Below are 57,274 nucleotides of genomic sequence, written 5' to 3'. Positions count from 1 at the left end.
TGCCGAGCACCGTTATGGACAGCTTCGGGAACTAATTGCATCCTACCGGTATCCTGATGATGGTGCCAAGTGAATCCAGGAATCTTATCCTGACCACTGCGTATAGCTTTTAGTTGGACGTCTGAGAATAGCGAGCTTCGAATGGCACCACTGTCTATTTGCGTTCGCAAATCACGAGTCGCCATTCTCAACTGCCCATCGTAACTTGCAGCCCGAAAATCTCCGATATTGATATGCGTATCGAATTTTGCAATATCATCAAATATCGGAAAGCCTTTATTGTCAAAAACGACTCGGGTTTTCGAACCATCTGGCAGCGCAATGTCCTTATGCAACCCAGCCAGCTTTACATTTGGCATCCCAGCGGGGGGTACAGTAGTAGACACCACGTTTTCGGCACCATATTTTTCACCCAGCTCCTCTCTAATATTCCTAGAGTCATAAGGGACATCACCGAGATTACCTTGAATCGAGCAAGTCCCGCCGTTACAGCTATAGCAAGGCCCGATGTTATGTACCCATGTACTCAGCTTTCCGACATAGAATGTGTGCCCTATCTCAACAGTCAGGTTATACGTCGTACCTTGAGGCTGCAGCAATTCAACAGATAAAACATTGATCGAAGCATCCTGCGTCGCACCATCCCCTAACGACTGCAGCTGATCACCCGGTTTAAGCTCTATCAGCGGCACAAAGCCCTTGCGCCCCGGTACATAAAATGGGTGGCCCGGTGTCACTTGCAAGGTCTCGGTTGTACCCACGCCGGTGACGCCATTCTTCTCCAGTCTCAGCTGATAAATTGGCTGATCCGTTCGAATATGGGTGGCGGAGACCTTAGCGGCGAATGGTTCACCTCCCTGCTCAGGCTTGGTCCAGACGATATCGCCCACCTTGAGCGCATCAATTGCTCGCTCACCCTCAGGGGTGGCGACCATGGTTCCTGCAGCAAAGCAGCATGGGCTGTAGCCCGCCAACTTTGCCTCGGCTTGGGTAACGAACTGTTCAGTGCTTTTCCCGGCAGCGGCATCTACGCCTTTCCCTGCAACAGACTCGATCCCCCTCCCAGCAACAGCCTCCGCCCCTTTGACCGCCAATACATCTCGCGCTGCCAAGTCCTTGATTGCGCTCAGAAGCGGTCCCTTGCCCACCCCGCCTATGGGCATAAGCTCAGCAAGTAGCTTGAGATCAATATTCGAATTGACCCCGCCACTCGCCAGAACACGTAACCGGTCCATTTGCTCTGCTTGGGCCGCAGCATCGGCACTGAGCGCACCAATTTCAGGAAGCTTCCTGATAGCAATAGAATCCCCGTATTGCTCAGCCCACTTGTCCGGTACTACACCCATGCCATCTGGGGCGTTGTTGTAGGTGGAGTTGCTCGAAGGATTGAAGAGACGCGAGTCGTTGTACTGCCTGTCCGTAGAGGTGAACGCAACGACCTTGTCGCCGTTCGCGACGATGGGGCTCCCATCCGCCCACGTCAAAAGCACCTCCTCGTTCTGCAGTTGAGTGACCACTCCTCGGGCAACACGCAGATCGTCAGCCAAGTGCTGACCCTCTGGGTTATTCGGGCTATAGCCGGACAGAATTCCCTGTAGTTCATTGTTGGTCTGCTTATCGACCTCACCACCTGCTACGAATGTCAGTAGAGCGTTCCATTCGAAGCCAGATTGGCTTTTGCCAGTTGAGGCATCTAAATTCTTGGCCTCAAGAGCAAGTCTTTTCTCTTCTTGAACGTGTAATTTGCGGTTGTAAGACTGCGCATTCCCGGCGATTTCCGAGCCTAGAGAAACGTCGCCATCAACACTGGCTGCCGCCAGCAACCCCACCAGTTTGGACGCAGCGTTTACCAACCGGTCGTGCTCTGCGGGATCATCGCCACTGAGTAACGGTGTTTTATCCAAGGTCGCGATAAGCGCCTCATTAGCGCCCGCAGCGATCGCCCCCGTTTTAAAATCGCCACCCATTGCTTCTGAAAGCAACCCACCCACGACAGCATGCAGGGCGGTTTTACTTAGGCCGCTGTCTTGAAGTTTGAAGGCATCGCCAAAATCACCAACACCTGTGAAAGCAGTAGCCTGAAGCACATCGAAGACGCTGCCCTTCATTGCGTCCTTGAAGCTGCCTTGCCCAAGGGCTTCGGAAAGCGTTCCGCGCACCGCTCCGCCCGCCAATTGGATCGTACCGAACCGACCAATAGCTGCCGGGTCGTTCCAATGAGGTACTACGCTGGGACCACTCACTTTGTTAGTGATAGGGTCGCTCTGTGCGCCAAACCAGTTGCCACTGGCGTAATTCACAAATCCTGCTGAGGCGCCCGCGATCAGCGCTTGTTTCATGCTGTCGCTACTGAAGGTTTCCTTGAATGCGGCTCCCAGCTTGCCCTTGTTGTTTATCGTGCTGACCACGCCCGTACTGGCAAGGGAGGTCAACGACGCGGTGGCAATGATGTTTCCCAGACCTGCTGCCGTACCTGCGACAGCCGCACTGGTCGTCGTTGCAGCTGTGGCTGCCGTTGCCGCCGCCATAGTCGAGCCGGCGCCTGCAGCACTACCGGCTGCTGCCGCAAACGTACTGGCGGCACCTGCCGTCAATACCGTTACGACGATGATGATCGCAAGCATCGCCCCCTGACCAAGGCTGGAATGGCTGTACTTGAAGGAATCATGCAACTCCTTCACATGCCGCCAATCCACATCCCCGCGTTTCTCAGCCTCTTTCAACCAAGCCAATTGCGGATCAGCCTTCACCATCACATCAATGGTCTGGCTAACCGTGTTCTGATTAATCTGTCTGATATCAATCTTCAAGCCATCTACGGCCTTGATCGCCAACTGCCCCTGCGCCACCAACTCACTCTGGCGAAGCGTCTCGTCGGTATTGCCCTTGCCCTTGGCGCTGGTCCACGCCAGGTCACTCTTACTCTTCTCGTGACTCTCCTGATGCAGGTCCTTGACCGCCTCAAACGTCACCGCGCCGCCGCTGGCAATCGTCAGGTCGTTACCACTATTGAGCTTGGCCCGCTGATACAGCTGATCGCCACCACTGGCCAATGTCAGGTCGCCACCGGTCTTGATTTCTGTCCCTACGTTTGTGACGCGGGTAACTTCATCACGCTGGGTTTTCTTGGCGCCCCAGCCGCCTTTTTCTTTCATGTCGTAGAGGGTGTAGGTGCTGTTCTGCGCGGCCAGCAGGTTCAACCTATCCCCGCTGTACAGATACGCCTCATTTCCCGCACTGATCTTGCTCGCCACAATCGTCGTGTCGCGCCCAGCCTGGCTGGTGAAGTTCCTGCCCGCCGTCAGCACACTCGCCACTTGCGTCGTCTGATCATCCGAAGTCTTGATGCGCTTCTTGCCGTGCTTTTCCTTGCCCTCAACGTTGTGCATATCGCTGACCGACACGATGTTCAGGTCGCGCGCGGCCTGAACGTTCAGGTCTTTGCCGGCGGTCGCGGTGCTGCCGATAACGTTGACGTCTTGCCCGGCCTTCATGTTGAGGTCGCCGCCGACAGTAACGGTCGCGGCGAGGTTCTTCACGTCAGTGGTGATGCTCGACTTGTGGCCGCCGTCGCTGAATTCGTGTTTCTCGCTGGTATCGGTTTTGGCCGCCAGGTTGATGTCCCGGCCCGCCGTCAGGGTCGCGTTGCCGCCACTGCTCAAGGCGCCGTGGTTGGTCAGGTCGCGGCCGGCCGCAACGGCCAGGTTTTCCCGGGCACTGATGCTGCTGCCCGCATCGGTCAGGGTGCGCATGCCGGCGCCGTCACGGACCTGAATCGCGGTTCGGTCGTTGATGATGTCGCCCTTGAGCGCGACAAGGCTGACCTGGCTGGCGCGGATCTCGCCGGCCATGGCGTTGCGAATGCTGTCTTGCGCCAGTATTTGCAGGTCGTTGCCGGCCTCGACCAGCCCGCCCTGGTAGACGCTGCCGGTGCTTTGGAGGTTGAGGTTATTGCTGGCGCGCAGCGTGCCGACGTTGACCAGATCGCCGCCGGTGAACAGGTTCAAGTCCCGACCCTGGATCAGGCTGCTGCCGCGTACATTGCGGCTATCCGCCTGGGCCAGGTACAACACCGGCACGAGGACTTTTTGCCCGTCGACGATGCGGTTTTCCATCCAGACAATGTCATGGGTCAGCGCGCTGACCTGCTCGCCCGTCAACGAGACGCCAAGGCTCAGGCGCAGAGCGTCTTTGCTGGCGAGGGCGTTATCCATCAGGTAGCGGTATTGGTCGTAATCGCTGGTCAAACCGCCGGCGAGAAACCGCTGGCCGGTTTTCGCCAGCACCGCATCGCGAATCAGGCGCTGCTCGTAAAGGCCATCGCCGAGTCGACGCCAAGTGCTGTCGGCGTTGACGTTCAACAGCTTGAGCAGGTAGTCCGAACCAAAGAACTGCGACAGGTTCGTGAGGTTCGGGTTGGTCTCGATCAGGTAGCGGCTGGTCGGGTCGGGGTTCTTGATGAACAACCCGTAATCGCCCTTGGGCGTTTGGAAATTCGGCCCGGCCGTCGGGTCCACGGAGGTGAAAGGTAGCCCGCTGTAATCCACCGGTTTGAAGACGGTCTGTACGCTGCCATCCGCCGCGATACGCTCGATGGGTTGCACAACGGCAGGCGTCACGGCGGCGGCACTGGTCGCCTGCGGGTTGAGGTTGATATTGACCTCACCTACCCCGACGCCGGTCTGGTCGTCGCCCAGCGTACCGGTCAGTTGTTCGAGCGTGTTCTGGTGCAGCGTGCCGTTTTGCACGGTACGCGTGACGTTGAGGTTGACGGTGGCGCCGGCCTGAATGGTGGCGGCGTAGGTCGGCTCAAGGTTGTCGGTCCAGACGGTGACGTTGCTTTGTTCCTGGAAGCGGCTGTCGCTGGAGCGCGATTTCAGCAGCTCGAAGCGAGCGTCGTCGTAGTTGCCGGCGGCAACGGCCGCGTTGAAGGCCGGGACGTCGGTGAACTCCATCTGGTCCCAGTAACCGGTGGAAATGCGCCTCGGTGTACCGATCACGATGGTGTTCTGCCCGGTGCGAGTGGACGCGCCCTGGTTGAGCAGGTCATCGGCAATGATGGTCAGATTGTTGTTGGCAGCCAGCAAGCTGTAGCGGTTCTGCACGCTTGAGGCCTGGATGTTGAGGTCTTTGCCTGCAACCAGGCGCGCCGAAGCAGAGTCCTTGATAGCACGCTCGATGAACGTTTGGCCGATGGTGATCTTGCCGCGCTTGAAGGAGTCATGTCCGCCACAGTGTTGGCCGCACACCCAGCTCAAGGTGCCGCTCACCCGTTGTTGTTCCAGCTCGAATTCGGCCTTGGCGTTTTCCAGCGAGACGGCGTGAAGGCTGATATTGCCTTGGCTTTCGACGGTCCCGGAGAGGTTTCTGAAGCTTTGCGCGGCGGCGCCGTCGATGCCGGCGAAGCTTAGATTGCCGGCGCTATAGAGGTCGCCATACCAGTTGAGCAGGCTACTGGCGCGCAAGGTCATGTCGCCGCCGCTGAACAGCAATGTATCGGCGCCGTTGGTGATGCCGCCGGTGGCGGTGAGGTTGACTTTGCCTTGGGCACCCAGTGTGCCGTGGTTGTCGATTTGCGCCGCGTCGATGCGCAGGTTCTGGCGGGCAGTCAGGTAACCGAGGTTATCCAGCGTACCGCTCAGGTTGAGGCGTGTGTCGGTGCCGGCTCCCATGCTTCCGCCGTTCTGGCGGACATCATGGGCGGTGATAGCCAGCATTTTCTGTGCGGATAACCGACCGCTGTTGAACAGATCACCCGTAAGGTTCAGCGTGAGGTCGCCATCGCTGAGCAGCTCGCCGCCGTTGCTCAGGCTGCCAAGGTTGAGCACCAGTTCGGTGCTGCTGGCCAGGCGATCGCCGGACTGAAGCGTCAGCGAGTCGCTGGTGTAAGTCAGGGCCTCGTTGAGCTGTGCACGCCCCAGCCCATCCACCGCGCCAAAGTTCCAGTCGCCGCTGCCCAGGCCGGTGATGTCACCACCGGCACCGGTCAGGCGATCGAGGTGCAGGGTAAATAACCCGGTGTTGGCGTGTTCGAGGGTCCCGGTACGGTTATCCAGCGTGCTGGATTTGAAACTGAACGACGAGTTACCGACCTCGATGGTGCCGTTGTGGTTATTGACGGTGTCGCTGAAATCGAGCGTGCTGATGTCGTCTGTCGAGACGTGAAGAGTACTGACGTTGTTGCCCAGGGCACGGATCCGCCCGGAAGCGCTGTTGTCCAGCGTGCCGCCCTGGAGTGCAAGCCAGGTGTTCGATTCGATCAGGCCGCCCTGGTTGGTCAGTTGGTCGGCCGTCAGGTCAACGGTGTTGCCACTGAGCTGTCCACCGCTGTTGTCCAGCGTGGAGCCTTTGAACACCAGCGCGGTCTTGGCGAAGAGTTTGCCGGCGCGGCTGGTCAGTGAATCGACGGTCAACTTCAGTTCACCCGCCAGGCTGGCGATCATGCCGGCCTTGGTGCCATCGCTGCTGTTATCGAGACTGCCGGCGGTCACCTCGACGGTGTCGCCCTGGATCGTGCCGCCAAGGTTGCCGATGCTGCCCTTGCCGAGCTTCAGGCTGGCAAGCCCACCGTCGGCGAGAATAACGCCGCCGCTGTTGTCCAGTTGGTTCCCGCGGTAGGTCAACCCACCGGCCCCTGCGACCAGTTGCCCCTTCTGACCGTTGAGCAAAGTGGCCGCCTGAAGGCCCAGTTGCTGGCCGCGAATCGTGCCACCCCGGTTGTCGATCAGGCTCGCGCCGGTGACGGTGGCCGTGTTGTTACCGGCATCGATCACACCGGTCAGGTTGCTCAACAGGTTGCTGACATTCAGGACAACGTCGCCGCCATTGCTGACCAGTGCGCCCTTGCCGTTGTTGATCAGGCGTTGAGCATCGACCTGGATGGTTTTACCGAGCACTGTGCCCGCGCTGTTGTCCAGCCAGCCACCTTGCAGCAAAAGGCCGCCGTCGCTCTGAATGTGCCCCTTGTTATTGAGCAACTGCGCCTTGATGGCCGACGGATCGAAGATCAGGCTCATGCCCTGGGCGCCTGCCGCCAGCAGCCCCGCGTTGCTGTTGTCGAGCCCCGAGGCGTTCAGATCAATGCGCTCGCCGACGATTTTCCCGCCGCGGTTGTCGACCTGCCCCCCCGGCGCGCGAATGCTGACCTTGGACCCCAGCACGCTGCCGAGCTGGTTATCGAGGCTCGAGGCTTTCAGATCGAGGTCACCGTTGACCGCCAGCAGCCTGCCGCCCTGGTTGATGACCTCCTGGCCCGTGACTGAAAGCTGGTTTTGCGCCTGGAGAGTGCCCGAAGTGTTATCGAACCTGCCGCGGGTGTTCACCCGCGCATTACCGGCGCTGGCAGAAAGCAGGCCGGAGCGATTATCAAGCGTGGTGGTATCGACAATAAGGCCGCCGGCGTCGATTTGCCCGCCATGGTTATCCAGCTGGCGAGCGGTGATTGTCAGGCTGCCGCCCAGCACCTGGATCAAACCTTCGCGGTTGTCCAGGCTGTCGAGTTGCAAGGACGCCGCCTGCCCCGCGCCAAAGCGGATCACCCCTGCCAGGTTGACGATGGCCGGTGTATTGATCACCAGCGACTGGTCACCGACGATTCGCGCAGCAGCGCCCTGATTGGTAACCCGGGCGCTGGTCAGATCGACCGCCGCGCCCTGAACCACGCCTTGATTGGTCAGGGTTGTGCTCGCACGGATACTCAACGAGCGACTGGCTTCAAGACTGCCGCTGTTGGTCACGGAGGGGCTGGTGATGCTCAGGTCGCCCGTGGTGTTGCGGCTGTTATCGGCCTCGATGCCCGCGGCAATCACGCCGGAGTTACTGAGTTTGTCGGCATTGATGTCGATGCGGTTGCGGGCGGCCAGACTCTGCCGGTTGACCAGCTCGCCGGGCGTACGTACATCGACGCTGCCGGCGTAAGCCTTGCCGGTCATCTCGACACTCTGCGCGTTGACCCGCAAGGCACCTTGGGCCGATGTCTGCGCCATGCTCAGATGGCCGCCGGCATCGATTTGAATATCGCCGGTACTGGCGGCCATGTTGCCCGCCAGCTTGACCCCGACGCCCTGCTCGGTGCCCACCAGTTTGATGGTGTTGGCATACATCCCGCCCAGCGCCGCCGCATCGATTGCCAGTTGAGGCTTGTCGGCATCACGGGCCGCGCGAGGGGTGGTGGCCAGGCTGTCGGCGTTGACGTTGTTGGCACCGGTAATGACATTCAATTGCCGGGCATGGATGTCTGCGTTGATCTTCGCCGAACGGGTAATCAGGTCGAATTGATCAACGTTGGCCGCATCAAGCCCCATGCCATCGATGGTGATGCTGCCGCCATCAACCTCGAAGTGATCAAGCTTGCCGCTGCCGTCGAGTACAGGCTTGCCGGTGCTGAGGGTCACGCGCGGCGTGTTGATGAAGCCGCAACCGTTACAGCTCACGCCGTAAGGGTTGGCGATGATGACCCGCGCTGACTGGCCTGCCACTTCGGTGTAGCCGTTGAGCTGGCTGGGGCTACCGCCGTTGACTTCGTTGAGAATGGTGCCGGCTGCCCGTCCACCGAGCTGGCTGTTGCCCAGGATGTGGCCGCCCAGTTGGGTGTTCTGCACTGCGTTCGTCGCGTTGTTGAGGATCACGCCCTGGCGACCGACGTTGTAATCCTTGAACTGGTTGTGCGAGAGCCCGGCCCCGTTGGGCGCGGCAATATTGATCACCGGTACGCCGTTGCCGGCCTGCCCTATGCCGGTCTGCGTGTTGCCACTGACGGCGATGCCCTCGGCCTGGGCCCAGATCGGCTGCCAGAACATGACGTTCGCCAGCAGCAATGCCAGCAAGCGTTTGGGCATGCCCAGGAAGTGCGTGCGAGGGGCCACGGCAGCCGAAGGCTGGCGGGACAGAAAGGCAAGCTGGTGAACGTCCATATTCAGAATCTCGACGCGATAACAAATGAATTAAAGAAACAGGTCGACCTGGAAATAGATCGGCGCCTCGCGCTCGGTGAGCACGGTGGGGCGTTCCAGCGAGTGGGCGAACGTCACGCGAGTGGCGAGGTACTTGCCACGGGCGAAGAGCTCCAGGGAGTTGCTGGACATTCGGCCATGCACTTCGCTGTTGTATCGGTCATTGCTGATCACGCCTTGGTCATAGCCGACACTGGTGCCGTACTCGCTCAGTGCCGGGCGCAGCCAATCGACCGTCACCGGGCGGGTCCAGCGCAATTCGTTGCGCCAGTAACCGCCGCTGTCTCCGGATAAAAACTGGTCTTTATAGCCACGCACCGATGAACTGCCACCCAGGCTGATGCGTTGCGGGCTGAACAACACGTCTTCACTGCGCTGGCCCGTGGCGAGGCTGCTGAACGTGAAGGACTCGCCCAGCCAGTTGAACGGCAACAGGTAACTGGCCGTGGCGGTGTACTTTCGATAGCGAGCGTTGGCGGTAAGATTGCCGGCATCATCACGACGCTGGTCGTTGCCTTGTGCATCCAGCGCGCCGATGCCCTGCTGCATGCCCAGGTCCAGGTTGACGAACGACTGGCCAATACGCCGGCCGTGGTTGATACCCAACTGGGCTTCGGTAATACGCTGGCTGCTGTTATCCAGGCGGCTATCTTCGATGTAGTTGTTAGTGCGCAGATGGGCGAAGCCGGCATTGATCGACGTTTTGCTCACTGCATCGCGATGGACGAGGCGCTCGGCGCGAAATTGATGATTCTCGCTGTCGCCGCTCTGGCTGAAGTTGAAACCATTGCCTTGGGCCTGGGAGCGGTATTCGCTCTGGCTGTAGGTATAACTGAAGTTCCACCAGCCCCAAGGCACGTTGTAATAGAGCATGGCGTTTTTCGAGGTTTTCTGGTGATCGCTCACCGCGTCATGGCCGCCGCGCAACATCAACTGGTCGGCCAGCCCCAGCGGGCTGTCCCACTCAAAGCCTGCGCCCCACTGCTGTTCACCGGTGCTTTTCTGACCGTCGTTATTACGCGACAGGTTGGCACGCCAAGGCTTTTGCGGGTTGTTCTTGACCAGCACGTTACTGCCGCCGACCTGAACGCCGGGGGTCAGTTCCATTTGCGCCTGGTTGGAGGGCAAGCGGTTCAACTGATCCACCAGTTGTTCTATTTCACGAAGATTGAGCAATTCGCCCGTTTTACCGGGGAAGGTCATGGACAGTTCCCGATCGGAAATATGGCTGTCGTCAGCGCCCTTCAAACCCTCGAGTTTGCCCTCGACTACAAACACACTTAAGTGGCCGCTGGAGAGGTCTTGCTGCGGCAAGTAAGCGCGGCTGGTGATCATGCCCTTGCCGATGTAATGGTCGGTGATGACCTTGAGCAATTCGTTGAGTTGCGAGACGCCCAGGCATTGACCGATATAAGGCTTGAGCAAGCGCTCGCGGTCGGCAGCGGACAGACTGTCGGCGCCCTTGAGTTCGATGTCTTTGATAGGAAAGCAACGTGTATCCACCGGGGCGGCCGGTGTTGCGGGCAATGTTGGCTTGCCCGGCAGTTCCTTGAGTTCTTCCAGTCGACGCTGCTGTTCTTCAATCAGGCGGTTCTGGCGATCGCGGATCAGGTCCTGGTCGCCCGGCGTTGGCAGGCTGGCGCCATCGGCGCTGCTCTGTGTACCCAAGCCAAGCAATAGCGCGCACAGCACCGGCCACATCCGTGGGGAGATAAGCATAACGCTCCATGTCATAAGTGCTGAGGGCGTACATTGATGCCCGCAGGGGAAGGGTCGTGGTCACCCTGAAATTGATGCCAGAAATGCTGGCTAAATGACGCCAGCCATCACGGACGGTAAACAGACCCCACACATTTTGAAAAATTCAGCCGACAAGGAAATTAATATCAATTGTGTCAGACCAACTGAACCACGCGGCGGGCTCGATACAGCAGCGAGAGGCTTGCCCCCGTTGGGTTGCGGCCAGCAGGGTTGCGTTATCGACCTCGGGGTCGACGTGGAAAAGAGTGTCGTTTAAACAATGCTTGTTTAGTGGCCTGAGCGTTGTAGTGACTGTACTGGCCTCTTCGCGAGCAAGCCCGCTCCCACAGGGGATCTTCGGTGAACACACTATCTGTGTACGCCTGAGATCAAATGTGGGAGCGGGCTTGCTCGCGAAGAGGCCCGAAAGACCCCCTCCAACTGTCGGTCAATCCACCAATCGCGCCGCAAGAGACTTGGCCTGGCTCGCCACGTCGGTCACTGCCGTGCTCTCCCACCACATCCCGCGCAGCGGCGGGCCCATGGCGAACAAACGGTTGGCGACCAGCCCATCAGCGCCTGACACCGCGCCGTCATCCGCGGCCGCAATGCCCAACGCCAATGGCCCCGGCCGCACCAGCCCGCGTGCCAATAGCTGCTGCGGCAATGGCCGCGCCACCCGCCGCCAGTCGTATTCGATGCCGCTGGAATTGATCAGTGCCGCGCCGTGCACCACGCAGGTTTCGGCCTCGCCACGGCGACGGATGCGGATACTCACCCCACCGCTCACCGAAGGCTCCAACCCTTTGAACGATGCAGCATGAATCCGCAACCGCCCTTCCCCGTGCAGCCGCGCCACCAACTCGGCACTCAACGGCGGTGAGCGATGGTGATGGCTCTCCCACCACGGCCGCACATGGCGCACGAATTGCCGGCGTTGCACGTCCGTCGCCTGATTCCACAACCGCCCGATGTGCGCCCGCACCGTGTCGAGTGGCGCTTGCCAGTCGATGCCTTGGGCGATGGCGTCGCGGCAATGCCGACGCAGTTCGCGCATCAGCTGACGCGGTGTGCGAATGCTGTGGTCCTCGGCCAAAAAATCCGCCCAGGCCGGCGGCTGCCTACGCACGTGAGGCAGCAGACCATGACGGGAAAACACTTCGATCGGCCCGCGATGCCCGGCCTGCTCCAGCGACACGACGGCATCGACCATGGTCAGCCCGGAACCGATGATCAGCACCGTGGATTGTGGATCGAGCTGCCGCATAGAAGCCACGTCCCACGGGTCGAGGGCGGCGGCGTTCAGGCCGCTGGATTCGGTCTGTGGCGTGCGTGCGGCGGGGAACATACCGGTGGCCAGTACCGCATAGGCGCCTTGCAAGCATTGCCCATCACTCAAGGTCAATTGCACTGAATCGCCCCGGGTTTGCAGGTCCACCACTTCGGCACGCACATGTTCGACGGTCGAACCGTGGCGCTCACCCACTGCTTGCGCTTCGGCCAGACGCTGCTGCACATAGACCCCAAACAGCCCACGCGGCGGGAACAATTCACTGACTGGCACATGTTGCTGATCCGACTCCGGCCATCCACCCGCCGCGATGTGTTCGGTGAGCCATTGGGTCAAATCATCAGCGTTGTCGGGATCGACACTCATGCGCGCCGCGTTGCCGTTAAGCGTATGCCCCAGTTCGACCGCGCTATAGGCCTCGCCTCGACCAAGTTCGGCGCGGGGCTCGATCACCAGCACCTGACGCTTGCCCGGCAAACGCAACAACTGCGCCGCCAGCATCGTGCCGCTCAGGCCACCACCGATGATCAGGATATCCGCGTGGCGGATGGGTTTGGTCGCCTGTCCGCTTGGGGTGTCAGTCATGGCACTCTCACTGGTCAATGTTTACCTGAATGGACGTCGGGCATATCGCCCCATGCAGTCACTCATCGGCGCTGCCGGACAGCCCAACGTAGAAGAAAACACATCAACTAAAAAATGCAAGATGTTCCACTGTTGCCCCGCCAACAGCCTGGCCTGTCTCACCAACGCATCGATACGCCCAAATCGAGCACTTCGCTTTTATGGAATGGATCGTCGACCCAATACCGCATCTGCATTCCCCCCACCCACAGACTGTTAAAAAATGCGCAAGCAGGAATCAAGAATGATGCTCGTCCCTCTTGAAGTGGAATCACTAATCTATTGGGAGTGTTGCCAACCTTGTATTCAAGGGTCACCTGCGGTCCCGGATAGACGTTCCGGTTCAATTCAATATCGACCCGGGCACCGGCAATGACATCTTCGATATTGTCGCCGTAGGCCACGGGTAGTACGGGTGCAGGTAAAAGCTCTGACGGCTTTTTGTGATTAATAGACATGTCTGAATCCGATGTTAAGGAGTAGGCCGCCATTCGCCGGCGCACTCATCATTGTTGGATCCGAGGCACATCGTCTACTGTGAGAAGCAACAGGTATATACGTGTTTTACGCGACAGAATCGGCACCGATCAAATCACCACATTACGCACAAAGCGCGCCGCCACGTCCCCCTCATTGCGATAGGAATGCGGCTGATTACTGGCAAACATAAAGAACTCACCGGCCGCGATTTTCTGCGGCTCGTTGCCGAGCATCAGGGTCAGGCAGCCTTCAAACACATAAATCTGTTCGCTATAGCCATCGGCATCCGGCTCCGAGGGGTAATGCTCGCCCGGCTCAAGGCGCCATTCCCAGAGTTCCACTTCACGAGTGGCGGTAGCTTTGGCCAGCAACACCGCTTTACTGCCAGGGATCGTGCCGGCCCAGGCCAGTTCATTGATGCGGCTCGGGTCGCGGGCTTCAGGGGCCTGGATCAAGTCGCTGAAGGCTACGTCCAGCGCTTCGGCCACGCGGTCGAGGGTGGTCAGGCTGACGTTCTTCTCGCCGGCCTCGATGGCCACCAGCATGCGGCGACTGACACCGGACTTTTCGGCCAGGGCGCTCTGGCTCATGTCGGCGGCATGGCGCAGACGTCGGACGTTCTGGCTGACGTGCTGGAGGACCGACGCTCGTTGGGTGGAATCTTTGTGCACTATATTGCTCACTTGATGGTGTTGCGCAGTATACTGCCCAACTTCCGGCGCATTGTGCGTCTCCCTCAGGTAGCGCGCAAGGTCATGACGTCGATGAACTCCTCCCCTGCTTCCTCCCGCTTCTCACGGTTCAGCAAAGCTGAGTGCGTGCTGGTGCTGATCACCATGGTCTGGGGCGGAACCTTTTTGCTGGTGCAGCATGCGATGACCGTCAGCGGGCCGATGTTTTTCGTCGGTCTGCGTTTTGCTGCGGCGGCGAGCATCGTGGCGCTGTTCTCCTGGCGTCATCTGCGCGAACTGACCCTGTTCGAACTCAAGGCCGGGGCGTTTATCGGCGTGGCGATCATGCTCGGTTACGGCTTGCAGACCGTGGGTTTGCAGAGCATTCCCAGCAGTCAGTCGGCGTTTATTACCGCACTGTATGTGCCGTTCGTGCCGTTGCTGCAATGGCTGGTGCTGGGACGGCGTCCGGGGTTGATGCCGAGCATCGGGATCATGCTGGCCTTTACCGGGTTGATGTTGCTGTCGGGACCGTCCGGCGCTTCGTTCAATTTCAGCCCTGGTGAAATCGCCACATTGATCAGCGCCGTGGCGATTGCGGCGGAGATCATTCTGATCAGCACCTATGCCGGCCAGGTCGACGTGCGCCGGGTGACGGTGGTGCAGCTGGCGGTGACTTCGGTGCTGGCGTTTCTGATGGTGGTACCGACTCAGGAAGTGATTCCGGGGTTCTCCTGGCTGCTGTTGTGCAGCGCATTGGGCCTGGGCGCGGCGAGTGCGGCGATTCAGGTGGCGATGAACTGGGCGCAGAAGAGTGTTTCGCCGACGCGGGCGACGTTGATCTATGCCGGAGAGCCGGTGTGGGCCGGGATTGTCGGGCGGATCGCCGGGGAGCGGTTGCCGGCGATTGCGTTGGTTGGCGCGGGGTTGATTGTCGCGGCGGTGATTGTCAGTGAGTTGAAGACCAAGGGTAAGGTTGTTACGGCGCAAGAGGATTTGGAGCGGGAAACACAAGGGTAAGACCCGATATCTGCGGCGTCTGATGGATCGTCTTCGCGAGCAAGCCCGCTCCCACAGGGGATCTACGGCGTACACACAATGAGTGTCGCACCGAAACCCTAATGTGGGAGCGGGCTTGCTCGCGAAGGGGCCGGGACAAGCGAAATCGCGCTCACTGAAACAATGATAAACACGAATTTGCCGTTTATTTTGTAGGATTCTGCGACAGCTTGGCGTTTGGTGATCGGGGAGCTGGCACGTATGATGCTTCACAAACTTCCGCAGATTAGAAGCCTATGTCTCTGATAGTTCTACTGCTTCTGCCTTTTATCGGCAGCTGTCTGGCAGCCTTGCTGCCGCACAATGCGCGTAACACCGAATCGCTGTTGGCTGGCCTGGTGGCCCTGATTGGCACCGTGCAGGTCGCGCTCTTGTACCCGCAAATCGCCGATGGCGGCGTGATCCGCGAAGAGTTCTTCTGGCTACCGAGCCTGGGCCTGAACTTCGTTCTGCGCATGGATGGTTTCGCCTGGCTGTTCTCGATGCTGGTGCTGGGCATCGGCACGCTGGTTTCGCTATACGCCCGCTACTACATGTCGCCGGATGATCCGGTGCCGCGTTTCTTCGCGTTTTTCCTGGCGTTCATGGGCGCCATGCTGGGGTTGGTGATCTCCGGCAACCTGATCCAGATCGTGTTTTTCTGGGAGCTGACCAGCCTCTTTTCATTCCTGTTGATCGGCTACTGGCACCACCGCGCCGATGCGCGACGTGGCGCCTATATGGCGTTGATGGTCACCGGTGCCGGTGGTTTGTGTTTGCTGGCGGGGGTCATGCTGCTCGGGCATGTGGTGGGCAGCTATGACCTGGACAAGGTCTTGGCCGCCGGCGATCTGATCCGCGCACATGCCCTCTACCCTATTCTGCTGCCCCTGATCCTGATTGGCGCCTTGAGCAAAAGTGCGCAATTCCCCTTCCACTTCTGGCTGCCCCACGCCATGGCGGCGCCGACACCGGTCTCGGCGTATCTGCACTCGGCGACCATGGTCAAGGCCGGGGTCTTCCTGCTCGCACGCCTGTGGCCGTCGCTGTCCGGCAGTGAAGAATGGTTCTACATTGTCGGCGGGGCCGGGGCCTGTACGCTGTTGCTCGGTGCTTACTGCGCGATGTTCCAGAACGACCTCAAGGGCCTGCTGGCCTACTCGACCATCAGCCACCTGGGCCTGATCACTTTGCTGCTGGGCCTGAACAGTCCGCTAGCCGCCGTCGCCGCAGTGTTCCACATTCTCAACCACGCCACGTTCAAGGCTTCGCTGTTCATGGCCGCCGGGATCATCGACCACGAAAGCGGCACCCGGGATATTCGCAAACTCAGCGGCCTGATCAAACTGATCCCGTTCACCGCCACCCTGGCCATGGTCGCCAGTGCCTCCATGGCCGGCGTGCCGCTGCTCAACGGCTTCCTGTCGAAAGAAATGTTCTTCGCCGAAACCGTGTTCATCAACGCGACGGCCTGGATCGAGATGACCCTGCCGATCGTCGCGACCATCGCCGGGACGTTCAGCGTGGCTTACTCCCTGCGCTTCACTGTCGATGTGTTCTTCGGCCCGACCGCCACCGACCTGCCGCACACCCCGCACGAGCCGCCACGCTGGATGCGCGCGCCGGTGGAATTGCTGGTGTTTACCTGTCTGGTGGTGGGGATCTTCCCCGCTCAAGTGGTCGGCCCGTTGCTCGCGGCGGCGGCATTGCCGGTGGTGGGCGGGACGCTGCCCGAGTACAACCTGGCGATCTGGCACGGCTGGAACGCGCCGATGATCATGAGCCTGATCGCCATGTCCTGCGGCATCATCCTCTATCTGCTGTTGCGCAATCAGCTCAAGCGCGGGCGTTTCTCGCACCCGCCGGTGATCAGCCACTTCAATGGCAAGCGCCTGTTCGAGCGCAGCCTGGTGATCATGATGCGCCTGGCCCGTCGCCTGGAGCGGCGGATCAGCACCCGGCGCCTGCAAACCCAACTGTTTCTGGTGGTGCTCGCCGCGGTGCTGGCCGGGTTGATCCCGATGCTGCACAGCAGCCTGAGCTGGGGCGACCGACCGAAGATTCCGGGCTCGATCGTGTTCGTGATCCTCTGGCTGCTGGCGATTGCCTGTGCCCTTGGCGCGGCGTGGCAAGCCAAGTATCACCGGCTCGCGGCCCTGACCATGGTCAGCGTCTGCGGCTTGATGACCTGCGTGACCTTCGTCTGGTTCTCGGCGCCGGATCTGGCCCTGACGCAATTGGCGGTGGAAGTGGTGACCACGGTGTTGATCCTCCTCGGCCTGCGCTGGCTGCCACGACGAATCGAAGAGGTGTCGCCGTTACCGAGCAGCCTGCGCAAGGCACGCATCCGCCGTATCCGCGACTTGCTGCTGTCGATCGCGGTCGGAGGCGGCATGGCGCTGCTGTCCTACGCGATGCTGACCCGCCAGACGCCCAACGACATTTCATCGTTCTACCTCAGTCGCGCCCTGCCTGAAGGCGGCGGCAGCAACGTGGTCAACGTGATGCTAGTGGACTTCCGTGGCTTCGACACCCTCGGCGAAATCACCGTGCTGGTGGCGGTGGCCCTGGCTGTGTTCGCCCTGCTGCGACGCTTCCGTCCACCGAAAGAAAGCCTGCAACTGCCGGCCCAACAGCGCTTGCTGGCGCCCGACGTGGTCACCGATCTGGTCAACCCGCGTCATGCCAGCGACACCGCGCTCGGTTTCATGATGGTGCCTGCGGTGCTGGTGCGTCTGCTGCTGCCAATTGCGTTTGTGGTGTCGGTCTACCTGTTCATGCGCGGGCACAATCAACCCGGTGGCGGTTTCGTCGCCGGTCTGGTGATGTCGGTGGCGTTCATCCTGCAATACATGGTCGCCGGCACCCAGTGGGTCGAGGCGCAAATGAGCCTGCGACCGCTGCGCTGGATGGGCACCGGGCTGCTGTTTGCCACAGTCACCGGGCTCGGGGCGATGGTGGCCGGGTATCCATTCCTTACCACTCACACCTGGCATCTCGCATTGCCGCTGCTCGGCGAGATTCACATCGCCAGCGCACTGTTCTTCGACATTGGCGTGTACGCCGTGGTGGTCGGCTCGACGCTGTTGATCCTGACCGCCCTCGCCCACCAATCGGTACGCGGTCATAAAACCAGCGCGCAACCCAAGCCCGTGGCCAAAGCAGCTGCCACGCAAGGAGCCATCTGATGGAAGAAGTCATCGCAATCGCCATTGGCGTGCTGGCCGCGTCCGGCGTGTGGCTGGTGCTGCGGCCACGGACATTCCAGGTGGTCATGGGCCTGTGCCTGCTGTCCTACGGCGTCAACCTGTTCATCTTCAGCATGGGCAGCCTGTTCATCGGCAAGGAGCCGAACATCAAGGATGGCGTGCCTCAGGATTTGCTGCACTACACCGACCCGCTGCCGCAAGCGTTGGTGCTGACCGCGATCGTCATCAGCTTCGCCATGACCGCGCTGTTCCTGGTGGTGCTGCTCGCCTCCCGGGGCCTGACCGGCACCGACCATGTGGATGGCCGGGAGCCTAAAGAATGAATCCAATGGCGCACCTGATCGCAGCCCCCATTCTGCTACCGCTGCTGACCGCCGCGGTGATGCTGATGCTGGGCGAAAAACACCGCCCGTTAAAGGCCAAAATCAATCTGTTCTCCAGCCTGCTGGGGCTGGGCATTGCCGTGATGCTGCTGCAATGGACGCAAACCACCGGCGTGCCGGGCTCCATCGGTGTGTACCTGCCGGGCAACTGGCAGGTGCCGTTCGGCATTGTGCTGGTGGTCGATCGTCTGTCGGCGCTGATGCTGGTGCTGACCGGGATCATCGGCGTCAGTGCCCTGCTATTCGCCATGGCCCGCTGGGACGGTGCGGGCTCGAGTTTCCACGCGCTGTTCCAGATTCAGTTGATGGGCCTGTACGGCGCCTTCCTGACGGCGGACCTATTCAACCTGTTCGTGTTTTTCGAAGTGCTGCTGGCCGCCTCTTACGGGCTGATGCTGCACGGTTCGGGCCGGGCGCGGGTGTCGTCGGGGCTGCATTACATTTCGATCAATCTGCTGGCCTCGTCGCTGTTTTTGATCGGCGCGGCGTTGATCTACGGCGTTACTGGCACGCTGAACATGGCCGACCTGGCGCTGAAAATCCCGCTGGTGCCGGAGGCCGATCGCGGCTTGCTGCATGCCGGCGCGGCGATTCTGGCGGTGGCGTTCCTGGCCAAGGCCGGGATGTGGCCGCTGAATTTCTGGCTGGTGCCGGCCTACTCCGCGGCCAGCGCTCCGGTGGCGGCGATGTTCGCGATCATGACCAAGGTCGGCGTCTACACCTTGCTGCGTTTGTGGACGCTGCTGTTCTCTGGGCAGGCCGGCGCATCGGCGTACTTCGGTGGCGACTGGCTGATCTACGGCGGCATGGCGACCATCGTTTGCGCCGCCGTGGCGATCCTCGCCGCGCAACGCCTGGAGCGCATGGCCAGCCTGAGCATTCTGGTATCGGCAGGCATCCTGTTGTCGGCCATCGGTTTCGCCCAGCCGAACCTGATCGGCGCGGCGCTGTTCTATCTGGTCAGCTCGACCCTGGCCTTGAGCGCGCTGTTCCTGCTGGCCGAATTGATCGAGCGCTCGCGTTCGGCCAACGAAATGCCGCTGTTCGACGACGGCGAGCTGCTGCCACGACCCTTGGAATCCTTGCAGCCGCCCAAAGGCTTCAACCTCGATGACGACCGCAAAGCCGTGGTCGGCCAGGTGATTCCCTGGACCATGGCGTTCCTCGGTTTGAGCTTTATCGCCTGCGCCCTGCTGATCATCGGCATGCCGCCACTTTCCGGGTTTATCGGCAAACTCAGCCTGCTCAGCGCTTTGCTCAATCCGCTGGGTCTGGGCAATGGCAGTGACGAACCGGTGTCGAACAGCGCGTGGGGGTTGCTCGCCCTGTTGATTCTGTCCGGGCTGGCCTCGCTGATCGCTTTCTCGCGTTTGGGCATCCAGCGTTTCTGGACCCCGCAAGAGCGGCCGTCGCCCTTGCTGCGGCGCCTGGAATGCGTGCCAATCGTCGTTCTGCTGGGGCTGAGTATTGCGCTGACGTTCAAGGCCGAACCGCTGCTGCGCTACACCCAAGCGGCGGCCGTTGCATTGAACAACCCGCAGCAATACGTGATGGCGGTGCTCGAAACCCGTGTAATTCCAGGCCCGCAAGCCAAGGCAGCGCTGCTGGAGGTGCAACCATGAAGCGCCTGTTTCCTGCACCTTGGTTGTCGTTGGCGTTGTGGCTGCTGTGGCTGGTGTTGAACCTGTCGATGAGCCCCGGCAATCTGCTGTTGGGCGCGATATTAGGGCTCTGCGCGCCGTTGATGATGCGCAAGCTGCGGCCGCGGCTGGTCCGCATTCGTCGGCCAGGGGTAATCCTGCGTTTGTTCTTGCTGGTCGGGCGCGATGTGATCGTGTCCAACCTCGCCGTGGCCTGGGGCGTGCTCAACGCGGGCCGTCGTGCGCCCCGCTCGCGGTTCATCAAGGTGCCGCTGGATTTGCGCGATGCCAACGGCCTCGCGGCGCTGTCGATGATCTGCACGGTGGTGCCCGGCACGGTCTGGTCGGAATTGGCGCTCGATCGCAGCATTTTGCTGCTGCACGTCTTCGATCTGGATGATGAAAGTCGATTCATCCAGCACTTCAAGACGACCTACGAGCGCCCCTTGATGGAGATCTTCGAATGAGCGCATTGCTGTCGAACGCGATCCTGCTGAGCCTGTTCATCTTTTCAATGGCGATGATTCTGACCCTGATCCGGCTATTCAAGGGTCCATCGGCCCAGGACCGGGTTCTGGCCCTGGATTACCTGTACATCATCGCCATGCTGATAATGCTTGCGCTGGGCATTCGTTATGCCAGTGACACTTACTTCGAGGCGGCGCTGCTGATCGCCCTGTTCGGCTTCGTCGGCTCGTTTGCCCTGGCCAAATTCCTGCTGCGTGGCGAGGTGATCGAATGAGGCCTGAACTGTCTCTGTGGGTGGAAATTGCGGTGGCGATTCTGCTGGTGCTGAGCAGCCTGTTTACGCTGATCGGCGCGGTCGGGTTGCTGCGAATGAAGGACTATTTCCAGCGCATGCACCCACCGGCGCTGGCCTCGACTTTAGGCGCATGGTGCGTGGCACTGGCTTCGATCATTTACTTTTCGGCGCTCAAGTCGGCGCCCGTGCTGCATGCCTGGCTGATTCCGGTTCTGTTGTCGATCACCGTGCCGGTGACCACGCTGCTGCTGGCCCGGGCGGCGTTGTTTCGCAAGCGCATGGCGGGGGATGATGTGCCGGCTGAGGTGAGTAGTCGGCGTACGGAAACGGGGAGTTAAATCCGCGGGTTTTGTGTTGATTGATAGGGCCTCTTCGCGAGCAAGCCCGCTCCCACATTGGATCTGTGCCGTACACATCATCTGTGTTCACTGAACATCCAATGTGGGAGCGGGCTTGCTCGCGAAGGCGATTGCCCGGTCACCCTCAGATCCAGGCCACTGTCAGCAATCCGGCCCCCAATACCACACACAGCGGCGAATACGCCCACGTATCAAGGCGGGCAAATCTCGAGTCCTTCTCCTGCTTGAAGAACCCCACCAAATTCGAATCGCCGATCGCCCGGGCGAACATCAGCATCGCGATCGCGCTGATCACCCACTGCAGGGACCAATGATGCACCGTGGGCAGATACAATCCGACCCGCAGGCACACCAGCATCGCGATCAGCAGTAAACCCACCGCCACCAGCAACGTGCCAAAGCCCGACGGCTTGAACGCCGGCCTTGATGCCTCACCGCCCTCCCCGGACACACGCGGCACCGCCGCCTCGCTGCCCCATTTGCCACCCGCCGCCCAATACAGGTGGACCAGGCTGATCAATAAAAAGATTGCAGCAATCCATTGCGCGACCAAAAGACTCATATTCAGGCATCCGGTATGAAATGTTGCAGCAGGATGAACTTCCTCACGCGTTTTTGTAAGGGTATTCGTCATTGACGGAGTTCCCCTTGTGGGAGCGGGCTTGCTCGCGAAGACGGCGGCACATCCAACCTGGAGGTGACTGACGAACCGCTTTCGCGAGCAAGCCCGCTCCCACACTGGATTCGCGTCGGCCAGGAATACCGGGATCAATCCAGTCCTCTGCCCCCTCTATTTCAGGGCGGCAGAAACTTTATCCGCCACATCCTTCGGCACCCAGGTCTGCCATACGTCCGGGTGCGCCTTCATGAAGGCCTCTGCCGCCTGACGTGGCGGGGTGTGTTTTTCGCTCATGTCAGCCAGGGCCTTGTTCAACGCTTCGATCGGTAAATCGACCTTGGTGAAGAACTCGGCAATCTGCGGGTATTGTTTTTGAAATGGCGTGGACACGCCGATGGACAGCTTGGAGGGCAGCGAACGCGTTGGTTTCGGATGGGGGTTGTCCGCGTCGGTCAGGGTTTTCCAGGCGTCGGCGTCGAACGGTGGCTCTTGCAACTGAATCAGCTTGAAACGGCCGAGCAACGGCGTCGGCGACCAGTAATAGAACAGGACCGGCTTGCCGCGACGAATCGACGAGCTGATCTCTGCGTCCAGTGCCGCCCCCGAACCACTGCGAAAATTCACGTAACTGTCGTCCAGCCCATACGCCTTGAGCTTCTGCTTGTTGACCACTTCCGACGTCCAGCCGATCGGGCTGTTGAGAAAACGCCCCTTGCCCGGGGTTTCCGGGTCTTTGAACACGTCTTTGTAGCGTGGCAGATCACTGATACTGCGCAGATCCGGTGCCATCGGCTTGATGCCCTTGGCCGGGTCGCCCTTGATCACATACTCCGGCACCCACCAGCCCTCGGTAGCACCCTTGACCGTATCGCCCAGGGCCGCGACTTTGCCCTCGGCCTCAGCCTTGACCCAGACCGGACTGCGACCGGCCCATTCCTCGCCAATGACCTGAATGTCATTGTTGGCCAGCGCGGTCTCCAGGGTAATGGTCGTCCCCGGTAAGGTGTCGGTCGGCAAGCCATAGCCCTTCTCGACGATGATCCGCAGGATATCGGTGATCAGGCTGCCGCTTTCCCAGTTCAGGTCGGCGAAATGAATCGGCGCCTGGGCAGAGAACACCGGAACGGGTGAAGCCAATAAACCGAACGTGGCCAGGGTAGCGGCCAGTAACCGTCGAAATCCCCTCATGCTTTTGCACCTCGCGCTGTTCACAGCAATAGCAGGATGGCCTGACAAAGAAGACCGCAAGCCTCTGAATACTCAGTCATCTGACTGTAGTTGAGGTTCCTGCTTTCGAGGGACGAGGATTAACTTTCGCAAGGTTCCTGCAAGCGTGCAAGCTCTCTTCTGACCATGCTGGCGTACGCCGCCGGACGCAACAGGTAAATCTGTGACGCCACCCAACTCAGCCAGGCTCCCTGTAGAACGGCCTTTTGAGCCAACAAGCGCTGCGCCTCGGCGTGGGCACTGGCCTGGTTCTGTTCGTGGAAGTCGGCGCGGGTCAGGGTCATTACTCGCTGGCCTTGAAAGTCACCAGTTCGCCCTTGCGCCACTTGGCGGCCTTGGCGGTCACGGCTTTCAGGGTTTTGGTCAGGCCTTCCTGCAATTGTTGATGGGCCGCGAACACCATCACCACACTATGACCTTCCTTGAACACAATGCCGTGGCCGTCTGCGGTGGTCACGAACGCGTAATCCCCCAGCCCGTACACCGTCAGTTTGATTTCGCGGAACTTGATGTCCAGCTTGCCGCCTTCGCGGCTGGGCAATACGGAAGCACTGAAATGGTCGCCGACCTTGAGTTTAAGCCCTGGCTTGTCATCCACCACCAGCGCTGCTTCGGTGTCGAGCTCGGCAATGTAAATGCCTTCAGCGTTCTGTTCGGTGATGTAGACGAAACGTGACTGAAACTGTTTAACCAGCTTTGCGCGCAAATCACCCAGTACGAACAAAGCATGCATATCGAGATTACTTACTGCCAAGGAAACATCCCCACATCTGAAAATGACGCCGTACGCGGGAAACGCGCACAGCAGAAAAAAGCGGCAATGCCGAGGTGTAGCCAAATGACCCGGGTCGAATCCTGGAATGAGCAGAGGGCCCATTCATCGTGAGGTTTGAGAAGATTACTGGAACATCCCTCACGTCGTCTTGCCTGGCGGTCGTCAGATGTTGAAGGAAAACGCCCTTCTGACGGCCAGATAAAACCGGATTACCAACTTTAGGGAAAATTCTCTTTAAAAAAAGCACTTTTCCGACATATCGCCAGTAAAAAATTGCTTTAGATGGGCATCAATCGCCAACCATCAATGGCGATTCTAGAGCAGCCATGCTCACCGAGACTACCCATAACACCGTACACACGTCGGTAAAACCACGAAAAGGACTTCATATGTGCACACTGACTCACTTTGCCCAGCCTCACATCCGACACACAAATGGCTCGTCATCTCTGCATTCGATGGTGTTCCACGAGCAGGATTTCCTGCCTGAAGAGCGTCTGCTCCCACGTTTTCAGGTGGTATTGGCCGGCAACGCCTTTTTCCACATCAGGGAAATATCCACCGGACGTGTAAGAGGTTTCCGCGGCAACCATAACGATGCCTGCGCCCTTGCCCGTTTACTCGAGGAACGCAGTTGAGGCACCTGCAGCGCTCACTTCTATAGACGTTTCGTCACACCGGTGACTTAACTCAGCCGCCGACAGGCAACTACTGCCATACTGCCCGACCAATGAAACCCGCCCCCAGGGCGGACGGCGCTCAACACAACAACTATTTCCAAGGGAAGACTGCTACGTGACGGAATTTGATATCGGTGAATTTTTTATCCGGGGCGAAGCCAGAGAGGTCGAAGGCGAATTCCAGGCAGTCATTATCATGCGCGCCAAACCGCCGTTGACCACTGTGACGTCTCACCAGGTCGAAAAGGATCGCTGGTTCAAGACCGCGGATGTCGCGGCCGTTGCCGCCCAGGATGCCGCCAAGGCGCTGAAGCTTGCCGTCGATGAAGGTGCATTGAAGACCTGATCATCGGATTTGCAGTCTATGCTCATCCCTGCTTTTGCTCGCACTCGACGCGACGAATTATCTGCAAGGAGATGAAGATGGACTCACCCACACATGATTTGAAAGGCCTGTTCGACCAGCTCGGTCTGGACTCCAGCGAGAAGGCCATCGACGATTTCATTGCCAGCCATTCTCCCCTGGCCGACAACAAGAAACTCATCGACGCCGAGTTCTGGACCCCGCAGCAAGCCGGCTTCCTCAAAGAACAACTGCGTGAAGACGCCGATTGGGCGCATGTGGTCGACGACCTGAACCTGCGCATGCACCAAATCCACTAGCCAGATTCACTCTGTAGGAGCGAGGCTTGCCCGCGAAGGCGGTGTGCCATTCAACACTGATGCCGACTGACACACCGCCTTCGCGGGCAAGCCTCGCTCCTACAGGCAATGCTGTTCACTTAAGCTCAGCGAGATTTTTGTGGTTTGTAACCCAACCGCAAACCACCCCAATGCCGCCCCTTGAGCATGATCGGCACCGACAGGTCGTGCATCAGTTCACCGGTATCGCGGGTGTAAGTCTGCAACAACACGGCCTGTTGGTGGCTGCCACAACGGATCCCGGTGCGGTCGGTGAATTTGCGTTTGGTGCGGTTGTGCAGGGTATCGACCTGTACGTCACCGGTCAGCGGCTGGCTGAACACGGTGTTATGGGTGGGCACATAACCCTGCTGCGTGCAGGCGATGGCGAACACCAGGCCTTCATGGCGCGGCAGCAACGGTTCCTGAATCGCCGGCAATACCTGATCGGTGTAGCGGTCGAAACGGGTCTGGTATTTGGCCGGGCTGGTGTTGGGGATCGTCTGGTAACTGCGATCAAACAGGTCATCGAGGCTGATCCGGCCCTGATCGATGTCCGCTTCGAAGCGTGCCGCTATCTGACTCGCCCCTTCGCGGGCCAGATCGTAAATCCGCTGGTGATAGTCATCCAGCCCGACTTCGGCCAGGCGTTCGCTGATGGATTCGGCCTGCCCTTCCATTTGCACCGCTGCCTGGGCGAGCCGCTGGGTCTGCTGGTCGCTGATCGCCAGATCGCTGCGCATCTGTTCGATGGCGTGGAACAGACTGTCGAGTTGTTCGCGGTTGGTGTCTGCGCCCTGGGCGATTTCCCCGACCTGCCTTTCGACCCCGGCGGCCAGGCGCGCGATGTTTTCCAGGTGCTGCCCGGTGTGCTCGACTTGCGCAACACCGGTATTCAGATCGCTCGCCAGTTGACGAATCTGCTCCACCACTTGCGCGGTGCGCTGCTGAATGTCGGCGACCATCTCCCCGACTTCACCGGTCGCCGTCGCTGTGCGCGCGGCCAGCCCGCGAACCTCATCGGCCACCACCGCAAAACCGCGACCGTGCTCGCCGGCCCGCGCCGCTTCGATGGCCGCGTTCAGCGCCAACAAATTGGTCTGGCTGGCGATGGACTGAATCACCAGCGTGACCCGCTGGATATCGTCGCTGCGCAGGCTCAAGGCTTCGATCAGCTCGCGACTGCTGCTGGCACGCTCACTGAGTTGATGCATGCGCGCAATGGACTCGACCAGTTCCGTGCGCCCTGCCGCGCTGCTCTGATGGGCTTCGCTGGCCGCGCTCAAGGCTTCCCGACTGAGTTTCGACGTAGCGTGCTCGGTGGCGATCATCACTTCAGCGCTGCTGACAATCTGCGCCGCGGCGTTGAGCTGCGATTGCAGTTTGTCCGCCAGTTGCTTGACCGAATAGGCCACACCGGCAGCCGACAAGGCGTTATGACTGGTGGTGTAGGAAAGATCGCGAGTCAATTCGGCGATGGCGCCGGAACTGTCTGCGGGGGTTGCATCAGGGAGAGTGCGCGAGCGCAGGCGCGGCAGCCAGATAATCAGCACGGCCAATGGCAGGCCAAGGTAAAGCGACCAGCCAGCCAATGCCATGCCGCACAGCAATAGCATCAGGGCGATGCTTTGCAGGGTCGGCGTCAGCCAAAGGTTTTTCGGCAAAAGTGCTGGTGCAGGCATTGCCCCAACCAGAGATCCGTCCCTCGTCATCTTCGTCACCCCACACATCTTCTAGTTGTTGTGATGGCATTAAACGCCACTACAAAGCCATTATCTATGGTCCGTTAGTAGTGGGGGGTTGCAGCAGATCAATAGAAGTGCGTGAAATTTTTTTGGGCGACAAAAAGCTTCGCGGGCAAGCCTCGCTCCTACAGGTCATATCCGTAGGAGCGAGGCTTGCCCGCGACGGGGGCGCTACTGAATCAGGCCTGACGCTGGTGCTTGTCGATCTGTTCGTGACGCTCTTGAGCTTCGATGCAGTACTTGGTGGTCGGGCTGATCAGCAGGCGTTTCAGGCCGATGGCCTCGCCGCTGTCATCGCACCAGCCGAAGCTGTCTTCCTTGATGCGTTCCAGGGCTTGTTCCAACTGAGGCAGCATGCGCTGGTCGCGATCGATCGCGTTCACCAGCCAGGTGCGCTCTTCTTCGACGGAAGCCGCGTCAGCCGGATCGGCCGGGGTGTCCAGGCTCTCGATGGCGATGCGATTCTGCTCGATGCGCTCATGGGTTTCGACTTTCATGTTCTGCAACAGCTCAGAGAAAAAAGCATGTTGCTCGGCATTCATGTAGTCATCCGCCGGCATGGCCAGCAACTTGTCCTTTGTCATTGATATCTCTATAAAAAAACGTGCATTAAGGCGAATTAGGGAGCGATCCGTTGAACCTGAAGCGTTCATTGGAAAGGCGCCGTTTATTCCAAGCGCCACCCGGCACTCAATTTACGAGGGGCGGCAGTCTAAGGCCGACTTGAGGCCTCAGCAACTGAAAAGACAGCAAATCTGTCCGACAAAGCCCTGAAAGTGCGCTACGGCTGGCTTTGAGGCGCTTATCGGAGTGCGTTTATAGCAAGAAATTCAGTCGAGCGGCTGTATATAGAAGACAAACGGCTGCGCCACGCGGGTCAGGCGTGGCGCATTTTCGCGTTTTGTCCGGCTTCAGCGCTTGAGTTTGCGCTTGTTGCGGTACTGGTCGATGACCACCGCCACCACAATAATCAGCCCCTTGATGATGTCTTGAATATAAGCATCAACCCCGACAAAGGTAAAGCCGCTGGCCATGACCCCGAGGATCAACGCGCCGATCACCGTGCCGGTGATCCGCCCTACGCCACCGGCCAGGCTGGTGCCGCCGATGACCGCCGCGGCAATCGCATCCAGTTCGTAAGACATGCCCATCCCGGCCTGCCCGGTCGCGGCCCGCGCCGACGCCACGACCCCGGCCAGGCCGGCAAGCAACCCGGCGATGCTGTAGACGATCACCAGATGCCGCTTGACGTTGATCCCGGAGGTGCGCGCCGCCTGCATGTTGCCGCCGATGGCGTAGGTGTATTTACCGTACTTGGTGTAGCGCAGGGCGATGTGAAAGATCACCGCCACCACCAGAAAGATGATCACCGGCATCGCGCCGTGTCCGATGGCCGTGTAGGAATCCGAGAGCATGCTCACCGGCTGACCTTCGGTGTAGTAGCGCGCCAGGCCCCGGGCCGAGACCATCATGCCGAGGGTGGCAATGAACGGCGGAATCCCGGTGATCGCAATGATGCTGCCGTTGATCGCCCCCGCCAGCAATCCCACTCCGAGCCCGACGATCACTGGAATCCACACCGGCAAGTCAGTCAGGGACGGAAACACCGCCCGGGCAAAGTCCGAGGTCTGGGCCAGGCTGGCGGCAATCATCGCCGACAGCGCCAGCACCGAACCGGAGGACAGGTCGATACCGGTGGTGATGATGACCTGGGTCACCCCGATCGCCAGCAGGCCGATGATCGACACTTGCAGGATCATCAGCACCAGACGCTGAGAGTTCATCAGGAAGCTCTGGTCCCGCACGATCCAGCCGAACATTTCGAAGACCAGGCCGATGCCGATCAGCACCAGGAAAATACTCAATTCGGTCGGAAAGCGCCGGCGACTCTTGACCGGTACCGCTGCAGGCTTGTTTTCCAGTATCGCGTTCATAACCACTCACCCTTCTATTGCGTCGCGACGGCGGCCATGGCCACCGCCAGCATCCATTAGTGAACCGCGGACATGCCCGAGGCCAGTTGCATCACCCGTTCCTGGGTCGCTTCGCTGCGGTCGAGAGTGCCCATCAGGTCGCCCTCGTGCATGACCATGACCCGGTCGCTCATGCCCAGCACTTCCGGCAGTTCCGAGGAAATCATGATCACCGCCATGCCTTCGCTGGCGAGGTAGGAAATAAGCCGGTAGATCTCGGCCTTGGCACCGACATCGATGCCCCGGGTCGGCTCGTCGAGAATCAGGATGCGCGGATTGGTCATCAGCCAGCGCGCCAGCAAGGCCTTCTGCTGATTACCACCGGACAGCGTGTCGATGCATTGCTCCAGGGACGGGGTTTTCACCCGCAGCTTCTTGCACATGTCTTCACATAACGCGCGCAAGGCTTTCTGCTGGATGAAGCCGTTGCCGACGTAATGGGGCAAGACTGCCATTTCCATGTTTTCCAGCACCGACAGGCACGGAAACAGGCCGCTCAATTTGCGATCTTCGGTCAACAGTGCGAAGCCCTTCTCGATCGCCATGTGCGGATCGCTGATGCGCACCACCTCGCCGTCGAGGCGGATTTCGCCACCGTCGCTTGGGGTGATGCCGAAAATCGCTTCGGCGACGTTGGTCCGCCCCGAGCCCATCAACCCGGCGATGCCAAGGATCTCCCCGGCATGCAGGTCGAAGGAGACGTCTTTGAAAATGCCGTCCAGCTTGAGGTCGCGTACCGACAGCAACAGATCGCCGATTGGCTTCTCGCGCACCGGGAACAACTGGCTCAGCTCGCGACCAACCATCATCGAAATCAGGCTGTCGCCGTCCATGCTGTCGGCCCGCTGCAGGCCGATGTAGGCGCCGTCACGGAACACCGCCACTTCATCGGCGATGCTGAACACTTCGTTCATTTTGTGGGTGATGTAGATGATGCCTTTGCCCTGGCGCTTGAGGTCGGCAATGATCGAGAACAGATGGGCGACTTCCTTATCGGTGATGGCCGAGGTCGGCTCGTCCATGATCAGGACGTCGGAGTCATAGGACACAGCCTTGGCGATCTCGACCATCTGCCGTTCGGCGATGCTCAGGTTGCCCACCTGCTCTTCCGGGTCGAGGTTGATCCGCAGGCGTTCCAGCAGTTTGGCGGTGCAACGGTGCATCTCGCGATGGTCGATCATGTGCAGGCCGTTGAGCTGTTCGCGGCCGATCCAGATGTTCTCGGCGATGCTCATGTGCGGCATCAGGTTGAGTTCCTGGTGGATCATCGCGATCCCGGCCTGGAGCGCAGCCAGTGGTGTGTCAAAGACCACCGGTTTGCCCCGCAGGCGCAGCTCGCCGGCGTCCGGCTGGTAGATGCCGGCAATGATTTTCATCAGGGTGGATTTGCCGGCGCCGTTCTCGCCCATCAGCGCCAGCACGGAACCGGGACGTACCCGCAGCTGTACGTCGGACAAGGCCACCACACCGGGAAATCCCTTGCTGACGTTGATGATCTCCAGCAGGTACGGCTCATCGACAGGTGTTGCAGTTGGCTGGACACCCATTAACGGGGTGCTCGAAGCAGTCGCTGAAGCGAACATGATCAGGTACTCCATCAGCAAGGTCGCGTTGCAACCTTGCGTGCTTATTGTTGTTATCGAACGGACGGACTATTTGAAGGTATCGACGTTTTGCAGCGTGATCAGGCGATACGGCACCCACACGGCCGGCTCGACCGGTTCGTTTTTGGCCATTTTCACCGCCGTGTCGATCGAACCGTCCGCCTGACCCTTGGCGTCCTGGAACACCGAGACCAGCAGAGAGCCCTTCTTCACCGCGTTCAAACCGTCGGGCGTACCGTCGACACCGGCGATCAGCACACTGCCTTTGGCGACGCCAGCCTGTTGCAGGGCCATTGCCGCGCCAATCGCCATCTCGTCGTTGTTGGAGACCACCGCGTCGAATTTGCGGCCCTGGGTCAGCCAGTCGTTGACCAGGGTCATGCCCTTGTCCCGCGACCAGATGCCGGACTGCTCTTGCTCGATCTTGATGTTCGGGTACTTGGTCAGCACCTCTTTTACGCCCTTGGTGCGGTTGGTGGTGGAGTTGTTGGCCAAATCACCGAGCAGAATCACGATGTCGCCCTTGCCGCCCATTTTTTCGGCCAGGTACTGCATCTGCATCTGGCCGGCCTCCAGATCGTTGGAGGCGACAGTGACCACGCCTTTGGGCAGGTTCAGGTCATCGGGACGACGATTGACGTACACCAGCGGAATACCGGCCTTGACCGCCGCTTCAGTGATTTTTTTGGTGGCGGCGGTATCCACCGGGTTGACCACAATGGCGTCGACCTTCTGGCTGATGAAGCTTTCTACCTGGCTCAACTGCCTGACCACGTCGCTGCGCGCGTCTTCGAACTGCAGCTTGACGCCATCGGGATAGGACTTGGCTTTGGTGTCCATGGATTCGCGCAGGTAGGTCAGCCAGGTGTCATCGAACTGCGACATGCTGACGCCGATCTTCATGTCAGCGAGTGCGGCGCCGCTGGCGAACATCAGGGACAAGGCCAGCGAGGCGAAACGGATCTTGGTCTTCATGAAAAGTCTTTCTCCACATTCTTGTTGGTTTTATGGATAAGGCGTGACGATTTCAGTGAGCGGGCAAGCGGACTATCGGTGCACCCGGAATACAGCAGACCAGGGCGCCATTGCGTTCGACGCAAAGCAAGCGAAAGAAGGAATGAAACGAGACGCGACGCAGGTCGCGAGAGAGGTGCAGCGCGGAACGTAAAGCATGCAGAGCAGAGTTGAAGGTTTTCATCGACGGTACCTGGCTTTGTTTCTTGTTTTTGGTGCGTCCTTCACTCGTTCAAGGCCTGCTTGAGCGTGATCGGACGTTGATAGTCGGCAACCTGGAAATGACTTTATTGGAAAATAATTTCTATATCAACTCATTTTAGAATTTTATTCTGATTTTATTCCATGACTGTCGAACGGGCTCAGTGCCACCACTTGATGTCGCTCAAAGCTGAGCCGCGCAGCGTCTAGCACGCGGGTGGTCGCCAGTGCATCACGTGCCTCGACCGGCAGTGGGCCACCGCTCTGTAACGCGGTTTGTAGCTGCAAATAGAACTGATTCCAGCAGCCACGCTCGGACGGCACCCGCTCACGCACCTCGCCCTGCTCGAACCAGCCCCAGCGCCGATGCTCTTCGACGCCCCAGCGCTCGCCTTCGGATTTCGGCGTGAGCCCGGCGAGGGTCGACGCCTCCTGCCCGTCCAGACCGTCGACGCTGTAGCAACCCTGGGTGCCGGTCACGCGAAAGCGCGGGCCGGGGGTGTTTTGCAGGCAACTGCCGCCCAGGTGCGAGATCACGCCGTTGGCATGGGTCAGGGACATAAAGAAGCCGTTGTCGAAGGCCTGGCCTTTTTCGAGGTAATCCAGTTCGGCGTAAACCCGGGTGACGGGGCCGAACAACAAGAGCGCCTGATCCACCAGATGGCTGCCCAGATCGCGCAGGAAACCGCCGCCGCTGCCGTTGTTCACCGACTGCGGCGAATAGCGCTCGATCCGCGATTCGAAACGGGTGACCTGACCCAGCGCACCGGACTCGATGAGTTTGCGCACGGTGAGAAAGTCCGAGTCCCAGCGCCGGTTCTGGTAGACGCTCAGTTGCACGCCTTGGCGCTCGGCCATGGTGATCAGGGTTTGCGCTTGTTGCGCATCACCAGCGAACGGCTTGTCGCTGACCACCGCCACTTCGTGTTCGATGGCGTCGAGCACCAGCGCCGGGCGACCTTTGAGCGGTGTGGAGATCACCAGCACATCGACCCCGGCTTCGACCAGTTGGCCGATGCTGTCGAAAGCCGGCACACCGGGATGTTCCGCCGCCAGCAGTTGTCGGCGCTCGGCAGCACGGGTGACCACGCCTACAAAGGTCGCCGCCGGCAAACTGCTGATCAGCGGAGCATGAAAAAACCGGCCGCCATGGCCGTAACCGACAAGTCCGATACGCATGAAAGTATTCTCCTTATAGTTAATCACCGGATGCACACGGACCTTGTGGGAGCGGGCTTGCTCGCGAAGGCGATGTGTCAGGTGATATCAATGCTGAATGTGCCGCCGTCTTCGCGAGCAAGCCCGCTCCCACAGGTTTTGTGTATGCCGGGGTTATTGGCAGAGTTCGCGGGTCACGCGTTCAAGCATCATGCGATTGGACTCGTCCGGCCGGTCTTCCCAGGCGAATACCGAGACGGTCGCGATGCCATCGAACTTGATCTCGCGCAGGGTGCCGAAAAATGCTTCCCAGTCGACCTCGCCCTGGCCGATGTCCAGATGCTGGTGCACGGTGGCGGTGACGCCCGGCGGGTTGACGATGTAGCGCAAGCCCGAGGAAGCCTTGTGGTTGTAGGTGTCGGCGATGATCAAGTGGCTCAGTTTCGAGCCGGCGTACTTGAGCATCGAGGCGATGTCACCGACACCGTCGTCATAGAAAAACGTGTGCGGCGCAGCATAGAGGTAGTTGATCCAGTCCCGGTCCAGACCGCGAATGATGTCCACCGACTCGTTATTGCGCTCGCAGAAGTCATAAGGGTGGGCCTGGATATCGAGCTTGATACCTTCGCGTTCGAACTCGGGGATCAGTTCGTCCATGGAGCGCATGAACTGGTTTTCACACACCAGCGGGTTGTCCGACTGGCCGGTGAACTCGGTGTTGACCAGTTCGCAGTCCATCTCCACGGCAATCTGGATCGCGCGCTTCCAGTTACGCACGGCGGCCACACGCAAACCTTCATCGGCGGCTGCCCAGTGGTACATCGGTAACAAGGAAGAGAGTTTGACTCCGGTGTCGCTCAGGGCTTTGCGAAATTCCTTGATCCGCGCCTTGTCGACCCGCGGGGCTTTATAGAACGGCAGGAAATCTTCCCGGGGCGACAGCTCGATGTGTTCGTAACCAAGCTCGGCAACCTTGTCGACCATCTTGCCCAGGGACAGGTTGCGGTACATGTAGGGGTCTAGTGCGATGCGCATGTTTTTTTGTTCTCCTTAACCAGAATCTGAACCCAGACACCAACCCCTGTAGGAGCGAGGCTTGCCCGCGAAGGCGCACGTTCAGCCGACATCAATGTTGAATGTGCCGACGTCTTCGCGGGCAAGCCTCGCTCCTACAGAGGGATCGGGGTTAGCCGTAGAAACGGGGGCGGTCTGGCAGGCCGACTTTTACGATCTGGCCGCTGCTCTGCGCTTCGATGCAGGCATCCGCTGCCACCGCTGCCGCGAAACCATCCCATGCCGACGGCCCGCCGACCTGCCCGGCCCGCACTCCATCGATGAACGCCTGCAATTCGACGTCATACGCGGCGATGAACCGGTCCTTCCAGTCCATCAAAATTGCATTGGACAGCTTCGCCCCGCTGCGCAATTGAACCTGCGACGGCTCCGGCAGTTTGGCGATGCCGGTCTCCCCCACCACTTCGCACTGGATGTCGTAGCCGTACTGGCAGTTGACGAACACTTCCACATCGATACGGGTGCCCTTGGCGGTTTCCAGCAATACGATCTGCGGGTCTTTCAAATGGGCGTGGGCCTTGCTGGTCTTGCGTGGGAACACCACTTGCACCGACACATAATCGTCGTCGAGCAACCAACGCAACACGTCCAGCTCATGGATCAGCGTGTCGGTGATCGCCATGTCAGTCTTGTAGTTTTCACCCACGGTCGGGTTGCGGTGGGCGCAATGCAGCATCAACGGCTCGCCGATCTGGCCGCTGTCGATCACTGCTTTCAACGCCCGATACCCTTCATCGTACGGGCGCATGAAACCGACCTGCACCAGCCGTTTGCCATGGGCCACTTCGGCCTCGACGATCTTGCGGCAGCCTTCGGCAGTGACCGCCAGCGGTTTCTCGCAGAAAACCGGTTTGCCAGCGGCAATCGCTGCCAGTACAAATTCTTCGTGGCTCGGGCCCCAGGAGGTCACGAGAATCGCGTCGACTTCCGGCGCCTTGATCAACGCATGACCGTCAGGATAGACCTCGGCAGTCAGCTTCAGATCGGAAACGACCTTGGCCGCTTGCTGCAAATTGATGTCGGTGACCGCGACGACCTGGCTGTTGAGCAAGGTCTGGCTGCAACGACGGATGTGGTCCTGGCCGATGGCCCCGGTGCCGATAACGCCGATCCGCAACGAATTGGAAAGCAAAGACATATAAACACTCCTGTGGGTTCGTTCAGGGCAATCAGTATTGACGGGCCTTGGCCAGTCGTTCATTGAGGGTCTTGGCCACCGCATCGGTGCGGGCGCTGGTGGAGACTTGCGCCACGCCGACCCGCCACCACGACAGGTATTTGTGAATCATGGTTTTGGGCAGGACCTTGATGTCGATCAGCGTCGACACCGTTTGCAAACGCGCATCGGCCAACGCGGCTCGCAGCTCTTCAACGGTGTTCACTTTGTAAGTCTTGCAGCCGTAAGCCGCCGCGCTCATGGCGAAATCCACCGGCACGAAGCCGCCATCGAGCTTGCCGGTTTCCGGATTACGGAACCGGAACTCGGTGCCGAAGCTGTCCATGCCGTGTTCCATTTGCAGGTTGTTGATGCAGCCGAAGGTCATGTTGTCCAGCAGTACCACGTTGATCTTGCGCCGCTCCTGGATCGAGGTCGCCAGCTCCGAGTGCAGCATCATGTAGGAGCCATCGCCCACCAGTGCGTAGACCTCGCGCTCAGGCTCGGCGAGCTTCACGCCCAGCGCGGCGTTCACCTCGTAACCCATGCACGAATAACCGTACTCGACGTGGTAAGTGTTCACGCCCTTGCTGCGCCAGCTGCGCTGCAGGTCACCGGGCAAACTGCCAGCGGCGGCGACGATCACGGCGTCATCGGCCAGGGTTTCATTGAGCACGCCAAGCACCCGGCTCTGGGTCAGGCAGGAGCCGGTCAGCTCGATGAATTCGCGCAGCACTGCCGGGTCCATGTGATCGTTGATTTCCGGGACGAAATCTTTCGTCTGGTATTCGACCTGATAAATGCGATCGACTTCTTCATCCAGTTGCGCCTTGGCCTGGCGGGTTTGATCACCCCAACTGGAGCGATAGTCGCCCAACACATCGGCCAAGGCGCTCAAGCCGGTTTTGGCGTCTGCCAGCAGTTGCACGCCGTCGAGCTTCAGGGCATCGCAGGGGCTGATATTGAGGTTGAGAAATTGCACGTCCGGGTGCTTGAACAAGGATTTCGACGCGGTGGTGAAATCGCTGTAGCGAGTGCCGACACCGATGATCAAATCAGCATCCTTGGCCAACAGGTTCGCCGCCAGGCAACCGGTTTCGCCGATCCCGCCGACATTCAGCGGATGGCTGGACACCACCGCGCTCTTGCCGGCCTGGGTTTCGGCAAAGGGAATATCGAAGCGCTCAGCGAACGCCTGCAACGCTGCATTGGCGCCGGAGTATTTGACCCCACCGCCACAGATGATCAGCGGCTTGCGCTTGCCTTTGAACAGCGCCAAGGCATCACCGAGCATCGCTTCGGTGGCCGGGCGGCGCTCGATGCGGTGTACGCGTTTTTGCAGGAAGTAATCGGGGTAGTCGTACGCCTCGGCCTGCACGTCTTGCGGCAAGGCCAGGGTTACCGCGCCGGTTTCGGCGGGGTCGGTGAGCACGCGCATGGCGTGGATCGCCGCGGTCATCAGTTGCTCGGGACGGTTGATCCGGTCCCAGTATTTGCTCACGGCCTTGAACGCATCGTTGGTGCTGATGCTCAGGTCGTGGAACTGCTCGATCTGTTGCAACACCGGGTCCGGTTGGCGGCAGGCGTAGACGTCGCCGGGCAACAGCAGCAAAGGGATGCGGTTGGCAGTGGCCGTCGCAGCAGCGGTCAGCATGTTCGCCGCCCCCGGCCCTACCGATGAAGAGCAGGCGTAGATCTTCCGTCGCAGGTGTTGCTTGGCGAAACCAATGGCGGCGTGGGCCATGCCTTGCTCGTTGCGGCCCTGATGGACGATCAGGTCGCCGCTGTCCTGTTCCAGGGCTTGCCCCAGACCCAGCACATTACCGTGGCCGAAAATGGTAAAGATCCCGGCGACGAATTTGCTCTGAACCCCATCGACCTCGATGTACTGGTTATCGAGGAATTTCACCAGGGCCTGGGCCATGGTCAGTCTTGTTGTGGTCATGCTTGCACCTTTTCTGTATGCAAATCCGATCAATGTGGGAGCGGGCTTGCTCGCGAAGGCGGTGTGTCAGGCGACTTCAATGTTGAATGTGCCGCCGTCTTCGCGAGCAAGCCCGCTCCCACAGTTGGTCTCCATCAGTTCGATAACGGTGTCAGCTCAGGGATTTCTGCAGGTGATCCATACTCGCGCTAATCGCCGTCTGGATATCCGCCAGGCCATGGACGCTGTCGGCGAACGGTTCGAACGACAGGTAGCCGCTGTAGCCGGTCGCGAGCAAGGTTTCGATCTGCGCCGCGTTACCGAGGATGTCGCCCTCGCCCACCAGCACCCGGTGGCCGTCGCGGATGGTCGCCAGTGGCGCCTCGGCATCTTCGACGCCGGAGATGTGCACCAGCCCGGTCAGCTCGGGGAAGAACTCATGTTCGCAGGCCAAGTGATGGTGAAAGGTGTCATGCACCAGACGGAACACATCCAGCCCACCGATGGCCTTGATCGCGTCGACCGCCGTGCGTTTGCGCCGCAGCGAGCATTCTTCGAAACCCAGCGGCTCGATGAAACCGAGGATGCCGTGATCGCGCAGGATCGGTGCCAATTCACTCAACGCCGTGCGCAGGCCGGCAGCACGCTGCGCCTCGGTTCGTGGATCGGCGCGGTCGTTCAACGGGCACATCACCAAACCCTGCGCGCCGCAATCACGGGCATAAGCAGCAAGCTTCAGCGCGTGTGCGCGGCGCTCGTCATTCCACACATCGAACGGATACAGCGCGTTGATCGACAGCACGGTGATGCCTTTGGCCGCGCACAGCTCACGCACGTGTTCGGGCGCGGTGCCGTCCTCGATCTCGACACCCTTGAGGTCGTTGCGGATCTCGATGGCGTCGGCCTTGAGGGTCACCGCCAACTCAATGAACGCGGGCAGGGACAAACGTGGGGCGACCATACGATTCAGGGCGAAACGCAGGGGTTTGCTCATTTTTTGTTGTTCTCCGCACAAGTGAATTATTTGGCTGTCGGCATGCTGAATTCAGGGCCCTTGGCAATACTGTCGGGCCAGCGCTGCATCACGCTTTTGTAACGGCTGTAGAAGCGGATGCCTTCTTCACCGTAAGCGTGGTGATCACCGAACAGCGAGCGCTTCCAGCCGCCGAACGAGTGCCAGGCCATGGGCACTGGAATCGGTACGTTGATGCCGACCATGCCGACCTTGATGTTGCGGGCAAACGAGCGGGCGATGCCGCCATCGCTGGTAAAACACGACACGCCGTTGCCGAACTCATGGGCGTTGATCAGCGCCACGGCGCTGGCGAAATCCGGCACGCGCACGATGCCCAGCACCGGGCCGAAGATCTCTTGCTGGTAGATGCTCATCTCAGTGGTGACGTTATCGAACAGCGTCGCGCCGACGAAAAAGCCGTTCTCGGCCCCCGGCACCTTGAAGTTGCGCCCGTCGACAATCAGCTGCGCGCCCTGGGCCACGCCTTCACCGATAAAGCCCTCGACCTTGGCCTTGTGCTCGGCGGTCACCAGCGGTCCCATGTCGCTGTCGCCCTGCATGCCATTGCCGACCTTCAATTGGTCGATGCGCGGCAGCAGTTTGGCAATCAACTGGTCGCCGACTTCACCGACGGCCACGGCAATCGAAATCGCCATGCAGCGCTCACCGGCCGAGCCGTAAGCGGCACCGATCAACGCATCTGCCGCTTGATCCAGATCGGCGTCGGGCATGACGATCATGTGGTTCTTCGCCCCGCCCAGCGCCTGTACGCGTTTGCCGCGCGAGGTCGCTTGCTGGTGGATGTACTCGGCAATCGGTGTCGAGCCGACAAAGGAAATCGCCTCGATGTCCGGGTGTTGCAGCAAGGCATCGACCGCGGTCTTGTCGCCCTGGACCACGTTGAACACACCGTCCGGCAACCCGGCTTCGGTCAATAATTTCGCCATCAGCAAACTGGCCGACGGGTCGCGCTCGGAGGGTTTGAGGATGAAGCAGTTACCGGTGACCAGCGCCAGCGGGATCATCCACAGCGGCACCATCACCGGGAAGTTGAACGGCGTGACACCGGCGCAGACGCCCAACGGCTGGCGCAGGTTCCAGTTGTCGATGCCGCCGCCGATGTTGTCGCTGAAATCGGTTTTCAGCAGGTTCGGTGCGCCACAGGCGTACTCGACGATTTCGATGCCGCGCGTCACTTCGCCCTTGGCGTCCGAGAACACCTTGCCGTGTTCGCGGCTGATGATTTCCGCCAGTTCATTGTGATGGCGGTCGAGCAGTTCCTTGAACTTGAACATCACCCGCGAACGGCGCAGGGACGATTGCTCGGACCACGCAGGGAAGGCTTTCAGAGCCGAGGCCACGGCTTCGTCCACGGTCTTCTGGCTGGCCAGCCCGACCCGCGCCTGTACCGCGCCGGTGGCCGGGTTGAAGACATTGCTGAACCGCTCGTTGCCGCTGTCTTGCACCTGACCGTCGATGTAATGGCCTATTACCGGGGCATCGCTCATTGTTCTTGTTCTCCCTTTGAATGTTGAAATTCAGGCTTTTTAGTTCAGAGCTCAAGCAGCCAACTGTGCTGCGGATCGTTATGGAACTGCCAGACGCGTTTCGGCCCGGCCATCACGTTCAGGTAATACGACTCGTAGCCGTAGGGCACGCTGACCGGGTGATAGCCCTTGGGCACGACGACCAGGTCGCTGTTTTCCACGGCCATGGCCTGGTCGATACTGCGATCGTCGGTGTAGACCCGCTGGAACACGAAGCCCTGGGGCGGATTGATCTGGTGGTAATAGGTTTCTTCGAGAAAACTCTGGTGTGGCAGATCGTCGGTGTCGTGCTTGTGCGGCGGGTAGCTCGAGGAGTGCCCGGACGGCGTACGCACTTCCACCACCAGCAGCGAATGGGCCGGTTCGGTGTCCGGCAGGATGTCGCAGACGTAACGGGTGTTGGCGCCCTTGCCACGCACACTGCGCTTCATGCTGTCGGGTTTGATCAGCCGTGGGCCGAGGTTTTCGGCGGTCGAACCGGGCGCGGCGCAGACGGCGATCTGCACGTCGCTGAGTGCGACCACTTGCGCCTGACTGCCCGGTGGCAAGTACGCGGCGAACGGCGACTTGTCTTCGAACACCGATTGGCGATCGCCGATGTTGTCCCAATCGAACGCGCCCTGCCCCGGCGCTTCGCCCTTGATGCTGACCCGACCGCTGAGCAGCACCAGGCACAGTTCCTTGTCACCGGCGCTGACCGGCAGGGTTTCGCCGAGGCTCAGGCGGTACGCGGCGAAGCCGACGTACTCCAGCTCCCCTTGCCCCAACTCGACCATGGTCCGCCCGCGTGCATTGCTCTTGACCAAAAGGCTCATCACTTAATCCTCTCGTCGAGCAGCGCACGCAGCGTGTCGTAGCCTTTTTTGGCATAGACATAACTCGGTGCCACCGCCGGATCCTGCTCCGCCTCGACCACCAGCCAGCCGTGGTAATCGGCGCCCAGCAGCACGTCGAGCAAGGCGCCAAAATCGATATCGCCATCGCCGGGCACGGTGAACGTGCCATTGATGATGCAGTCCGGGAAGCTCCACAGGTTGTTGCGCGCCAGTTGCACCACCGGTTTGCGCACGTCCTTGAAATGCACGTGGCAGATGCGTTCGATGTGTTTGCGCAGCACCTGCAAGGGTTCACCGCCGCCCATGTAGCAGTGGCCCGAATCGAACAGCAGGCCGACTTCGCTGCCGGTCAATGCCATCAGTTTGTCGATGTCCGCCGGGGATTCGACGTAGGCGCCCATGTGATGGTGATACGCCAGGCGCACCCCCTGGGACAGGGTAAAGCGTGCCAGTTCGGTGAGTTTGTCGGCGTAATCCTGCCAGGCCTGTTCGGTGTGAAAACGCGGGCGCTCGACCAGCGGAATGCGCTGGCCTTGAATCGAGTCGGCGACTTCGCCATACACCAGCACCTTGGCGCCGTTCTTCGCCAGTAGCTCGACATGGCTGGCGATGGCGTCGATTTCCTCGGCCACGGAACGGCGGGCCAGACGGCTGGAATACCAGCCGGACACCAGCGCCAGATCGTAGGGCCGCAGCACGTCGCCGACGCCTTTGGCATCCTTGGGGAATTTACCGTTGAGTTCGAAGCCTTCGTAGCCGATGTCCTTGCCTTCGCTGAGGGCGGTGTTCAACGGCGTCTCGCCACCGAGGGACGGCAAGTCGTCGTTGCTCCAGGAGATCGGGTTGATGCCAATTCGGATAGCGGGCATGGCTGCACCTTTTATTGTTTTCTAAATTACCGTTGAGTCTGAGGCCGCCTTCGCGGGCAAGCCTCGCTCCTACAGAACACCGCAGCTTCCCGTAGGAGCGAGGCTTGCCCGCGAAGAACGATAACGCGGTGTTACGTCAGGCCCGGGCCGTGCGCCAGGCATCGATCAATTCGACGAACGTGCCCTGCACCTGGCGGATCAGCGTTTCGTCGTCGATTTCACCGGCCATCCACGCGCGGCTCGGCTCCTGGAAAATCGTCCGGCCTACGGCGAAACCACGACAGGTCTGGCTCTGGCTGGCCTGCTGAAACCCTTCGGCCAACGCCGCCGCCGGTGCATTCAAGCCCAGCAGCACCACGCCACGGCAGTACGGATCGCGCTCCTGAATCAGCTCGTCGAGTTGTTTCCATTCCTCGGCGCTTTGCGCTTCGATCTTCCACCACGCCGGGTAGATACCCAGGTTGTAGAGGCGTTTCAGCGCGCGATACAGCACGTCCGGATGCTGTGATGGGTGATCCTTGGGCGGAATAATCTCCAGCAGCAGTTCATGACCGCTGACTTGCGAGGCCTGATACAAACCCTTGATCTGCGCTTCCTGCTCCAGACGCAGCAGGGGTTCGTCGTCGGGGTGGAATTGCACCAGGCATTTGATGATCTGCTCTTGTGGCCAAGCGATCAGGTTGCTGCCAATCGAGCGACCGTGTTCGAACGCCAATGGTCGCGAACCCTGTACTTCCACCGGCCGCGCCACCCACCAGCCGCGACCGGTGGCAGCATTCAGCGAGTCCTGACCGAAACGTTGATCGGCCAGCAAGCCGACGTCGGCGTCGACGCCCTGCTCACGCAAATCCGCTTCGACCCGTTCCACGGCCTGGATAAAGAGTTGTTTGAGTTCGCCGATCGCGTTCAGGTCGCGACCGCCCTTGTGGGCCAGCTCCACCAATTGCCCGCGATGATCGAAGGCAAAGATGAACAGTTGTTTCCACTGTTTGCGCGGCACACTGACCTGATGCAGACGCTGCAACACGGCGTCCTGATCCGGCCGGGTAATTGGTACCGGGCTGTTGAATAGATAGTCGAGTTCGGCACGGGTCGGCATCGCCGGGGCGCATGCATGGCGCGACACCACCAAGCCACCGCAGGCATTGGCCAACTGGCAGCAACGCTCGACGCTGGCGTCCTCCAGCCAGCCGCTGAGGAAACCGGACATGAAGGCATCGCCGGCCCCCAGCACATTCAGCACTTCGACGCGCACGCCGGGGTAGATCGCGCCGTCTTCGAGACGCGCCGGAATCGATCCGTGAATCACCGTGCAGCCTTGCGGGCCGAGCTTGACCACCAAGGTGGCCGCGCTCAGTTGCCGGACATTGCGCAGCGCAGTGAGCAAATCTTCGGAACCACCGGCGATCAAAAACTCTTCTTCAGTGCCAACGATCAGGTCGAAACGCGGGAGGATTTTCTGCACGTGCTGGCTGACATTCTGGTCGGCGACGAACCGGGTTTCGCCGTCCGCCTTGCCGGCCAGCCCCCAGAGCACCGGGCGATAGTCGATGTCCAGCACCCGTTTGACGTTGTGCTTTTCGGCATAGTCCAGCGCCTGGATGCTCGCCTTGTAGACGCCATCGGTGGAGAAATGGGTGCCGGTGATCAGCAAGGCTTTGCTGGAGGCGATAAAGGCTTCGTTGATGTCTTCGGCGCGCAACGCCATGTCGGCGCAGTTTTCGCGGTAGAACACCAGGGGAAAGGTTTCACGGTCCTTGAGGCCCAGCAGGACCATGGCGGTCAGGCGTTCCGGATCGACCTTGATGCCGCTGACGTCGCAGCCTTCACGGGTCAGCGATTCAACGAGGAAGCGACCCATGTGGTCGTCTCCTACCCGGCTCAGCATCGCCGACTTCAGACCTAGCCGAGCGGTGCCGAAGGCGATGTTGGCGGACGAACCGCCGAGGTATTTGGCGAAGCTGCTTACATCCTCCAGCCGCGCTCCGACTTGCTGCGCATAGAGGTCGACGCCTAGGCGCCCCAGGCAAATCAGATCCAATTGACGCCCACTGGCAAAACGAGTCTGGCCCATGCTGGCTCCTGTTATTTTTATCAGCCTGCGTTCGGGGCGATGAAGGCGCCGAACACTCTTGGTGGATGCAGACTAAAACGACCGGGACTGAACAATCAATAATTATTCCAAATATTTTTTGCGTGGAATATTTTTTCCAATAAACTTCTACACAAGCGTTCCAGACACAGTGCATCGTTTCAGCAGACCCCAAGGCGGGCGCAAGCTCAAGATTTTATTCCGGCCTACCCTGTAGACTGCGCACAGCCAACCTATTGTCAGGGGATGACCCGCCTGTCATCTCTATAAGCACAAGCCAGAAGGATTCCTTATGTCCCGCACCGATCAGCCGGCTACGACCGAGAGCACGCCCGACAGCGATCTCGCCAGCCCTCCGATCAATGCCGAGCGTTTGTTGCAGCTGATCACCGATGAATACGAAAGCCTGCCGCGCCAGCTCAAACGCATCGCCAGCTACATGAGCCAGCAGAGCGACCGGATCATGGTCGACCGCATCAGCGACATCGCCCGCGAATGCGAAGTGCACCCGTCGGCCATCGTGCGGTTTTCCCAGCGTTTCGGCTTCAGCGGTTTCAGCGAAATGCAGGCGCTGTTTCGCGAGGCCTACACCCACAAGACCACGCCGGTGCAGAACTACCAGCAGCGCATCCGCAGCATGATCGCCAACAAGTCCCAGAAGGCCAGCGGCGGCGATCTGGCGCGCGAATGCATCAACGCCACCCTGTCGGGCATTGAACGGCTAGGGTTGGAACTCGATGACCAGGCCTTCGACAAAGCCGTGGACCTGGTGGTGAATGCCGACAACATCTACGTGGTCGGGGTGCGTCGCTCGTTCGCGGTGGCCGATTACCTGGTCTACAACCTGCAACACACCAACAAGCGCATCCACTTGGTGTCGGGTCTGGGCGGCAGTTACCGCGAGCAGATGCGCAGCGTGCGCGCCAATGACCTGGTGATTGCCATCAGCTTCACGCCCTACGGCAAGGAAACCCAGCACTGCCTGCGTATTGCCCAGCACCATCAGGCGAAAACCCTGATCATCACCGACAGCAACCTTTCACCGTTGGCCAAGCGCGCCAACACTGTGCTGCTGGTCAACGAAGGCAGCTCGTTTGCCTTCCGCTCGCTGAGTGCGACCTTGTGCCTGTGCCAGGCGCTGTTTATCGCCGTGGCTTATCGACTGGAATTGAAGGTTGATGAGATTCATGAGCAGGTAGGTTTTGAGGATTAGCGCGAGGCCGTTTGCAGGTCGCTGAACCTCAGCTAAGGTTGTCCATCCCCCAAGGACCGTCAAGGAGAGGCTCAATGAAACTGATCGGCATGCTGGATTCGCCCTACGTGCGGCGCGTCGCCATTTCCGCCAAGTGCCTGGGCATACCGCTGGAGCATGAGTCGGTTTCGGTGTTCAGAAACTTCGCGCAGTTCCAGCAGATCAACCCGGTGGTGAAGGCGCCGACCCTGGTGCTGGATGATGGCGAGGTGTTGATGGATTCGACGCTGATCATCGACTACCTGGAAGCTCTGGCTGCGCCGGGTAACAGCCTGATACCCAACGATCTGGAGCAACGTTTGCGCTCGCTACGGCTGACCGGCCTGGCGTTGGCAGCATGTGAGAAATCGGTGCAGCTTTATTACGAACGTAACCTGCGGCCAGCGGAAATTCAGTACGCGCCTTGGGTGGAACGAGTCGAAGGACAATTGGCTGCGGCGTATTCGGCGCTGGAGCGGGAGTTGGAAAAACAGCCGCTGAAAACCGACGGTTCGATTGCGCAAGACGGAATTACCCTGGCGGTGGCCTGGAGTTTTACCAACCTGATGGTGCCGGATCAGGTGGAGGTTGCGCAGTTTCCACGGATCAGCGCGTTCACGGCGTATGCCGAGGGGCTTGAGGTGTTTGTCGGTACGCCGATCGATTGAGAATTGTTGCGCCAGTACCGAAGTCTTCGCGGGCAAGCCTCGCTCCTACAGGTAATCAGTGCCCGCATGATCGGCGCAGAACCTGTAGGAGCGAGGCTTGCCCGCGAAGGCGTCCTCAAGCACTCCATTTCTGCCGCGCCCGGCACCGATCTTCAGCTGGAAAACACGTAGTGCCCTTTGACTTTCTTCGAGCCCAGGAAGCCCAGATCCGGGAACAACAGCGTCTTGAGGTAAGCGACGAAAAACACCATGCCCAAGGTGATTGCCGCACCCATGAGCGTCAGCAACGGATCTTCCTCAAACCCCTGAAACATGCGTGGAAACTGGCTCAGGGACAGGATCACGTAAATGGTGTAGGCCTGCGCAACATTCCTGTAAAAACCCCAGGCGAACAGCAGCGGCACCCCTGCGGCAAACAGGGTGAAAAACACAGCGGCACCTGGCCCGATCATCGAGCCGAGGAAGAATCCGAAGACTGCACCGAGCAACGCTTGAGCAATCGTCAGAAACAGTAATGCCTTGATCTTGCCGGAGTGCCGCTGACACAGCGCAGGGTCCGCATAGGCACCGATCCAGTACGCCAGCACCCGATCCTTGACCTCCCCGCCGGACAGCGTCTTGAAAATTTCGGTCTTCGAACGCCCGCTTTCGAGCATCGTCACCAGTTGCCGTTTGCTTTCCTTTTTGTCCAAGGTATTTCTCCTGTGAGGCAACACAAAATTTAAGTGGAAGCAGCTGTGCGTACACAGGGGTGATTCTCGCTGTATCAGGGACGGAAAAGCAAAACGCCGCTTCTACCTGAAGTAAAAGCGGCGTAGACAAGCGCCTCAAGGAGTCAATGCGTGAGCAAGGCAATCAGAATGATGATCGGGATCGGTACGCCAAGAAGGAACAGCAATATAGAGCGCATGAGGGTTCTCCTGGGTTAGCGAACAGGTGGCAACGTCGTGGTTGTGGTGGTCACGTAGGCATCGGTTTCCAGGTACTCCACGGCATCCCGACGACGACCGCCGAAGATCGCGGCGAGGCTGGCAAAAAATGCACCGGCCAGCAGCGCGACAAACATCCACAACGCCGTCAAGGCTGCGACTTTGGCTGCGGTGTCAGCCGCTTGTTGCGCAGCCAGTTTGGCGTCGGCGACGGCTTTTTGGGTGCGGGCATAGACTTCATCGACACGACGTTCCGCATCCGCTTGCGTGAGGTTGGTCCGCTGGGCGACCAGTTGTGCCAGGTAGGTCCGATCCTCGGGCGCCAATTGACCGTCGTTACGCAGGCTGCGCGCGAAGATCCGGGTGACGGTGCCATTGACGGCGTCCTCGCTGACAGCGACGGGTCGATCATCACGAAACAGGCTGTCGATAAAGTAACCGTACGGGTCATTGTCGGTATGACCGACCGCGCTACCGGCAGCCTGGGTCATGGCGCTGGCGGCACCGCCGGCGACCGTGGCCCCGGCCTGCACGCCGCCGCTGACGATGTTGCTGACCGAGCCGACCACCAGGGTCGCGGTCACCAGCGTCGCGATACACCAGGCCAGGAAGCCATGGGCGGTGTCCCGGAAGTAAACCTCATCGCCGTGCAGGTAGGCCCACCTCACCCGCAGGCGACCGGCGATGTAGCCGCCGAGCCCGGACGCCACGATCTGGGTAAAGGCCAGCCAGACAATCGTCGAGATACCCAGGCCCTTGGCGCTGACGCCTTCATGGGCCCACGGCGAAACCGCCGAAAAACCCAGGCCAAAACCAAGCAGTACGAGAATCAGCGACAACGCCGCAGCCGCCGCGGCCCCGGCGAAGATAGCGGCCCAGGACACGCCCGAGAGCGTGCTGAACTCATCTGCGACAGGATAAAAACCATCAGAGGATCTGTTCATTGTTGTAGTGCTCCAGGCAGGTGTTACAACTCGTCAAACGAGCAATTGCAGTCAACGTGCCAGTCGCACTACTTAAATAAATCGTTCTATTTCAAATAGTTGAAAACAATGAACTTCTCAGGGTCATGCAGTTTGCAAGGAGCCGGCCATATCGGCGGGTTTTATGCATTGCGCTAAACGAATTACTTGCGCTTGTAGCTCTTGTTGCCGCTGGGCGTCAGGCAATACACCCCGCCTCTTGGCCCGGTGCAGAACGTGCCGGTGCCGCAGGCGCAACCATCGGAATCCTGCAACAGCGTCTGCGGACGCGCCTGGCTTTCACTACCAAACATCGCCGAGCAGCTTTTCTTCGAACCACTGATGGAACCGTCATTGCACAGGAACAGATCGCCGTCGCAACGATCGATGCCGCCCTTCTTCCCCGAACATGGCGTGTTGGCAGCCCAGGTAGATGAGCCGACCATGCACAACAACAGCAAAAACATCGGCATCCAGCCACGAACCATTAAAGTGCGCACAGTGCAGCTTCCCTTTAGAGTTATGGCCGGATGATATCAACGTTCCAGCCAGGCTCACGAGACAACATGAAAGTTAATTTAAAAAGTCGCGCGTAATTCTTGGCAAAATGAGCCCCACTTCGTATTGAACCGATTATCAGGCAAGCCCTATGACCCGCATCTTGACCATCGAAGACGACGCTGTGACCGCCCGGGAAATCGTCGCTGAACTGAGTAGCCACGGCCTCGACGTGGATTGGGTCGACAATGGCCGCGAGGGTCTTGCGCGCGCGGTCAGCGGTGACTACGACCTGATCACCCTCGACCGCATGCTGCCGGAGCTCGATGGGCTGGCGATTGTCACCACCCTGCGCACCATGGGCGTGGTCACGCCGATCCTGATGATCAGCGCCCTCTCCGATGTCGATGAACGGGTGCGCGGCCTGCGCGCCGGCGGCGACGATTACCTGACCAAACCGTTCGCCACCGATGAAATGGCCGCCCGGGTCGAAGTCTTGCTGCGCCGGCAAAACACCGTGACCGCCCAGGCCACCACGTTGCGCGTGGCGGATCTGGAGCTGAACCTGATCAGCCACGAGGCCAGCCGCGACAGCCAGTTGCTGACGCTGTTGCCCACCGAGTACAAGTTGCTGGAATTTCTGATGCGCAACACCGGGCAGATTCTGTCGCGGATGATGATTTTCGAAGAGGTCTGGGGTTATCACTTCGACCCCGGCACTAACCTGATCGACGTGCACATCGGCCGTCTGCGCAAAAAGATCGACCCGCCAGGCAAAGTCCCACTGATTCGGACGGTGCGAGGCTCGGGTTATGTCATTGCTGAACCCCTCTAAAGGCTGGCGCTCCTCCAGCAGCCGCTTGCTGGCGCTCTACAGTTCGCTGTTCGTGGCCTGGAGCGGGATTCTCATGGGGGTCATGTACTACGAGGTGTCCAGCTACCTGGACACCTTGGCCAAGCATTCGTTGATGCAACGTCAGCATCTGTTTTCCCGATTTCAGGGCGCGCAACTGGAGGACGCCCTCGCCGCCAGTGTGACCTTCGACGTTCGCGGCATCGATGCCTATGGCCTGTTCGATGACCAGCGGCGCTACCTCAGTGGCCCCTTGCGCCAGATCCCCCAAGGCCTGCCGCTGGACGGCAAGATTCACATCCTGGGCGACTGCGTCGATGCCGACGACCCGACCCTGCCCGCCGACAGTTGCGATGCCGCGGCGACCCGGACCCTGGACGGGCGCTGGCTGGTACTGGTGCGGGACAATGGTTCGTTGTTTGCGGTGACCCGGATCATTCTGCACGCGCTGCTGTGGGGCGTGTCGCTGACCATTCTGCCCGGTATCGCCGGCTGGCACTTATTGCGACGGCGCCCGCTGCGGCGGATCCGGGCGATCCAGGCCAGCGCCGAAGCCATCGTCGCCGGCGACTTGACCAGACGCCTGCCGCTGTCCAACCGCCGTGATGAGCTGGACATGCTCGCCGCCATCGTCAACGCCATGCTCGAACGCATCGAACGCTTGATGAACGAGGTCAAAGGCGTGTGCGACAACATCGCCCATGACCTGCGCACACCGCTGACGCGCCTGCGGGCGCAGCTGTACCGGATTCAGCAGCAGGCCGATGACGGTTCGACGCTGGCCGTGCAACTGGATTCGGTGCTCGGCGAGGCCGATACCTTGATGGCGCGTTTTCGTGGCTTGCTGCGAATTTCCGAGCTGGAGGATCGCCAGCGCCGTTCGGGTTTCGTGCAACTGGACCCGGTGCCGTTGCTGCAAGAGTTGCATGACTTTTATCTGCCGCTGGCCGAAGAAGGCCAATTGACCTTTGAACTGCAACTGCCCGAGTCCCTGCCCCGGTTCAACGGCGACCGGGCGCTGCTGTTCGAAGCCGTGGCGAATTTGCTGAGCAACTCGATCAAATTCACGCCGCCGGGTGGCAAGGTGATTTTGCGTGGGATGAATGACGCCGGGCATACACGAATCGAAGTACTCGACTCCGGCCCCGGCATTGCGCTGGCCGAGCGTGAGGCGGTGTTTCAGCGCTTCTATCGCGCCGAGGGCGGTAACCCGCAAAGCGGTTTCGGGCTGGGGTTGTCGATCGTCGCGGCGATTGTCAGCCTGCATGGGTTTACGCTGGAAGTGGGCAGCAGCGAACTGGGTGGTGCGCTGTTGGTACTTGATTGCCGGCAGAGTTTGATTGCTCAGGCCTGACACCATCGCCATCACAAAGAAGATCCAATGTGGGAGCGGGCTTGCTCGCGAAAGCGGTGTATCAGTCGACATCACTGTTGAATGTCAGACCGCTTTCGCGAGCAAGCCCGCTCCCACAGGGGATTTGCTTGGGCCCGGATACTCGATTCAATACCCCGGAACCTCGCGCAAAAACACCGGCAGGTCAGTGATCGGCGGCAAGGCCGGAATCTCGACGTACATCTGGACCACCCAGCCTCGGTGATAACTGGCGTGGTTGACCACATGCAACAGCATCGCGCCGGCGCTCATGATCCCGCTTTCCCCCGAGACGGAGGTGAATTCGATGGGTTGATCCAGAGAATCGTCGGTCTGGGCCGCACTCCATCCACAGAACCATTGATCGATCTCCTGTTGCGCCATTCGCAGCTCGGGGAGTTCGGTATGGAGCAGGTCATGGGAGGTTTTGAAGTCGTGCCCTCGGCCCTCCAGGTGGGCTTGCCAGATGCAGTCCACCACGTAGATATGGTTCAAGGTGCCGATGATGTTGTTGAACACCGACACCCGTTTGCGGTTGAGCTCTTCCGGTGGCAGCGCCATGAGGCTGTCAAAGAGTCGCTGATCGGCCCAGTGCCTGTAATCGGCGAGCATGCGGGCAGTGCGTACGTTGATCATCAGAGGTCTCCCATGAGGATGGGCGCATTGCCAAGAATAGCCCTCGCGGTGAACGGCATCGCAGACACTGATAACCGGCACCTTCACGACGACCGTTGTAGCAGCTGGCGCTAGGTGGGAGCGGGCTTGCTCGCGAATACGGACTGCCAGTCGACAATGATGCTGCCTGACACACCGGTTTCGCGAGCAAGCCCGCTCCCACATTGGGCCAGCGGCTACAGGATTTCGTCGCGAATCAAATCAAGATCAGACGCTGCACCACCCGGTCAGCCAGCGCCAGGCAACTGGTCAGCCCTGGTGATTCGATGCCGAACAGGTTGACCAACCCCGGTACGCGATGCACATCCGGGCCGCTGATGATGAAGTCGGCGGCCGGTTCGCTCGGCCCGCTGATCTTCGGGCGAATCCCGCTGTAGGCCGGTTGCAGGCTGTTATCGGGCAATGCCGGCCAGTAACGCCGGATCGCCTGATAGAAACCTTCGCTGCGGCGGGGATCGACGCGGTAATCGACTTGCTCGACCCATTCGACATCCGGCCCGAAACGCGCCTGACCGCCCAGGTCCAGGGTCATGTGTACGCCCAACCCGGCGCTTTCCGGTGCCGGGTAAACCAGATGCCGGAACGGCGCCGGACCGCTGAAACTGAAATAACTGCCCTTGCACAGCCAGGCCTTGGGAACGTGCTGCGCTGGCAAGCCTTCGATCCGGCTCGCCACTTCAGGCGCGGACAATCCCGCGCAGTTGATCAACTGATGACAGCTCAACGTCATCGGCTGAGCCCCACCTATTTGCAGCTCGAAACCGTCCTCGGTGCAACGGGCGGATTCCAGGGGCGTGTGAAAGACTATCGAAGTACCGCACGCTTCAGCATCTGCCTGAAGCGCCAGCATCAGGGCATGGGAATCGACGATGCCGGTGGACGGCGACCAGAGCGCGGCAACACAGGATAACGCCGGTTCAAGCGCCTGCGCCTGCCCGGCATCCAGCCATTGCAGGTCATCGACACCGTTGCGCCGGCCCTGTTCCAGCAATGCTTGCAAGGCATGGCACTGACGTTCATCGGTGGCCACGATCAGCTTGCCGATACGCCGGTAATCGACGCCGCGTTCATCGCAGAAGGCGTACAGCCGTTGCCTGCCCTCCACGCACAACTGCGCCTTGAGACTACCCCTCGGGTAATAGATCCCGGCGTGGATCACTTCCGAATTGCGCGAGCTGATGCCCACGCCAATCCCCTCGCCCGCCTCGACCAGAATCACTTCTCGCCCGATCCGCGCCAGGGCTCTGGCCACCGCCAGCCCGACCACACCGGCCCCGACCACCACGCATTCGATATCGACGTTCACCTGCCCTCCCCCCATTCAAGCCAGCCCTCGCTCCCGATAATCGACCACGCTGGAGATTATCGCCAGCATGCCCATGAAGATCCCGTCACGGGTTACCTACGGTCTATGTAGGGTCGGGTGTTCGTCAGGTACCACGATCCGGCTGCGTGATCAGTGGCTGACTATGGCGCAACCGTGCGGTTCTGAGCGCTCACCTGTGCCTATATCGAATCGGCAGGGAACTCCTGAGCACCGTCAGGCATCCTAAATTATGTGTTACTTCCTTTACGCTTTCGGAGGACGCCGTCATGCGCCGTCTGTTGCTCATATCTTCACTAGTGCTTTGTTTGCCCGTTGGTTCGGCCATGGCCGATGTAGACGCAAAAGATGTCGCCACTTCGGCCGGGGTCTCCGCATCGCTGTACTCGACGTTCAAGGATGACAAAATCGTGATTCCCGCACGGGATGATGCCTCTAGCTTCGTGGCAAGTGGCGGTACGATTCGCGGCGTTTATCTGGAGTCGGTGCTGAAGGAAATTCGACAGAATCATCCCGACCTCAAGGCAAGCGATGAGGACCTGGCCAAAGCGATCCTCGCTCAATAAAGTCCAGTCAGTCGCTGAAACCTGTAAAAGTCAGCCGTGGGGCTCGCAACACCGGGATAGTGTTCGAGCCCTAGGTTGCTTGCGCCCCAGCGGACAGGCGCGCCCAGCCGGCGACCAATTGCGCGCTGACGCTGACGCCGCCGCACACCACAATCACCACATCATGGGCCTCGGCAATCGCCGGATGGTCGAGGTACGCCACCGCCAATGAAACGCCGCACGCTGGCTCGACCAACTGACGCAAGTCGTTGGCGTAACGGACCACGCCCATGATCGCCTCATCATCGCTGAGCACCACGCATTCATGCGCAAAATCGAGGATGTGTTGCACCGGCCAGGCCGCCACCTGCGCCGCGCCAAGTGAGGTGGCGACGGTGTCGATGCGCGGCAATCTGACCGGGTGGCCGGCACTGATGGCCGCCGCGAAAGACGCTGCGCCCTGGGTTTCGCACGCAACGATTCGACAATCCATGCGCTGATGACGAATCAGTCCAGTGAGCAGGCCCGCCAGCAACCCTCCGCCGCCCACCGACGTCACCAACACATCGACCTGAGGACAGTCCTCGAGAATTTCATCGATCATCGTGCTGTGCCCTTCCCACAGCACCGGATGATCGAAAGCGGGCACGTATTCGGTGTCCGCGCCCTTTGCGAGTTCTTTCGCCCGTTGATTGGCTTCGTCCCAGACCTTGCCATGAACGATCACCTCGGCACCGGTTTTCCTGATCCTGGCGCGGGTGGTTTCCGGGGTGGTATTCGGCACCACGATGCAGGCTTTCAGCCCCAGGCTGGCAGCGGCCACAGCGGTGGCCAACCCGGCATTCCCCCCGGAAGGACAGACCACTTTGCGCTTGCCCTGCTCCGCGGCCTGACTGCACAGCAGGCCCATGCCGCGCAGTTTGAACGAGCCGCTGGGTTGCAGGTTTTCCAGCTTGAGCCAGATTCGCCGGGTCGGTGTTGACAGGCCTGGGTGCAGAATCAGGGGCGTTCTGATGTGAAGCATCGTGTGCTCCTTGTGACGCTCCCGGCCCAGCGAAATGTTCAACGCGCCGGGAGTGAATAGATAGAATCATCCTTATCCAAGCTTAGTTCACCCAGCCCCGCGACTACCGTCCTGGCGATAACGCGCTGCCCCGCGTAGGAGCTGCCGAAGGCTGCGATCTTTTGATTTTTGAGCGATATTGAAAGGGTCAAGGTCAAAAGATCGCAGCCTTCGGCAGCTCCTACATGTCCTTTGCGAAGTCAGTCATGAAAATCTCGGCCAAACTCGCATTTTTCACCCTCGTCAGCACCCTTGCCTACCTCGCTCTGGCGGTATTCGGGCTGGGCGGGTTGGCAGCTTTTTTCTCGCACCCACCGTTGGTGGTCATTGCGTTTGCAACCTTGGTGATGGCGGTCGTGTCTTTGTTCAGCGAGGGCAACCTGAGCTCCGGCGAACGTGAAGACCGGGCCAATCGCTGGGTATTGCCGGTTTTCGGGGTACTTGGGCTGTTGAGTGGGTACCTGCCAGCCTATACCGACCGGATCGACTTCTGGACCTTCGGTGGCGAGGGCGTGCGTTGGCTGGGCGCGTTGCTGTTCATCGTCGGCGGCGCGCTGCGGATGTGGCCGGTGTTTGTGCTGGGCAAACGCTTCAGCGGCCTGGTGGCGATTCAGCCGGGGCACCGCCTGGTCACCGACGGGATTTATCGGACCTTGCGCAACCCCAGTTACCTGGGGCTGCTGACCAATGGCGTGGGCTGGGCGCTGGCCTTTCGCTCCGGCGTCGGGTTGCTGCTGGTGGCGCTGATGTTGATCCCGCTGATCGCCCGCATTCGCGCCGAAGAAGCGCTATTACGCGCGCAGTTTGGCGGTGAATATGAGGCTTACTGCGCCCGTAGTTGGCGATTGATTCCCGGGATCTACTAACCACCTTCGCGGGCAAGCCTCGCTCCTACAGGGGTAGCGGTGATTCCTGTAGGAGCGAGGCTTGCCCGCGAAGGCGGCGGTACATTCAGCATTGATGTAACTGAAAGCCCTCCCACATCAGAGTGTGTACAGGCTGATCTGGCTGTGGAGATCCACTCGTGCCTCGACCGAGTCATAACTGGCCAAAGTGGCGTGCGGGGTCTGGAGCGGATGAACATGGGTCGCGGTGATGACCATGACGTGGCCGCCCGCCGCTTCACCCGCACGAATCCCCACGGCGGCGTCTTCGAAGATCAGGCACTCGGTGGGCTCGACCCCTAACCGACTGGCGGCCAGCCGATACCCCGCAGGGTCGGGTTTGCCGGCACTGACATCTTCGGCAGTGACCATCACCAAAGGCTCGGGAATGCCTGCCGCCGCCATTCGGCGCAAGGCCAGCGCCCGTGGCGCCGAGGTAACGATGGCCCATTGGTTGGCGGGCAGCGACTTGAGGAAACTCGCCGCACCGGCCACTTCGACAATCCCTTCCACATCCTCGATTTCCGCCTCGGTGATCCACGCGGCTTCAGCTTCGGCGTCCACCCCGGGCAAGGCCAGACGAGTGATGGTGTCGATGGCGCGTACGCCATGGATGGTCGGCAGGAAGGTATCCACATCGACACCGTGGCGCAGGGCCCAGGTGGTCCAGATCCGCTCGGCGGCAGCGATGGAATTGAGGACAGTTCCGTCCATATCGAACAGAAAGGCGCGGTACGAGGTATTGAACACGGAGGCTTGAATGGACAAAGGGCGACTTCCAGAACCAGGCGAATGTTGTCAGGCAATGTACATCACCCACGTGGGAGCTGCCGCAGGCTGCGTCTACACGGTCCGGTTCGAATGCAAGGCGTTTTGCACACAATCGAGCAACTGTCCCACCGCCCAAGGTTTCTTGATGAACGCAACCCGATGCTTGACCCCCGAACTTTTCGGGGTTTCGAAGCCGGACATGATCATGATTGGCTTGTCTGGCCAACGGTCGCCGAACTGATTGGCCAGGTCCGCGCCATTGAGTTTGCCCGGCATGGTGATGTCCGTCAGCAACAGTCCTACCTCCGGCGCGTGCTGCTCCAGAAACTGCGACGCGGCGTCTGCGCTGACCTGTGGTTCAACCGCAAAGCCCTCCTCCTGAAGAATTTCGCAAAGAAACTCCAGAATCAACGGGTCGTCCTCCACCACAAGAATCAAACCGTCAGACAAGTGTGCGCCCGCCGTTGATACTGGACCCATGACTGTGTCACTCCCTGATTACGTAAATGATTTGCGCGGGCTCAAATCCGCCACCTACAGGTATGAACAGCGGACTTCGTGGAAAATTCATTTTTGATACACCTGACTTGGACATTCTCCGTCCAGGCTGACAAATACGACCGTTTGTCAGCGCATAATTGTGGTTAAAATGCCGCCCCCCCATACATGGCCGACTTTGCCCGATGAACCCAGATGCCCTCTCCGTCCTCCACGACCATTTGCTGACAGCGCTTGCGGCTGCGCCCGCAGAAACCCGTCGGCTGTTCCACGGCCGTGGCCGCTGCTGGCCGGGGCTGGAGCAATTGACCGTCGACTGGCTGCAAGGCGTGGTGCTGGTCTGCGTGTTCAAGGAACCGCAAGCGTCGCAACTGGACGATTTGAAGCAGCGGCTGATGGCGATCACGCAGTCGCCTGCATGGGCGACATCCGGCGCGCATACCTTGCTGCTGCAACATCGATACCTGCCGGAAAGCACCACCGAATGGCTGCTCGGGGAGCCGATCGACGAGATGACGATCACCGAGGGCGGCCTGCATTATCGCGTGGACCTGGGCCGCAAACAGAACACCGGCCTGTTCCTCGACATGCGCTACGGCCGCGATTGGGTGCGGGCCAATGCTGATGGCAAGCGGGTGTTGAACCTGTTCGCCTATACCTGCGGGTTTTCGGTGGCCGCCATTGCGGGTGGCGCTACGCATGTGGTCAATCTGGACATGGCTCGCTCGGCCCTGAGCCGTGGCCGCGACAATCATCGGCTCAATGGGCATGACTTGAGCAACGTGAGTTTTCTCGGCCATGACCTGTTCAAGTCCTGGGGCAAGGTGATCGGCAAAGGCCCATATGACCTGGTGATCATCGACCCGCCGTCCTTTCAGAAAGGCAGTTTTCTGCTGACCAAGGATTACCAGCGCGTGCTGCGCCGCCTGCCGGAATTGCTCAGCCCACAGGGCACGGTGCTGGCTTGCATGAACGATCCGGCGTTCGGTGCGGACTTTCTCATCGATGGCGTCACCCGCGAAGCGCCAAGCTTGCGGTTTGAGCAGCGACTGGAGAATCCGCCAGAGTTTCCCGATGCCGATGTTGAGTGCGGGTTGAAGGCGTTGGTGTTCACGCTGAAAAACTGAGTCACCGCTCGCCCACAAGGTATCAACGCGGCTGCAACACCAGCGCAAACAGCTCGCCATGCCCACTGACATTGAGCTTGTGATAGAGATTGCGCCGATGCACCTTCACCGTTTCCGGGGAAATACCCAGTTGCTGGGCGATGGCTTTGCTGGAGAAGCCCTGGAGAATCAGCCGCGCCGTTTCGACTTCGCGCACCGACAAACGCGCATCGAAGCGATCCAGCAGGGTCGCCAAGTCGCCAGCCACAGCCTCGGCGGTAGGCCCTTCCGGGGGCATCAGTTGCAGGTGACGGCGCATGGCCGCCAGCACCCAATCACGCACACACAGCAGACGGCCCTGCTCTTCAAGGGTGAACACCGTCGAGCGCCCCAACGATAAACCGAGTACCGCGCCGTCGACGTTGACCATGAACTGCAACTCGTCGCGACCCACCACCGAGCGGAAGTAGCTCAGGTAATACTCGCTCTGCTGAAACTGGTCGGGAGCCACGGCGGCCAGGCTGTGCAAGCCATCGGCAATACCGGCACAAGCGGC

Annotated in this window: 49 protein-coding genes (2 of these 49 only partly in view); 17 read left to right on the top strand and 32 right to left on the bottom strand. The window is 60.1% G+C overall.

The window, feature by feature from the left end; genetic code table 11:
* The 5 genes from ACIPLA_RS03650 to ACIPLA_RS03630 all read right to left on the bottom strand — a co-directional run.
* A protein-coding gene (locus ACIPLA_RS03650) for a DUF637 domain-containing protein (protein WP_401171535.1) crosses the window boundary here: on the bottom strand, positions 1–8,912 show its 5' portion. The gene continues 34 nt to the left of window position 1, outside the view; 8,912 of the gene's 8,946 nt are visible here — the first part of the coding sequence; the start codon lies at positions 8,910–8,912; its stop codon lies off the left edge, out of view.
* A gap of 30 nt (positions 8,913–8,942) precedes the next feature.
* Positions 8,943–10,652, bottom strand: a complete 1,710-nt coding sequence (locus tag ACIPLA_RS03645) for a ShlB/FhaC/HecB family hemolysin secretion/activation protein (protein WP_401171755.1) — start codon at positions 10,650–10,652, stop codon at positions 8,943–8,945.
* Positions 10,653–11,139: 487 nt separating this feature from the next.
* Complete coding sequence (locus ACIPLA_RS03640; RefSeq protein ID WP_401171528.1) at positions 11,140–12,567, bottom strand: FAD/NAD(P)-binding protein; 1,428 nt, start codon at positions 12,565–12,567, stop codon at positions 11,140–11,142.
* Positions 12,568–12,725: 158 nt separating this feature from the next.
* Entirely contained in the window at positions 12,726–13,064 is a 339-nt protein-coding gene (locus ACIPLA_RS03635) for a hypothetical protein (RefSeq protein WP_401171525.1), read from the bottom strand.
* Between the two features lie 129 nt (positions 13,065–13,193).
* Positions 13,194–13,757 (bottom strand): helix-turn-helix domain-containing protein, encoded by a 564-nt coding sequence (locus ACIPLA_RS03630; RefSeq protein WP_401171523.1) that lies wholly within the window; start codon positions 13,755–13,757, stop codon positions 13,194–13,196.
* Positions 13,758–13,772: 15 nt separating this feature from the next.
* Between ACIPLA_RS03630 and ACIPLA_RS03625 the strand changes: the two genes are divergently transcribed.
* The 7 genes from ACIPLA_RS03625 to ACIPLA_RS03595 all read left to right on the top strand — a co-directional run bounded on the left by ACIPLA_RS03625 (position 13,773) and on the right by ACIPLA_RS03595 (position 21,128).
* The gene (locus ACIPLA_RS03625) at positions 13,773–14,777 is read left to right on the top strand and encodes a DMT family transporter (RefSeq protein ID WP_401171752.1); all 1,005 of its coding nucleotides are present in this window, start codon (positions 13,773–13,775) and stop codon (positions 14,775–14,777) included.
* A gap of 275 nt (positions 14,778–15,052) precedes the next feature.
* Complete coding sequence (locus ACIPLA_RS03620; RefSeq protein ID WP_401171521.1) at positions 15,053–17,983, top strand: monovalent cation/H+ antiporter subunit A; 2,931 nt, start codon at positions 15,053–15,055, stop codon at positions 17,981–17,983.
* The gene (locus ACIPLA_RS03615; protein WP_008029186.1) at positions 17,983–18,327 is read left to right on the top strand and encodes a Na+/H+ antiporter subunit C; all 345 of its coding nucleotides are present in this window, start codon (positions 17,983–17,985) and stop codon (positions 18,325–18,327) included. Before ACIPLA_RS03620 ends, ACIPLA_RS03615 begins: the two co-directional genes overlap by 1 nt.
* Positions 18,324–20,009 (top strand): monovalent cation/H+ antiporter subunit D, encoded by a 1,686-nt coding sequence (locus ACIPLA_RS03610; RefSeq protein WP_401171516.1) that lies wholly within the window; start codon positions 18,324–18,326, stop codon positions 20,007–20,009. Before ACIPLA_RS03615 ends, ACIPLA_RS03610 begins: the two co-directional genes overlap by 4 nt.
* Complete coding sequence (locus ACIPLA_RS03605; protein ID WP_192342790.1) at positions 20,006–20,494, top strand: Na+/H+ antiporter subunit E; 489 nt, start codon at positions 20,006–20,008, stop codon at positions 20,492–20,494. Before ACIPLA_RS03610 ends, ACIPLA_RS03605 begins: the two co-directional genes overlap by 4 nt.
* On the top strand, positions 20,491–20,769 hold the full coding sequence (locus ACIPLA_RS03600) for a K+/H+ antiporter subunit F (protein ID WP_401171513.1): 279 nt from the start codon (positions 20,491–20,493) through the stop codon (positions 20,767–20,769). Before ACIPLA_RS03605 ends, ACIPLA_RS03600 begins: the two co-directional genes overlap by 4 nt.
* Positions 20,766–21,128 carry a Na+/H+ antiporter subunit G gene (locus ACIPLA_RS03595; protein WP_123360814.1) on the top strand — a complete coding sequence of 121 codons (363 nt, stop codon included), beginning with the start codon at positions 20,766–20,768 and terminating at the stop codon, positions 21,126–21,128. Before ACIPLA_RS03600 ends, ACIPLA_RS03595 begins: the two co-directional genes overlap by 4 nt.
* 145 nt (positions 21,129–21,273) lie before the next feature.
* On the opposite strand, the gene ACIPLA_RS03590 is transcribed toward ACIPLA_RS03595, so the two are convergent.
* From ACIPLA_RS03590 to ACIPLA_RS03575, 4 genes are all read right to left on the bottom strand, one after another.
* Complete coding sequence (locus ACIPLA_RS03590) at positions 21,274–21,711, bottom strand: DUF3995 domain-containing protein (protein ID WP_218395150.1); 438 nt, start codon at positions 21,709–21,711, stop codon at positions 21,274–21,276.
* Between the two features lie 228 nt (positions 21,712–21,939).
* Entirely contained in the window at positions 21,940–22,956 is a 1,017-nt protein-coding gene (locus ACIPLA_RS03585; protein ID WP_401171510.1) for an ABC transporter substrate-binding protein, read from the bottom strand.
* Positions 22,957–23,075: 119 nt separating this feature from the next.
* Positions 23,076–23,279 carry a hypothetical protein gene (locus ACIPLA_RS03580; protein WP_218394623.1) on the bottom strand — a complete coding sequence of 68 codons (204 nt, stop codon included), beginning with the start codon at positions 23,277–23,279 and terminating at the stop codon, positions 23,076–23,078.
* On the bottom strand, positions 23,279–23,749 hold the full coding sequence (locus ACIPLA_RS03575) for a hypothetical protein (protein ID WP_008067697.1): 471 nt from the start codon (positions 23,747–23,749) through the stop codon (positions 23,279–23,281). The genes ACIPLA_RS03580 and ACIPLA_RS03575 overlap by 1 nt, the downstream gene beginning before the upstream one ends.
* Positions 23,750–24,159: 410 nt before the next feature.
* On the opposite strand from ACIPLA_RS03575, the gene ACIPLA_RS03570 reads away from it, so the two are divergent.
* From ACIPLA_RS03570 to ACIPLA_RS03560, 3 genes are all read left to right on the top strand, one after another.
* A complete protein-coding gene (locus ACIPLA_RS03570) occupies positions 24,160–24,408 on the top strand; it encodes a hypothetical protein (protein WP_218394622.1) in 249 nt (82 codons plus the stop codon).
* A gap of 157 nt (positions 24,409–24,565) precedes the next feature.
* Complete coding sequence (locus tag ACIPLA_RS03565) at positions 24,566–24,796, top strand: hypothetical protein (RefSeq protein ID WP_192342785.1); 231 nt, start codon at positions 24,566–24,568, stop codon at positions 24,794–24,796.
* A 77-nt stretch (positions 24,797–24,873) separates the two neighbouring features.
* Positions 24,874–25,113, top strand: a complete 240-nt coding sequence (locus tag ACIPLA_RS03560; RefSeq protein ID WP_192342784.1) for a DUF2789 domain-containing protein — start codon at positions 24,874–24,876, stop codon at positions 25,111–25,113.
* Between the two features lie 125 nt (positions 25,114–25,238).
* On the opposite strand, the gene ACIPLA_RS03555 is transcribed toward ACIPLA_RS03560, so the two are convergent.
* From ACIPLA_RS03555 to iolC, 14 genes are all read right to left on the bottom strand, one after another.
* Positions 25,239–26,462: a methyl-accepting chemotaxis protein gene (locus ACIPLA_RS03555; protein ID WP_401171748.1), complete on the bottom strand. Its 1,224-nt coding sequence runs from the start codon at positions 26,460–26,462 to the stop codon at positions 25,239–25,241.
* A 593-nt stretch (positions 26,463–27,055) separates the two neighbouring features.
* Positions 27,056–27,460: a TraR/DksA family transcriptional regulator gene (locus ACIPLA_RS03550; RefSeq protein ID WP_007907888.1), complete on the bottom strand. Its 405-nt coding sequence runs from the start codon at positions 27,458–27,460 to the stop codon at positions 27,056–27,058.
* 327 nt (positions 27,461–27,787) lie between these two features.
* A complete protein-coding gene (locus ACIPLA_RS03545) occupies positions 27,788–28,810 on the bottom strand; it encodes an ABC transporter permease (RefSeq protein ID WP_007907889.1) in 1,023 nt (340 codons plus the stop codon).
* 56 nt (positions 28,811–28,866) lie between these two features.
* Positions 28,867–30,432, bottom strand: coding sequence for a sugar ABC transporter ATP-binding protein (locus tag ACIPLA_RS03540; RefSeq protein WP_401171504.1), 1,566 nt, complete (start codon positions 30,430–30,432; stop codon positions 28,867–28,869).
* Between the two features lie 69 nt (positions 30,433–30,501).
* Entirely contained in the window at positions 30,502–31,428 is a 927-nt protein-coding gene (locus ACIPLA_RS03535) for a sugar ABC transporter substrate-binding protein (RefSeq protein WP_007907891.1), read from the bottom strand.
* Positions 31,429–31,794: 366 nt separating this feature from the next.
* Entirely contained in the window at positions 31,795–32,847 is a 1,053-nt protein-coding gene (locus tag ACIPLA_RS03530) for a Gfo/Idh/MocA family oxidoreductase (protein WP_401171501.1), read from the bottom strand.
* Positions 32,848–33,000: 153 nt separating this feature from the next.
* Positions 33,001–33,861, bottom strand: coding sequence for a sugar phosphate isomerase/epimerase family protein (locus ACIPLA_RS03525; RefSeq protein ID WP_007939382.1), 861 nt, complete (start codon positions 33,859–33,861; stop codon positions 33,001–33,003).
* Between the two features lie 151 nt (positions 33,862–34,012).
* Positions 34,013–35,038 (bottom strand): Gfo/Idh/MocA family protein, encoded by a 1,026-nt coding sequence (locus ACIPLA_RS03520; protein WP_008070647.1) that lies wholly within the window; start codon positions 35,036–35,038, stop codon positions 34,013–34,015.
* A gap of 31 nt (positions 35,039–35,069) precedes the next feature.
* Entirely contained in the window at positions 35,070–37,001 is a 1,932-nt protein-coding gene (gene iolD / locus ACIPLA_RS03515; protein ID WP_401171497.1) for a 3D-(3,5/4)-trihydroxycyclohexane-1,2-dione acylhydrolase (decyclizing), read from the bottom strand.
* A 151-nt stretch (positions 37,002–37,152) separates the two neighbouring features.
* Positions 37,153–37,974 (bottom strand): TIM barrel protein, encoded by an 822-nt coding sequence (locus ACIPLA_RS03510; protein ID WP_401171494.1) that lies wholly within the window; start codon positions 37,972–37,974, stop codon positions 37,153–37,155.
* Positions 37,975–38,000: 26 nt separating this feature from the next.
* Positions 38,001–39,503, bottom strand: a complete 1,503-nt coding sequence (locus ACIPLA_RS03505; protein ID WP_401171493.1) for a CoA-acylating methylmalonate-semialdehyde dehydrogenase — start codon at positions 39,501–39,503, stop codon at positions 38,001–38,003.
* 44 nt (positions 39,504–39,547) lie between these two features.
* Positions 39,548–40,357 (bottom strand): 5-deoxy-glucuronate isomerase, encoded by an 810-nt coding sequence (iolB, locus tag ACIPLA_RS03500; RefSeq protein WP_218394613.1) that lies wholly within the window; start codon positions 40,355–40,357, stop codon positions 39,548–39,550.
* The gene (gene iolE, locus ACIPLA_RS03495) at positions 40,357–41,247 is read right to left on the bottom strand and encodes a myo-inosose-2 dehydratase (RefSeq protein ID WP_218394612.1); all 891 of its coding nucleotides are present in this window, start codon (positions 41,245–41,247) and stop codon (positions 40,357–40,359) included. Before iolE ends, iolB begins: the two co-directional genes overlap by 1 nt.
* Positions 41,248–41,383: 136 nt before the next feature.
* Positions 41,384–43,321: a 5-dehydro-2-deoxygluconokinase gene (gene iolC / locus ACIPLA_RS03490; protein ID WP_401171489.1), complete on the bottom strand. Its 1,938-nt coding sequence runs from the start codon at positions 43,319–43,321 to the stop codon at positions 41,384–41,386.
* Positions 43,322–43,631: 310 nt separating this feature from the next.
* On the opposite strand from iolC, the gene ACIPLA_RS03485 reads away from it, so the two are divergent.
* Positions 43,632–44,552 carry a MurR/RpiR family transcriptional regulator gene (locus ACIPLA_RS03485; protein WP_007907898.1) on the top strand — a complete coding sequence of 307 codons (921 nt, stop codon included), beginning with the start codon at positions 43,632–43,634 and terminating at the stop codon, positions 44,550–44,552.
* A gap of 74 nt (positions 44,553–44,626) precedes the next feature.
* Positions 44,627–45,238: a glutathione S-transferase gene (locus ACIPLA_RS03480; RefSeq protein ID WP_218394610.1), complete on the top strand. Its 612-nt coding sequence runs from the start codon at positions 44,627–44,629 to the stop codon at positions 45,236–45,238.
* A 152-nt stretch (positions 45,239–45,390) separates the two neighbouring features.
* On the opposite strand, the gene ACIPLA_RS03475 is transcribed toward ACIPLA_RS03480, so the two are convergent.
* The 3 genes from ACIPLA_RS03475 to ACIPLA_RS03465 form a co-directional block, all read right to left on the bottom strand.
* Complete coding sequence (locus tag ACIPLA_RS03475; protein WP_218394609.1) at positions 45,391–45,930, bottom strand: hypothetical protein; 540 nt, start codon at positions 45,928–45,930, stop codon at positions 45,391–45,393.
* Positions 45,931–46,163: 233 nt separating this feature from the next.
* A complete protein-coding gene (locus ACIPLA_RS03470; RefSeq protein ID WP_401171484.1) occupies positions 46,164–47,111 on the bottom strand; it encodes a hypothetical protein in 948 nt (315 codons plus the stop codon).
* 182 nt (positions 47,112–47,293) lie between these two features.
* Positions 47,294–47,617, bottom strand: coding sequence for a hypothetical protein (locus tag ACIPLA_RS03465; RefSeq protein ID WP_218395149.1), 324 nt, complete (start codon positions 47,615–47,617; stop codon positions 47,294–47,296).
* Positions 47,618–47,778: 161 nt separating this feature from the next.
* Here ACIPLA_RS03465 and ACIPLA_RS03460 point away from each other — a divergent pair, with 161 nt between their 5' ends.
* Both ACIPLA_RS03460 and ACIPLA_RS03455 read left to right on the top strand, forming a co-directional pair.
* Positions 47,779–48,462 (top strand): response regulator transcription factor, encoded by a 684-nt coding sequence (locus ACIPLA_RS03460; protein WP_192342768.1) that lies wholly within the window; start codon positions 47,779–47,781, stop codon positions 48,460–48,462.
* On the top strand, positions 48,440–49,834 hold the full coding sequence (locus tag ACIPLA_RS03455) for a HAMP domain-containing sensor histidine kinase (RefSeq protein WP_218394607.1): 1,395 nt from the start codon (positions 48,440–48,442) through the stop codon (positions 49,832–49,834). The genes ACIPLA_RS03460 and ACIPLA_RS03455 overlap by 23 nt, the downstream gene beginning before the upstream one ends.
* A gap of 147 nt (positions 49,835–49,981) precedes the next feature.
* Here the strand turns inward: ACIPLA_RS03455 and ACIPLA_RS03450 are convergent, their stop codons facing one another.
* Together ACIPLA_RS03450 and ACIPLA_RS03445 are read right to left on the bottom strand one after the other, a co-directional pair.
* Complete coding sequence (locus ACIPLA_RS03450) at positions 49,982–50,488, bottom strand: DinB family protein (protein WP_192342766.1); 507 nt, start codon at positions 50,486–50,488, stop codon at positions 49,982–49,984.
* Between the two features lie 235 nt (positions 50,489–50,723).
* The gene (locus ACIPLA_RS03445) at positions 50,724–51,833 is read right to left on the bottom strand and encodes an NAD(P)/FAD-dependent oxidoreductase (protein WP_401171479.1); all 1,110 of its coding nucleotides are present in this window, start codon (positions 51,831–51,833) and stop codon (positions 50,724–50,726) included.
* Positions 51,834–52,120: 287 nt separating this feature from the next.
* Here ACIPLA_RS03445 and ACIPLA_RS03440 point away from each other — a divergent pair, with 287 nt between their 5' ends.
* Positions 52,121–52,417, top strand: a complete 297-nt coding sequence (locus ACIPLA_RS03440) for a DUF2388 domain-containing protein (protein ID WP_008012177.1) — start codon at positions 52,121–52,123, stop codon at positions 52,415–52,417.
* Positions 52,418–52,487: 70 nt separating this feature from the next.
* Here ACIPLA_RS03440 and ACIPLA_RS03435 read toward each other — a convergent pair whose 3' ends face one another.
* On the bottom strand, positions 52,488–53,420 hold the full coding sequence (locus tag ACIPLA_RS03435; RefSeq protein ID WP_401171476.1) for a pyridoxal-phosphate dependent enzyme: 933 nt from the start codon (positions 53,418–53,420) through the stop codon (positions 52,488–52,490).
* Between the two features lie 245 nt (positions 53,421–53,665).
* On the opposite strand from ACIPLA_RS03435, the gene ACIPLA_RS03430 reads away from it, so the two are divergent.
* Positions 53,666–54,325, top strand: a complete 660-nt coding sequence (locus ACIPLA_RS03430) for a methyltransferase family protein (protein ID WP_401171473.1) — start codon at positions 53,666–53,668, stop codon at positions 54,323–54,325.
* A 117-nt stretch (positions 54,326–54,442) separates the two neighbouring features.
* Here the strand turns inward: ACIPLA_RS03430 and ACIPLA_RS03425 are convergent, their stop codons facing one another.
* Positions 54,443–55,111 (bottom strand): HAD-IA family hydrolase, encoded by a 669-nt coding sequence (locus ACIPLA_RS03425; RefSeq protein WP_218394603.1) that lies wholly within the window; start codon positions 55,109–55,111, stop codon positions 54,443–54,445.
* A 75-nt stretch (positions 55,112–55,186) separates the two neighbouring features.
* On the bottom strand, positions 55,187–55,594 hold the full coding sequence (locus ACIPLA_RS03420) for a response regulator (protein ID WP_401171470.1): 408 nt from the start codon (positions 55,592–55,594) through the stop codon (positions 55,187–55,189).
* Between the two features lie 203 nt (positions 55,595–55,797).
* Between ACIPLA_RS03420 and ACIPLA_RS03415 the strand changes: the two genes are divergently transcribed.
* Complete coding sequence (locus tag ACIPLA_RS03415) at positions 55,798–56,739, top strand: class I SAM-dependent methyltransferase (RefSeq protein WP_401171467.1); 942 nt, start codon at positions 55,798–55,800, stop codon at positions 56,737–56,739.
* A gap of 22 nt (positions 56,740–56,761) precedes the next feature.
* Here the strand turns inward: ACIPLA_RS03415 and ACIPLA_RS03410 are convergent, their stop codons facing one another.
* On the bottom strand, positions 56,762–57,274 hold the 3' portion of the coding sequence (locus ACIPLA_RS03410) for a LuxR C-terminal-related transcriptional regulator (protein WP_401171464.1). 261 nt of this gene lie beyond the right edge of the window; 513 of the gene's 774 nt are visible here — the last part of the coding sequence; its start codon lies off the right edge, out of view; the stop codon is at positions 56,762–56,764.

The organism is Pseudomonas sp. NPDC086112, from assembly GCF_044746425.1.
In the GTDB taxonomy this organism is placed as follows: Bacteria; Pseudomonadota; Gammaproteobacteria; order Pseudomonadales; family Pseudomonadaceae; genus Aquipseudomonas.
This window is presented reverse-complemented; position numbering and strand designations above follow the sequence as displayed.

Excerpts from the sequence above, each read along its gene's own strand:
- ACIPLA_RS03645 (WP_401171755.1), bottom strand. The coding sequence starts at position 10,652 with ATGTGGCCGGTGCTGTGCGCGCTATTGCTTGGCTTGGGTACACAGAGC.
- ACIPLA_RS03640 (WP_401171528.1), bottom strand. The coding sequence starts at position 12,567 with ATGACTGACACCCCAAGCGGACAGGCGACCAAACCCATCCGCCACGCG.
- ACIPLA_RS03635 (WP_401171525.1), bottom strand. The coding sequence starts at position 13,064 with ATGTCTATTAATCACAAAAAGCCGTCAGAGCTTTTACCTGCACCCGTA.
- ACIPLA_RS03625 (WP_401171752.1), top strand. The coding sequence starts at position 13,773 with ATGGTGTTGCGCAGTATACTGCCCAACTTCCGGCGCATTGTGCGTCTC.
- ACIPLA_RS03620 (WP_401171521.1), top strand. The coding sequence starts at position 15,053 with ATGTCTCTGATAGTTCTACTGCTTCTGCCTTTTATCGGCAGCTGTCTG.
- ACIPLA_RS03615 (WP_008029186.1), top strand. The coding sequence starts at position 17,983 with ATGGAAGAAGTCATCGCAATCGCCATTGGCGTGCTGGCCGCGTCCGGC.
- ACIPLA_RS03610 (WP_401171516.1), top strand. The coding sequence starts at position 18,324 with ATGAATCCAATGGCGCACCTGATCGCAGCCCCCATTCTGCTACCGCTG.
- ACIPLA_RS03605 (WP_192342790.1), top strand. The coding sequence starts at position 20,006 with ATGAAGCGCCTGTTTCCTGCACCTTGGTTGTCGTTGGCGTTGTGGCTG.
- ACIPLA_RS03600 (WP_401171513.1), top strand. The coding sequence starts at position 20,491 with ATGAGCGCATTGCTGTCGAACGCGATCCTGCTGAGCCTGTTCATCTTT.
- ACIPLA_RS03595 (WP_123360814.1), top strand. The coding sequence starts at position 20,766 with ATGAGGCCTGAACTGTCTCTGTGGGTGGAAATTGCGGTGGCGATTCTG.
- ACIPLA_RS03590 (WP_218395150.1), bottom strand. The coding sequence starts at position 21,711 with ATGAGTCTTTTGGTCGCGCAATGGATTGCTGCAATCTTTTTATTGATC.
- ACIPLA_RS03585 (WP_401171510.1), bottom strand. The coding sequence starts at position 22,956 with ATGAGGGGATTTCGACGGTTACTGGCCGCTACCCTGGCCACGTTCGGT.
- ACIPLA_RS03580 (WP_218394623.1), bottom strand. The coding sequence starts at position 23,279 with ATGACCCTGACCCGCGCCGACTTCCACGAACAGAACCAGGCCAGTGCC.
- ACIPLA_RS03570 (WP_218394622.1), top strand. The coding sequence starts at position 24,160 with ATGTGCACACTGACTCACTTTGCCCAGCCTCACATCCGACACACAAAT.
- ACIPLA_RS03560 (WP_192342784.1), top strand. The coding sequence starts at position 24,874 with ATGGACTCACCCACACATGATTTGAAAGGCCTGTTCGACCAGCTCGGT.
- ACIPLA_RS03555 (WP_401171748.1), bottom strand. The coding sequence starts at position 26,462 with ATGATCGCCACCGAGCACGCTACGTCGAAACTCAGTCGGGAAGCCTTG.
- ACIPLA_RS03550 (WP_007907888.1), bottom strand. The coding sequence starts at position 27,460 with ATGACAAAGGACAAGTTGCTGGCCATGCCGGCGGATGACTACATGAAT.
- ACIPLA_RS03545 (WP_007907889.1), bottom strand. The coding sequence starts at position 28,810 with ATGAACGCGATACTGGAAAACAAGCCTGCAGCGGTACCGGTCAAGAGT.
- ACIPLA_RS03540 (WP_401171504.1), bottom strand. The coding sequence starts at position 30,432 with ATGTTCGCTTCAGCGACTGCTTCGAGCACCCCGTTAATGGGTGTCCAG.
- ACIPLA_RS03535 (WP_007907891.1), bottom strand. The coding sequence starts at position 31,428 with ATGAAGACCAAGATCCGTTTCGCCTCGCTGGCCTTGTCCCTGATGTTC.
- ACIPLA_RS03530 (WP_401171501.1), bottom strand. The coding sequence starts at position 32,847 with ATGCGTATCGGACTTGTCGGTTACGGCCATGGCGGCCGGTTTTTTCAT.
- ACIPLA_RS03525 (WP_007939382.1), bottom strand. The coding sequence starts at position 33,861 with ATGCGCATCGCACTAGACCCCTACATGTACCGCAACCTGTCCCTGGGC.
- ACIPLA_RS03520 (WP_008070647.1), bottom strand. The coding sequence starts at position 35,038 with ATGTCTTTGCTTTCCAATTCGTTGCGGATCGGCGTTATCGGCACCGGG.
- iolD (WP_401171497.1), bottom strand. The coding sequence starts at position 37,001 with ATGACCACAACAAGACTGACCATGGCCCAGGCCCTGGTGAAATTCCTC.
- ACIPLA_RS03510 (WP_401171494.1), bottom strand. The coding sequence starts at position 37,974 with ATGAGCAAACCCCTGCGTTTCGCCCTGAATCGTATGGTCGCCCCACGT.
- ACIPLA_RS03505 (WP_401171493.1), bottom strand. The coding sequence starts at position 39,503 with ATGAGCGATGCCCCGGTAATAGGCCATTACATCGACGGTCAGGTGCAA.
- iolB (WP_218394613.1), bottom strand. The coding sequence starts at position 40,357 with ATGAGCCTTTTGGTCAAGAGCAATGCACGCGGGCGGACCATGGTCGAG.
- iolE (WP_218394612.1), bottom strand. The coding sequence starts at position 41,247 with ATGCCCGCTATCCGAATTGGCATCAACCCGATCTCCTGGAGCAACGAC.
- iolC (WP_401171489.1), bottom strand. The coding sequence starts at position 43,321 with ATGGGCCAGACTCGTTTTGCCAGTGGGCGTCAATTGGATCTGATTTGC.
- ACIPLA_RS03485 (WP_007907898.1), top strand. The coding sequence starts at position 43,632 with ATGTCCCGCACCGATCAGCCGGCTACGACCGAGAGCACGCCCGACAGC.
- ACIPLA_RS03480 (WP_218394610.1), top strand. The coding sequence starts at position 44,627 with ATGAAACTGATCGGCATGCTGGATTCGCCCTACGTGCGGCGCGTCGCC.
- ACIPLA_RS03470 (WP_401171484.1), bottom strand. The coding sequence starts at position 47,111 with ATGAACAGATCCTCTGATGGTTTTTATCCTGTCGCAGATGAGTTCAGC.
- ACIPLA_RS03465 (WP_218395149.1), bottom strand. The coding sequence starts at position 47,617 with ATGGTTCGTGGCTGGATGCCGATGTTTTTGCTGTTGTTGTGCATGGTC.
- ACIPLA_RS03460 (WP_192342768.1), top strand. The coding sequence starts at position 47,779 with ATGACCCGCATCTTGACCATCGAAGACGACGCTGTGACCGCCCGGGAA.
- ACIPLA_RS03455 (WP_218394607.1), top strand. The coding sequence starts at position 48,440 with ATGTCATTGCTGAACCCCTCTAAAGGCTGGCGCTCCTCCAGCAGCCGC.
- ACIPLA_RS03450 (WP_192342766.1), bottom strand. The coding sequence starts at position 50,488 with ATGATCAACGTACGCACTGCCCGCATGCTCGCCGATTACAGGCACTGG.
- ACIPLA_RS03440 (WP_008012177.1), top strand. The coding sequence starts at position 52,121 with ATGCGCCGTCTGTTGCTCATATCTTCACTAGTGCTTTGTTTGCCCGTT.
- ACIPLA_RS03435 (WP_401171476.1), bottom strand. The coding sequence starts at position 53,420 with ATGCTTCACATCAGAACGCCCCTGATTCTGCACCCAGGCCTGTCAACA.
- ACIPLA_RS03430 (WP_401171473.1), top strand. The coding sequence starts at position 53,666 with ATGAAAATCTCGGCCAAACTCGCATTTTTCACCCTCGTCAGCACCCTT.
- ACIPLA_RS03420 (WP_401171470.1), bottom strand. The coding sequence starts at position 55,594 with ATGGGTCCAGTATCAACGGCGGGCGCACACTTGTCTGACGGTTTGATT.
- ACIPLA_RS03415 (WP_401171467.1), top strand. The coding sequence starts at position 55,798 with ATGAACCCAGATGCCCTCTCCGTCCTCCACGACCATTTGCTGACAGCG.